This is a genomic window from Paraburkholderia sp. SARCC-3016, assembly GCF_031119615.1.
In the GTDB taxonomy this organism is placed as follows: Bacteria; Pseudomonadota; Gammaproteobacteria; order Burkholderiales; family Burkholderiaceae; genus Paraburkholderia.
This window is the reverse complement of record NZ_JAVHZD010000028.1, coordinates 1-57,671: the sequence shown is the minus strand read 5'-3', so window position 1 is coordinate 57,671 and position 57,671 is coordinate 1. Positions and strand designations below refer to the sequence as shown.

The 57,671-nt window shown below is 62.9% G+C and carries 49 protein-coding genes and 1 pseudogene (1 of these 50 running past the window's edge); 24 read left to right on the top strand and 26 right to left on the bottom strand.

The features are described from left to right. From QYH69_RS25725 to QYH69_RS25705, 5 genes are all read right to left on the bottom strand, one after another. On the bottom strand, positions 1–43 hold the beginning of the coding sequence (locus tag QYH69_RS25725) for an MFS transporter (RefSeq protein ID WP_374992501.1). The gene continues 1,574 nt to the left of window position 1, outside the view; only the first 43 of its 1,617 coding nucleotides appear in the window; the start codon lies at positions 41–43; its stop codon lies off the left edge, out of view. A gap of 131 nt (positions 44–174) precedes the next feature. Continuing rightward, the gene (locus tag QYH69_RS25720) at positions 175–1,299 is read right to left on the bottom strand and encodes a zinc-binding dehydrogenase (protein ID WP_308834547.1); all 1,125 of its coding nucleotides are present in this window, start codon (positions 1,297–1,299) and stop codon (positions 175–177) included. 25 nt (positions 1,300–1,324) lie between these two features. Continuing rightward, entirely contained in the window at positions 1,325–2,215 is an 891-nt protein-coding gene (locus QYH69_RS25715; protein ID WP_308834546.1) for an NAD(P)-dependent oxidoreductase, read from the bottom strand. Then, positions 2,215–2,604 carry a carboxymuconolactone decarboxylase family protein gene (locus QYH69_RS25710; protein WP_308834545.1) on the bottom strand — a complete coding sequence of 130 codons (390 nt, stop codon included), beginning with the start codon at positions 2,602–2,604 and terminating at the stop codon, positions 2,215–2,217. The genes QYH69_RS25715 and QYH69_RS25710 overlap by 1 nt, the downstream gene beginning before the upstream one ends. After that, entirely contained in the window at positions 2,579–3,964 is a 1,386-nt protein-coding gene (locus QYH69_RS25705; protein WP_308834544.1) for an MFS transporter, read from the bottom strand. The genes QYH69_RS25710 and QYH69_RS25705 overlap by 26 nt, the downstream gene beginning before the upstream one ends. A 179-nt stretch (positions 3,965–4,143) precedes the next feature. On the opposite strand from QYH69_RS25705, the gene QYH69_RS25700 reads away from it, so the two are divergent. After that, positions 4,144–4,851 carry a GntR family transcriptional regulator gene (locus QYH69_RS25700; RefSeq protein ID WP_308834543.1) on the top strand — a complete coding sequence of 236 codons (708 nt, stop codon included), beginning with the start codon at positions 4,144–4,146 and terminating at the stop codon, positions 4,849–4,851. An 80-nt stretch (positions 4,852–4,931) separates the two neighbouring features. Here QYH69_RS25700 and QYH69_RS25695 read toward each other — a convergent pair. Then, a pseudogene (locus tag QYH69_RS25695) lies at positions 4,932–7,615 on the bottom strand (excinuclease ABC subunit A). 319 nt (positions 7,616–7,934) lie between these two features. Here QYH69_RS25695 and QYH69_RS25690 point away from each other — a divergent pair. From QYH69_RS25690 to QYH69_RS25670, 5 genes are all read left to right on the top strand, one after another. Then, on the top strand, positions 7,935–9,482 hold the full coding sequence (locus tag QYH69_RS25690; protein WP_308834542.1) for a methyl-accepting chemotaxis protein: 1,548 nt from the start codon (positions 7,935–7,937) through the stop codon (positions 9,480–9,482). A gap of 422 nt (positions 9,483–9,904) precedes the next feature. Continuing rightward, the gene (locus tag QYH69_RS25685; protein WP_308834541.1) at positions 9,905–11,401 is read left to right on the top strand and encodes an efflux transporter outer membrane subunit; all 1,497 of its coding nucleotides are present in this window, start codon (positions 9,905–9,907) and stop codon (positions 11,399–11,401) included. Continuing rightward, the gene (locus QYH69_RS25680) at positions 11,398–12,474 is read left to right on the top strand and encodes an efflux RND transporter periplasmic adaptor subunit (protein ID WP_308834540.1); all 1,077 of its coding nucleotides are present in this window, start codon (positions 11,398–11,400) and stop codon (positions 12,472–12,474) included. The genes QYH69_RS25685 and QYH69_RS25680 overlap by 4 nt, the downstream gene beginning before the upstream one ends. Then, a complete protein-coding gene (gene rbbA / locus QYH69_RS25675) occupies positions 12,471–15,257 on the top strand; it encodes a ribosome-associated ATPase/putative transporter RbbA (protein WP_374992500.1) in 2,787 nt (928 codons plus the stop codon). Before QYH69_RS25680 ends, rbbA begins: the two co-directional genes overlap by 4 nt. A 2-nt stretch (positions 15,258–15,259) precedes the next feature. Then, complete coding sequence (locus QYH69_RS25670; RefSeq protein ID WP_308834539.1) at positions 15,260–16,384, top strand: ABC transporter permease; 1,125 nt, start codon at positions 15,260–15,262, stop codon at positions 16,382–16,384. Here QYH69_RS25670 and QYH69_RS25665 read toward each other — a convergent pair. Together QYH69_RS25665 and QYH69_RS25660 are read right to left on the bottom strand one after the other, a co-directional pair. Continuing rightward, positions 16,381–17,535, bottom strand: a complete 1,155-nt coding sequence (locus QYH69_RS25665; protein ID WP_308834607.1) for an MFS transporter — start codon at positions 17,533–17,535, stop codon at positions 16,381–16,383. The two genes, QYH69_RS25670 and QYH69_RS25665, sit on opposite strands and share 4 nt — an antisense overlap. A 47-nt stretch (positions 17,536–17,582) precedes the next feature. Beyond that, positions 17,583–18,362 (bottom strand): DeoR/GlpR family DNA-binding transcription regulator, encoded by a 780-nt coding sequence (locus QYH69_RS25660; RefSeq protein WP_308834538.1) that lies wholly within the window; start codon positions 18,360–18,362, stop codon positions 17,583–17,585. 178 nt (positions 18,363–18,540) lie between these two features. Between QYH69_RS25660 and QYH69_RS25655 the strand changes: the two genes are divergently transcribed. The 3 genes from QYH69_RS25655 (at position 18,541) to QYH69_RS25645 (ending at position 22,867) form a co-directional block, all read left to right on the top strand. Continuing rightward, positions 18,541–18,879: a hypothetical protein gene (locus tag QYH69_RS25655; RefSeq protein WP_308834537.1), complete on the top strand. Its 339-nt coding sequence runs from the start codon at positions 18,541–18,543 to the stop codon at positions 18,877–18,879. 414 nt (positions 18,880–19,293) lie between these two features. Then, positions 19,294–22,089 carry a hypothetical protein gene (locus tag QYH69_RS25650; RefSeq protein ID WP_308834536.1) on the top strand — a complete coding sequence of 932 codons (2,796 nt, stop codon included), beginning with the start codon at positions 19,294–19,296 and terminating at the stop codon, positions 22,087–22,089. Continuing rightward, positions 22,043–22,867: a hypothetical protein gene (locus tag QYH69_RS25645; protein WP_308834612.1), complete on the top strand. Its 825-nt coding sequence runs from the start codon at positions 22,043–22,045 to the stop codon at positions 22,865–22,867. The genes QYH69_RS25650 and QYH69_RS25645 overlap by 47 nt, the downstream gene beginning before the upstream one ends. A gap of 103 nt (positions 22,868–22,970) precedes the next feature. Here QYH69_RS25645 and QYH69_RS25640 read toward each other — a convergent pair whose 3' ends face one another. The 5 genes from QYH69_RS25640 to QYH69_RS25620 form a co-directional block, all read right to left on the bottom strand. Next, positions 22,971–23,843, bottom strand: coding sequence for a phosphoribulokinase (locus QYH69_RS25640; RefSeq protein WP_308834535.1), 873 nt, complete (start codon positions 23,841–23,843; stop codon positions 22,971–22,973). Positions 23,844–23,911: 68 nt separating this feature from the next. Continuing rightward, the gene (locus QYH69_RS25635) at positions 23,912–25,030 is read right to left on the bottom strand and encodes a class 1 fructose-bisphosphatase (RefSeq protein ID WP_308834534.1); all 1,119 of its coding nucleotides are present in this window, start codon (positions 25,028–25,030) and stop codon (positions 23,912–23,914) included. A 10-nt stretch (positions 25,031–25,040) separates the two neighbouring features. Further along, positions 25,041–26,069 carry a CbbX protein gene (gene cbbX, locus QYH69_RS25630; protein ID WP_308834533.1) on the bottom strand — a complete coding sequence of 343 codons (1,029 nt, stop codon included), beginning with the start codon at positions 26,067–26,069 and terminating at the stop codon, positions 25,041–25,043. Between the two features lie 57 nt (positions 26,070–26,126). Further along, on the bottom strand, positions 26,127–26,573 hold the full coding sequence (locus QYH69_RS25625; protein ID WP_308834532.1) for a ribulose bisphosphate carboxylase small subunit: 447 nt from the start codon (positions 26,571–26,573) through the stop codon (positions 26,127–26,129). A gap of 91 nt (positions 26,574–26,664) precedes the next feature. Continuing rightward, entirely contained in the window at positions 26,665–28,158 is a 1,494-nt protein-coding gene (locus QYH69_RS25620) for a form I ribulose bisphosphate carboxylase large subunit (protein WP_308834531.1), read from the bottom strand. A gap of 353 nt (positions 28,159–28,511) precedes the next feature. Between QYH69_RS25620 and pqqA the strand changes: the two genes are divergently transcribed. The 3 genes from pqqA (at position 28,512) to QYH69_RS25605 (ending at position 30,184) form a co-directional block, all read left to right on the top strand. Then, positions 28,512–28,586 (top strand): pyrroloquinoline quinone precursor peptide PqqA, encoded by a 75-nt coding sequence (pqqA, locus tag QYH69_RS25615; RefSeq protein ID WP_075161304.1) that lies wholly within the window; start codon positions 28,512–28,514, stop codon positions 28,584–28,586. 155 nt (positions 28,587–28,741) lie between these two features. Beyond that, the gene (locus QYH69_RS25610; RefSeq protein WP_308834530.1) at positions 28,742–29,359 is read left to right on the top strand and encodes a DUF447 domain-containing protein; all 618 of its coding nucleotides are present in this window, start codon (positions 28,742–28,744) and stop codon (positions 29,357–29,359) included. Positions 29,360–29,485: 126 nt separating this feature from the next. After that, a complete protein-coding gene (locus tag QYH69_RS25605; RefSeq protein ID WP_308834529.1) occupies positions 29,486–30,184 on the top strand; it encodes a (5-formylfuran-3-yl)methyl phosphate synthase in 699 nt (232 codons plus the stop codon). Positions 30,185–30,291: 107 nt separating this feature from the next. Here the strand turns inward: QYH69_RS25605 and QYH69_RS25600 are convergent, their stop codons facing one another. The 3 genes from QYH69_RS25600 to QYH69_RS25590 all read right to left on the bottom strand — a co-directional run bounded on the left by QYH69_RS25600 (position 30,292) and on the right by QYH69_RS25590 (position 33,345). After that, on the bottom strand, positions 30,292–30,882 hold the full coding sequence (locus QYH69_RS25600; protein WP_308834528.1) for an aspartate kinase: 591 nt from the start codon (positions 30,880–30,882) through the stop codon (positions 30,292–30,294). A 100-nt stretch (positions 30,883–30,982) separates the two neighbouring features. Then, positions 30,983–32,221 (bottom strand): hydantoinase/oxoprolinase family protein, encoded by a 1,239-nt coding sequence (locus QYH69_RS25595; protein WP_308834527.1) that lies wholly within the window; start codon positions 32,219–32,221, stop codon positions 30,983–30,985. After that, complete coding sequence (locus tag QYH69_RS25590) at positions 32,218–33,345, bottom strand: ATP-grasp domain-containing protein (RefSeq protein ID WP_308834526.1); 1,128 nt, start codon at positions 33,343–33,345, stop codon at positions 32,218–32,220. The genes QYH69_RS25595 and QYH69_RS25590 overlap by 4 nt, the downstream gene beginning before the upstream one ends. A 13-nt stretch (positions 33,346–33,358) precedes the next feature. On the opposite strand from QYH69_RS25590, the gene QYH69_RS25585 reads away from it, so the two are divergent. The 11 genes from QYH69_RS25585 to QYH69_RS25535 all read left to right on the top strand — a co-directional run bounded on the left by QYH69_RS25585 (position 33,359) and on the right by QYH69_RS25535 (position 44,089). Then, the gene (locus tag QYH69_RS25585) at positions 33,359–34,126 is read left to right on the top strand and encodes a HisA/HisF-related TIM barrel protein (RefSeq protein WP_308834525.1); all 768 of its coding nucleotides are present in this window, start codon (positions 33,359–33,361) and stop codon (positions 34,124–34,126) included. Between the two features lie 215 nt (positions 34,127–34,341). Next, entirely contained in the window at positions 34,342–35,838 is a 1,497-nt protein-coding gene (locus QYH69_RS25580) for a formylmethanofuran dehydrogenase (protein ID WP_308834524.1), read from the top strand. Next, positions 35,835–37,586, top strand: coding sequence for a formylmethanofuran dehydrogenase subunit A (locus QYH69_RS25575; RefSeq protein ID WP_308834523.1), 1,752 nt, complete (start codon positions 35,835–35,837; stop codon positions 37,584–37,586). Before QYH69_RS25580 ends, QYH69_RS25575 begins: the two co-directional genes overlap by 4 nt. A gap of 20 nt (positions 37,587–37,606) precedes the next feature. Then, a complete protein-coding gene (gene fhcD, locus QYH69_RS25570; protein ID WP_308834522.1) occupies positions 37,607–38,566 on the top strand; it encodes a formylmethanofuran--tetrahydromethanopterin N-formyltransferase in 960 nt (319 codons plus the stop codon). Further along, positions 38,563–39,456, top strand: a complete 894-nt coding sequence (locus tag QYH69_RS25565; RefSeq protein ID WP_308834521.1) for a formylmethanofuran dehydrogenase subunit C — start codon at positions 38,563–38,565, stop codon at positions 39,454–39,456. The genes fhcD and QYH69_RS25565 overlap by 4 nt, the downstream gene beginning before the upstream one ends. Positions 39,457–39,522: 66 nt before the next feature. Then, entirely contained in the window at positions 39,523–40,089 is a 567-nt protein-coding gene (locus tag QYH69_RS25560) for a cytochrome b (protein ID WP_308834520.1), read from the top strand. A 51-nt stretch (positions 40,090–40,140) separates the two neighbouring features. Then, positions 40,141–41,061, top strand: a complete 921-nt coding sequence (pqqB, locus tag QYH69_RS25555) for a pyrroloquinoline quinone biosynthesis protein PqqB (protein ID WP_308834519.1) — start codon at positions 40,141–40,143, stop codon at positions 41,059–41,061. Between the two features lie 13 nt (positions 41,062–41,074). After that, a complete protein-coding gene (pqqC, locus tag QYH69_RS25550) occupies positions 41,075–41,812 on the top strand; it encodes a pyrroloquinoline-quinone synthase PqqC (protein WP_075159622.1) in 738 nt (245 codons plus the stop codon). After that, positions 41,809–42,126: a pyrroloquinoline quinone biosynthesis peptide chaperone PqqD gene (gene pqqD, locus QYH69_RS25545; protein ID WP_075159621.1), complete on the top strand. Its 318-nt coding sequence runs from the start codon at positions 41,809–41,811 to the stop codon at positions 42,124–42,126. The genes pqqC and pqqD overlap by 4 nt, the downstream gene beginning before the upstream one ends. Beyond that, entirely contained in the window at positions 42,123–43,361 is a 1,239-nt protein-coding gene (gene pqqE, locus QYH69_RS25540; protein ID WP_308834518.1) for a pyrroloquinoline quinone biosynthesis protein PqqE, read from the top strand. Before pqqD ends, pqqE begins: the two co-directional genes overlap by 4 nt. Next, a complete protein-coding gene (locus QYH69_RS25535; protein ID WP_308834517.1) occupies positions 43,358–44,089 on the top strand; it encodes a response regulator transcription factor in 732 nt (243 codons plus the stop codon). Before pqqE ends, QYH69_RS25535 begins: the two co-directional genes overlap by 4 nt. Here QYH69_RS25535 and QYH69_RS25530 read toward each other — a convergent pair. Beyond that, positions 43,990–45,084, bottom strand: coding sequence for an ATP-binding protein (locus QYH69_RS25530; protein WP_308834606.1), 1,095 nt, complete (start codon positions 45,082–45,084; stop codon positions 43,990–43,992). The two genes, QYH69_RS25535 and QYH69_RS25530, sit on opposite strands and share 100 nt — an antisense overlap. A 256-nt stretch (positions 45,085–45,340) precedes the next feature. On the opposite strand from QYH69_RS25530, the gene QYH69_RS25525 reads away from it, so the two are divergent. Next, a complete protein-coding gene (locus QYH69_RS25525) occupies positions 45,341–47,770 on the top strand; it encodes a TonB-dependent receptor (RefSeq protein WP_374992499.1) in 2,430 nt (809 codons plus the stop codon). 102 nt (positions 47,771–47,872) lie between these two features. Here QYH69_RS25525 and QYH69_RS25520 read toward each other — a convergent pair whose 3' ends face one another. From QYH69_RS25520 to QYH69_RS25480, 9 genes are all read right to left on the bottom strand, one after another. Further along, entirely contained in the window at positions 47,873–48,994 is a 1,122-nt protein-coding gene (locus QYH69_RS25520) for a beta-propeller fold lactonase family protein (RefSeq protein ID WP_308834516.1), read from the bottom strand. A 532-nt stretch (positions 48,995–49,526) separates the two neighbouring features. Further along, entirely contained in the window at positions 49,527–50,543 is a 1,017-nt protein-coding gene (locus QYH69_RS25515) for a D-2-hydroxyacid dehydrogenase (protein WP_308834515.1), read from the bottom strand. Positions 50,544–50,555: 12 nt separating this feature from the next. Further along, on the bottom strand, positions 50,556–51,065 hold the full coding sequence (locus QYH69_RS25510; RefSeq protein WP_308834514.1) for an aromatic-ring-hydroxylating dioxygenase subunit beta: 510 nt from the start codon (positions 51,063–51,065) through the stop codon (positions 50,556–50,558). Continuing rightward, complete coding sequence (locus QYH69_RS25505; RefSeq protein WP_308834513.1) at positions 51,058–52,314, bottom strand: aromatic ring-hydroxylating dioxygenase subunit alpha; 1,257 nt, start codon at positions 52,312–52,314, stop codon at positions 51,058–51,060. The genes QYH69_RS25510 and QYH69_RS25505 overlap by 8 nt, the downstream gene beginning before the upstream one ends. Beyond that, a complete protein-coding gene (locus QYH69_RS25500) occupies positions 52,311–53,306 on the bottom strand; it encodes an ABC transporter substrate-binding protein (protein ID WP_308834512.1) in 996 nt (331 codons plus the stop codon). Before QYH69_RS25500 ends, QYH69_RS25505 begins: the two co-directional genes overlap by 4 nt. Before the next feature lie 92 nt (positions 53,307–53,398). Beyond that, positions 53,399–54,127, bottom strand: coding sequence for a GntR family transcriptional regulator (locus QYH69_RS25495; RefSeq protein ID WP_308834511.1), 729 nt, complete (start codon positions 54,125–54,127; stop codon positions 53,399–53,401). Positions 54,128–54,261: 134 nt separating this feature from the next. After that, on the bottom strand, positions 54,262–54,858 hold the full coding sequence (locus tag QYH69_RS25490) for a UbiX family flavin prenyltransferase (RefSeq protein ID WP_075159607.1): 597 nt from the start codon (positions 54,856–54,858) through the stop codon (positions 54,262–54,264). A gap of 34 nt (positions 54,859–54,892) precedes the next feature. Beyond that, the gene (locus QYH69_RS25485) at positions 54,893–55,912 is read right to left on the bottom strand and encodes an ABC transporter substrate-binding protein (protein WP_308834510.1); all 1,020 of its coding nucleotides are present in this window, start codon (positions 55,910–55,912) and stop codon (positions 54,893–54,895) included. 85 nt (positions 55,913–55,997) lie between these two features. Further along, positions 55,998–57,593, bottom strand: a complete 1,596-nt coding sequence (locus QYH69_RS25480) for a UbiD family decarboxylase (RefSeq protein WP_308834509.1) — start codon at positions 57,591–57,593, stop codon at positions 55,998–56,000. Positions 57,594–57,671: the final 78 nt, after the last annotated feature.

The window sequence follows — 57,671 nt, the reverse complement described above, 5'->3', positions numbered from 1 at the left end:
CGAATACCGTGCCAATCGACGCGGCAGCGATCAGCCGTACCATCGAAGCCGAGGTGGGCGTCGTGCTCTGGCTGGCGCCGTCCTGGACGAGCTCTGAACTTGCCGTCATGCTGAGTCTCCGTATTTTTTGTTGGCGTCGGCTGCGCGTGGCGGCAGCGCGCCGGGCAGCCCGCGTTACATCGTCACGATCTGCCGCACTGCACGGCCTTCGCGCAGGCGGTCCATGCCCTCGTTGATGTCTTCCAGCGCGAGCCGGTGGGTCACCAGCCGGTCGACCGGCAATCGCCCGCGCCGGTACAGGTCGAGATAGCGCGGCACGTCGCGCGACGGCACGCTACTGCCCATGTAGCTGCCGCGAATCGACTTCTCGTCCGCGACCAGCGACACCGCGGGAATCGCGAAACGCGTGGCCGGCTGCGGCAAGCCAGCGGTGACCAGTTCGCCGCCGCGCCGCGCGATCCCATAGCCGAGTTCGAGCGCAGCCACCGCGCCCGCAGTCTCGACGACCGTGTCGACACCGCCGTACGTCGCGTCGCGCACCGCTTCGATCACGTTGTCGGCTCTGGCGTCGAATACGTCGGTTGCGCCGAGCGCACTGGCGAGCGCAAGCTTGTCTGGACTGACGTCGAGCGCGACAATGCGCGCCGCGCCGGCCGCTACTGCGCCGAGCAGCGCCGCGAGCCCCACGCCGCCGAGTCCTATCACCGCGACCTGCGAGCCCGGTGCAACGCGACCCGCATTGACCACCGAGCCGACGCCGGTCAGTACGGCGCAGCCAAATAACGCAGCCTCGTCGAGCGGCACGTCGCGATCGACTTTCACGAGCGAATGGCGCGACACGGTTGCAAATTCAGCGAAGGCCGAGATGCCGGAGTGATGACTGAGCGGCCGGCCATCGTGCGACAGACGTGTGCCGCCGCCCAGCAGTTCGCCGGCGCCGCCCGCGCGCGCGCCGGGCTCGCATAGCGCCGGGCGGCCGCTCGCACAGGGCGTGCAGTGACCGCACGCCGCCACGAACACCGTCACCACGTGGTCGCCCTTTTGCAGATCGGTCACGTGTTCGCCGACGGCTTCGACGACACCGGCCGCCTCATGCCCGATCACCATCGGCAGCGGCCTGGGCCGCACGCCTTCGACCACCGAGAGATCCGAATGGCAGATACCGGCCGCGGCGACACGGATCAGCACTTCAGCGGCACCGGGCGGTGCGAGCTCGACGGTCCGAACCGTCAAGGGCCGCGATTGCGCATAAGGCGCCGGCAAGCCGGACTGATCGAGCACCGCCGCGCGAATCTTCATCGTGTACGTCTCCTTTGGATCGGTATTACTCCAACGACAGGCCCGCGATGCTTTCGCTAAAGCGCGCCAGCTCAGTATGGTCGTGGCCTTTGCCGAGGCTGTTGGCCGCCGCCGACCAGAGTTCGAGACACATCGCCGAGAACGGCGCCGACACCGCGCCATCGTGCGCAACCTCGAGCGCGATACCGAGGTCCTTGGCCATCAGGTCGAGTCCGAAGTTCGAGTTGAACGCACGCGACAGCACGAACTGCTTGAACTTCTTCTGCGTGCTGTTGTTCATGCCGGTGGAAGCGTTCAGCACATCGACCATTTTTTCCGCGTCGAGGCCGAAGCGCTTGCCGATCAGCAATGCTTCGACACCGATCAGGAAGCCGCCTGCGGACACCAGGTTGTTCAGCGCCTTCATCGCCTGTCCGGCGCCGATGCCGCCGACTTCGGTAATCGTCGTGCCCATCGCGCGCAGCAGCGGCATCGCCCGCTCGACGACAGCGGGCTCGCCGCCGGTCATGATGGCAAGCTCGCCGGTTTTCGCACGCGCCACGCCGCCCGATACGGGCGCGTCGATCATCTGCACGCCGTCTTCGGCGAGCGTCGCGGCAAGCGTTTTGGTCACACCGGGAATGCCGGACGTCATGTCGATCACGAGCGCGCCTTTCGCCAGCTTCGCCCGAACCGGCGTCAAGACGTCGACGACGTGGCGGCTGGTCGGCAGGATCGTGATGATCGCGTCGGCTGCGCTTACCGCTGCGTCGACGCTTGCCGCTGCGCGGCCACCGATCTCGGCGGCAAATTGCGCCGCCCGGCCGGGCATGACGTCGAATACGTCGACCTCAAAGCCCGCTGCGCTCAAGCGGGCCGCCATCGGCCAGCCCATGTTTCCGATACCGATGAAAGCGACTTTACTGAAGGCGGCCATCACGACAATGCTCCTTCCTTGACCAGCACTTCATGCGCGGCCTTGAACGCACCGAGCCCGCTCGGGATGCCCGAATAGGCGGTGGCATGCAGCAGCGCCGCCTTGATCTCGTCGATGCTGACGCCGTTGTTCAATGCGCCCTTCACGTGCAGCTTCAGCTCTTCGGTGTGGCCCGACACGGTCAGCATCGCGAGATTCATCAGGCTGCGGGTCTTTCGATCGAGCGTCGGGTCGCCCCACGCCCAGCCCCATGCCCATGAGGTGGTCGCGCGCTGGAACGACATCATGAAGGCGTCGGCACCCTTCATCGATGCATCGACATACTCGGGTCCCAGTACTTCGCGGCGAATCGGCATGCCTTTTTCAAACAGTGCGTGATCTTCTTTCAAGATTGAGCTCCTTGTTGGGCGAGTGAGAAGGTTCATTGGAATTGACGAGTTCGAGCGGCCGGCCGGTGGTGCGCGGCCCGATTGCGGTCACGACGGCCGCGACCACCAGCCAGCACGCGGAGATGTAGCCGAACACGCTCAGGTAGCCCGCGCTCGCGTACAGCATGCTGACGATGAATGGCCCGACCACATTGGTCAGGCGCCCAAGGCCATAACAGAAGCCTGCGCCTGCCGAGCGCAGATGCGTCGGATACGATTCCGGCGTGTAGATGTACAGCGTCGCGTTCATGAGCTGGATCGTGATGATCACGAGCGCGCCGAAGATAACGATAAAAGCCGCCGATGGCGCAAGACCATAGGCGACGCCAGCCATGGCAATCAGCACCGCGTCGATCGCGACGATCCACTTGCGCTCGAAGCGCTCGATGATGAAAGTGCCAAGCCATGCGCCGAGCGGATTGCAGATCGCCATCAGGCTTGAGTATTCGAGGGACTTCGTAATCGTGAAGCCGTGCTGGACCAGCAGTGTCGGCACCCATGCGACAAAGCCGTAAAAGCCGAGCGTCTGGAAGATCCAGATCAGCGACAGGCCGATCGTTTGCTGCCGGTAACCTCGCGCGAACATGCCGCGCAATGAAGACGAGGCCTGCAGCGGCTCGCCCTCATAGCGCAGGTCCGCGCGCGGCGCCTCGATGCCCGCGGATGCTTCCAGCTTGCCGACGACACGATGCGCTTCGACCACCTTTCCTTTCGTCAGCAGCCAGCGCGGCGATTCGAGCAGCTTCAGCGCGAACGGAATGGCCAGCAGCCCGAGGCTGCCCCACACGAAAATCAGCCGCCACGCCCACGGCGCGAGCGGCACCACAAGACGTGCGACCCATGCGGTCGCTGGAATGCCGATCAGGCCGAGCGTGAAGATCATGCTCATGTATTTGCCGCGCAGGCGCGCCGGGAAGAACTCGCTGACGTAGACGTTGGCGATCACCGTCATGCCCGACAGGCCAATGCCCGTCAGGAAACGGAACACCGCCAGCGACAACACGTCCCACGACGCCGCATTCAGCAGCGAGAACAGCGTATAGACAAGGATGCTCAGGATGAATCCGCGCCGACGACCGATCCGGTGCGCGAGCATGCCGCCAAAAGTGCCGCCGATAAACATGCCGCCGAAGCTCGTCGACGTGATGAGCGCCACGGCGCTGACCGGGATGTGCCAGTTGCCGATGATCGCGGGCGCCGCATACGCGAAAGTATTCAGGTCGGCCAGTTCGAAAAAGTAGGCGAACGCGAGCGCACAGATCGCGATGCGGTGAAAGGCGGTGATCGGCAGCTGATCCATCCGCTGGCTGATATCGGACATGTCGAAGTGTCTCCGTTGTTATCGCTGTTATTTGCGTCGCAGGTACGGATCGACGCGGGCCTTCAATTACCAGATTGTCCGTCAATATGACACGTCATAAGATTGTCCGTCAATCTTCTTCCGAGACCAGAAGCAGGATGTAAAATGAACGCCTCGACGACAACGACAGCAAATCGGGCATGACCTCTCTGAAAGTGGTGCCGCAGCCGGTGCGGCGACAGGTGGAAGACGCTTTGCGCGCCGCGATCGTGTCCGGACGATTTCTGCCGGGCGAACACCTGCCCGACCGGCTGCTGTGCGAAACCTTCGGTACGAGCCGCAGCGTGGTTCGTGAAGCGGTCCGCCTGCTCGAGGCGGAAGGTCTGGTGATCGTCCATCCGAACCGCGGGCCCTTCGTCGCGCGGCTTTCGGTAGAAGAGGCGCGCGACGTGTATGAGGTGCGGGCCGCACTCGAGGCGCTGGCAGGCGAAGGATTCGCGCTGCGTGCCACTGTGGAGGAGCGCGCCGCGTTGCGTGCGGTCTACGAAGAATTGAAGGCTGCCGCGCAGAAAGAGGTGTCGCGCGATGTGCTGCTCGATATCAAGCGGCGCTTCTACCAGATCCTCACCGCAGGAAGCCGCAATGTGCTTGCGACGCGCATGCTCGAAAGATTGCTGATCCGCAATAGCCAGTTGCGAGCGACATCGCTGTCGAGTCCGAACCGGCTAAAAAAGACGATCAAGGAGTTGGGCGTTATCCTTACGGCGATCGACAGGCGCGACGCGGCCGCCACTGCCGCGGCATGCCGCGCCCATGTGCAAGCCGCCGCTGAAGTTGCGATCGGCATTCTGAAGCAGCGCGACGCCGAAGCCGCTCGTGAAGCGAACGGCGATAGCGTTAGCGCGTAGACATTGGCCTGACGAAAATCAGCAGACCTGGCGCGCCGTTGGCGAAATCGCGCCGGCAGAGCTTTGTGCTGGACATTCGTTCATGCTGCGAGGTGCCGCTTCAGATACGCCGCAGTGCGGCTTTCCTTCACGCGCACAACCTGGGCCGGCGTGCCGGTCGCCACGATCTTGCCGCCGGCGCCGCCGGCGCCCGGGCCGACGTCGACAACCCAGTCGCTTTGTGCGGCGACCCGCATGTCGTGCTCCACGACGACGACGGTATTGCCGGCATCGACCAGTGCCTGCAGTTGCACCATCAGCCGGTCGACGTCGGCGGGATGCAGGCCAGTGGTGGGTTCGTCGAGGATATATAGCGTGTCGCCGCGTTGCGCGCGTTGCAGTTCCGTGGCGAGCTTGATGCGCTGGGCCTCGCCACCAGACAATTCGGTCGCGGGTTGACCGAGCCGCAGATAGCCGAGGCCAATGTCACGCAGCACGTTCAGTGCGCGCATCACGCTGGCTTCGTCGGCGAAGAAATCGCAGGCCGCATCGACGGTCAAGCCGAGCACCTCCGCGATGTTCTTATCGCGCCATGTGACTTCCAGCGTCTGCGCGTTGTAGCGCGTGCCGCCACAGGTCGAGCACGGCGCATAGACGCTTGGCAGGAACAGTAGTTCGACGCTGACGAAGCCTTCGCCTTCACACGTCGGACAACGGCCTTGCGCCGCATTGAACGAGAAGCGGCCCGCGCCGTAGCGACGCTTGCGAGCCAGTGGCGTGTCGGCGAACAGCTTGCGCACGTGGTCGAAGAGGCCCGTGTAGGTGGCGAGATTGGAACGCGGCGTGCGGCCGATCGGTTTCTGATCGACGCGCACGAGGCGGCGCAGTGCGTCCATGCCCTCGGCAATGCGGCCGCCGGTCGGTCCACTCGCGCCCGCGAGCAACGGATCCTGCTCGTCGTCGGGTTTTTCGAAGGCGCGTCCAAGGTGGCTAGCGACCAGTTCCGGCAACGCCTGGCTCACGAGGCTCGATTTGCCCGAGCCCGACACGCCCGTGACGGCAGTCAGGCAGCCGAGCGGAAACGCGGCGTCCAGCCCATGCAGATTATTGCGCGTGATACCGACGAGCCGCAGCCAGCCGGCCGGTTCGCGCGTCGCGCGCGCGACGGGCACGGACGGCGCAAACAGATGTCGGCGGGTATGTGACGCTTCGACATTCGCGAGGCCAGCCGGCGGCCCGCTATAGACCACATGGCCGCCGGCTTCGCCGGCCGCGGGACCGACATCGACGAGCCAGTCGGCGCGCCGCATCATCTGCAGATCGTGTTCGACGACAAACAGCGAATTTCCCGCGGCCTTCAGGCTCTGCAGCGCGCTGAAGAGCGCTTCGCCGTCTGCGGGGTGCAGGCCGGCCGATGGCTCGTCGAGCACATACACGACACCGAACAACTGCGACGACAACTGCGTGGCGAGCCGCAAACGCTGCAGTTCGCCGGATGACAGTGTGGGCGTACTGCGCTCCAGCGCGAGGTAGCCGAGGCCCAGATCGACCAGAGTGGTCAGGCGTTCGAGCAACTCGGCTGCAATGCGTTGCGCGGCGACGCGTTTTTCCTCGGACAGGTTCGGTGTGCGCCGCACATCGGGCGAGGCTTTATGTGCGGACCCGCCTGCAGCGATCCGTTTATCGACGGCATCGCGCATGGCGCTCCTGCTGAGCACGCTGCCTTTGCCGGCGTCTTTGCCCGAATGAGCGGCATCCGGCTCGGGCCATTTGCCGCGCGCGATCGGTTCGAGCATCCCCGCAAGTCTGGCTAGCGGCAACTGAGCGAATGCGCCGATATCGAGCCCGGCGAATTTCACGGACAGCGCTTCCTTCTTGAGCCGCTTGCCATGACAGGCAGGACAGACGCTGCCGATCATGAATTGCGACACGCGTTTTTCATCAGCGCGCTTTGCGTGTTCGCGAACGTGTGCAGCACATAGCGGCGTGCACCGGTGAATGTGCCCTGGTAGCTTGGCTCGTCCTTGCGCTTGAGCGCGGCACGCGTTTCTTTCGGCGTGAGTCCGGCGTAGACGGGCACGGTCGGCTGTTCGTCGGTGAAGAGAATCCAGTCGCGGTCTTTCTTTGGCAGATCGCGCCACGGTTTATCGACGTCGTAGCCAAGGGTCACCAGAATGTCGCGCAGGTTCTGTCCATGCCACGCGGGCGGCCATGCGGCGATTGCGCGCTCGCGAATGCTCAGCGAGTCGTCGGGCACCATCGATTTTTCGGTGACCTCGTACACGCGGCCAAGTCCATGGCAAGTCGGACAGGCGCCTTGCACCGTGTTCGGCGAGAAATCCTCGGCGAACAGCATAGGCTGCTTCGGCGGGTAGTCGCCCGTGCGCGAATAGAGCATGCGCACGAGACTCGACAGCGTCGTCACGCTGCCAACCGACGAGCGCGCGCTCGGCGTGCCGCGCTGCTGCTGCAACGCGACCGCGGGCGGTAGGCCTTCGATGGCGTCCACTTCGGGCACGCCGACCTGCTCGATCAGACGCCGGGCATACGGCGCGACCGATTCGAAATAGCGCCGCTGCGCTTCGGCGTACAACGTGCCGAATGCCAGCGACGATTTGCCCGATCCGGACACCCCTGTGAAGACGACCAGCGCATCACGCGGAATCTGCACATCGATATTTTTCAGATTGTGTTCGCGAGCGCCGCGCACCCGCACAAAGCCGGTGAAGGCGGGTTCCCCGGACGGCGGCGCTGCCGGGCGAGCTTTGTGGTGGATGGCGTCCATATCGATGCGGAGCGAATAAGCATGGCCTTGCCAACGCTAGTGAAGTTGCACGGAACATGCCCGGGGGTTTGTGGCGATGTGGCTATGCGTCCAGACAACATCGATTCGTCTGCTAAACGAGTTTTCAAACACCTTTCTCGACTATCTCCTTGCTTCGATCGAGAGCAGATCCGGTCCGCGTCGGAAGCAATGAGACCCGAAACCGCCCTTCAGATTTTGGGAACGAAGCCGTTTACCTGTTACTTGGCACACATAGTTCCGGAAGCGCGTCCAGAAGAACAGACAGACCGTGACGCTTACACGAATGGGGTTCTGTAATATGAAGCTGTCGTTTGCTCAAAAGCTGTGGCTGCCGCTGATTCTGGGCGTGCTCTGTCTAGCCGGCATATCGGTCTACAACGCTTACGAAACGCGCGACATACGCCTCGCCGAGCGTAAAGACGAACTGATACACGCATCGGAAATCGCGCTCAGCGTGGTCAGGAATTTTGGCGACCAGGCCAACTCCGGCAGCATGCCTGTGGCGGAAGCCCAGCGACATGCGATGGATAGCATCCGTAACATGCGGTACGGCGATGAGGGCTACTTTGTCGTGCTCAACTCGAACCCGACGATCTTGATGCACCCGATCCAGCCGGCGTCGATCGGCAAGTTTGTCGGCGACGTCAAGGATCGGAACAATGTTTACTTCTACCGGGATATCGTCTCCGCCATCAAGCGCGATGGTAAGGGGTTTGTCGGCTTTGAATTTCCTAAACCGGGAGCAACCGAAGCGTCGCCAAAGATCATCTACGCCGCGGCGTACCAGCCTTGGGATTGGATCGTTACCACAGGTCTCTATGTCGACGACATCGACGCGGCGTTCCGTTCGTCGCTATACCGGAGCCTCGGCATCCTGGTGGTGCTCGCGGGCGCACTGTCGTCCATTGTCGTGCTGCTCAATCGCGGCATCCTGCGCTCGCTCGGTGGCGAGCCCGCATACGCGGCCGCGATCGCTAACCGGATCGCCGATAACGACCTGACTGCGGCGGTGACGACGGCGCCGGATGACAAGTCGAGCCTCCTGTTCTCGATCAAACGCATGCAGACGCAACTTGCGCAAACGATCGGCACGATCAAGGTGTCGGCCCACTCGATCGCTACCGCGACTCATCAGATCGCAGCGGGAAACCAGGACCTCTCGCAGCGCACCGAGCAACAAGCGGCTTCGCTGCAGCAGACAGCGGCCAGCATGGAACAGCTGACGTCGACGGTCACGCAGAACGCCGACAATGCGCGCCAGGCCAACCAGCTCGCCTCGCAGGCGGTTGCCGTCGCGGAGCAGGGCGGCATGGCGGTGTCACGGGTGGTCGAAACCATGAAGGGCATCAACGAGAGTTCGGACAAGATCGCTGACATCGTCGGCATCATCGAGAGCATCGCGTTCCAGACGAATATTCTGGCTCTGAACGCGGCCGTTGAAGCCGCGCGGGCGGGCGAGCAAGGACGAGGTTTTGCGGTCGTGGCGTCAGAAGTGCGTTCGCTCGCGCAGCGCTCGTCGACCGCATCGAAGGAAATAAAGGAATTGATCAATGACTCGGTCGAACGCGTTCAGGCGGGCGCGGGTTACGTGCGCGAAGCCGGTGCAAAGATGGGCGAAATCACTCACGAAATCCGGCGCGTGACCGACATCATGGCGGAGATCACGGCCGCATCCGAGGAACAGACCAAGGGGATTGGCCAGGTCAACCAGGCGGTGTCGCAAATGGATGAAACCACGCAGCAGAACGCCGCGTTGGTTGAACAAGCTGCTGCGGCCGCAAGTTCGCTGGAGTCGCAGGCGAGCGATCTGAATTCCGCGGTCTCGATGTTCCGGATGGCCGTCTAGCGCCATGCGGGTGCGCGGGGCACCCGTTGCACGTGTTTTTCTACGTTTGCTCGCGACAGCATCTTCCTAATGGTTAGGAGATCCGGTCGCGGGCTCGACCCGCGTTGAAGTCCTGCAATGAACCGCGACCTGCTTGCCGCCAGGTTCACGCCGCAAGCCGCCTGTGCCGACAGCATGAAGCAGTAACCGGTCACTTTCGGACTCGAGTCTTTCCCTCCCCCACAGACGTTTGCAGGTCGGCTTTTTCCCAGAACACCCTCCATCTCCGGCTGGCCGGTCGGCCCGTTGACCTGCATCAACGATACGTAGCCTGCGTGCGGCTATAAAGACCAGGGGCCCTGCTCGTCGCCACGCGCCTGCCAAACGCATCACCGCTCGTGCGTGGGGCGCGGCGATGCGAATAACCTACCCGCAGCCATGCCATGCATAACGATGCCGCTCCCAGCGAACGCCTGAAGCAGTATGCCTATCGGCTGCGCGCGGCCGTCCTGGCGCTCGCGCTGTCGCTATCGGCATGCCTGTCGCTCGCGCCGCACTATGAACGGCCCGCATTGCCGGTCGCAACCTCGTGGCCCGCCGACGCACCGGACGCAGGTCGGACCAGCGCCACCGACGTGGCCTGGCGCGACTATTTTCCGGACCCGCAGCTTCAGGCGCTGATCGCGCAGGCGCTCGTGCATAACCGCGACCTGCGCATTGCCGTCCAGCGTGTCGAAGAGGCGCGCGCCGCATACGGCGTACGCCGCGCCGATCAGTTCCCTACCGTCGACGCGGGCGCGTCCTATGTTCGCTTCCGGACGCCGGGCGGTATCCTGGGCACCCAGCCGATCGACGGCGCAGGCTATAGCGTGAGCCTGACAGAGAGCAACTGGGAACTCGATTTCTGGGGACGCGTGCGCAATCTGAAGGACGCCGCGCTCGAAAACTTTCTGGCCAGCGACGCATCGCAACGCGCCGCTACCCTGACGCTGATCACGCAGGTCGCCGATAGTTACCTTTTGCTGCGCGAACTCGACGAGCGCATTGCCATTGCGCGCCGGACAATTGCGACCCGCACGGAATCCCTACGCATCTTCCGGCGCCGCTTCGAGGTCGGCGCGACGTCGAGGCTCGACCTGATGCAGTCGCAGATTCTGCTCGAACAAGCGCGCACGCTCGCCGCGCAACTGCAGCAGCAGCGCGCCACCGACGCTCACGCGCTGGACGTGCTGGTCGGCGCACCGGCAACACTGTCGCTACCATCGGAACTCGACGACCTCAGCGTCCGCGCCGATCTCGGCGCCGGTCTGCCGTCGCAACTGCTCGAGAATCGCCCTGACATCGTCGCGGCCGAACATCAGTTGCGCGCGGCCAATGCGAACATCGGCGCGGCGCGCGCCGCGTTCTTCCCGCGCATCACGCTGACCGGCGCACTCGGCAGCAGCAGTACCGCCCTTCAGGACCTGTTCGCAGCAAACACCGGCACATGGATCTTTTTGCCGAGCGTCTCGATGCCGATCTTCGACGCGGGACGCAACAGCAGCAATCTGCGTCTCGAAGAGGCACGCCAGAAAGAGGCGGTTGCGCAGTATGAGAAAAGCATCCAGTCCGCGTTTCGCGACGTGGCCGATGCGTTGTCGGCGCGCGAGTGGCTCGCCGACCAGGTTCAATCCGCGCGCGCGACACTGGACGCGCAGACCGAACGCGCGAGGCTCGCGCGGCTGCGGTACGACAGCGGCGCCACGCCGTTTCTCGAAGTACTCGACGCGCAGCGCGATCTGCTCGACGCGCAACAAGCGCTCGTGCAGACCCGCAGGGCCCTGCTGTCGAGCCGGGTCGCGCTGTATGCGGCGCTCGGCGGCAATCTGGAACACGCCCCATCAGCCGACCACTCGCCTTCGGTACCGGACCATTCAACATTACAGGGCGCGCCGCAATGAACGTTGCAGCCACAACAAAAAAACTGATCGCCGTCGCGGCGCTGCTGATCGTGGCGGCCTCCGGCTATTTTGTGTGGACGCGGCTGCACGCCGATGGCCCGGGCGACGCATTCGCGAGCGGCAACGGCCGTGTCGAGGCAACCGAAATCGACGTGGCGACGAAGCTGGCCGGCCGCGTCGATGCCATCTATGTGAACGAAGGCGACTTCGTAAAGGCGGGCCAGCCACTCGCCAAAATGCAGGTCACCGTGCTCGAGGCACAACTCGACGAAGCGCGCGCGCAGCATCAGCAAGCCATCAACAACGCCGCGAGCGTCGAGGCGCAGGTCGCGCAGCGCGTGAGCGACAAGGCCGCCGCGCAGGCACTCGTGACGCAGCGTGAAGCCGAACGCGACGCCGCGCAGCGCAAGCTCGCGCGCTCGGAAACGCTATCGCGCGAAGGCGCTTCGTCGATGCAGGAACTCGACGACGACCGCGCCCGGATGCGCAGCACCGAGGCCGCCGTCAATGCCGCCAACGCACAGGTCGCGACTGCGGCGGCCGCGATCGACGCGGCGCGCGCGCAGCTTGTCGCCGCGCGTTCGATGGTGGTGGCCGCTCAGGCCACCGTCGCGCGGGTCAATGCCGATATCGTCGACAGCGAACTCAGCGCGCCGCGCGACGGCCGCGTGCAGTACCGCGTCGCGGAACCGGGCGAAGTGCTCGCAGCCGGCGGAACGGTCCTCAACATGATCGACCTCTCCGACGTCTACATGACCTTCTTTTTGCCTGAGACGGTAGCCGGCAAGGTCGCGCTCGGAGCCGAAGTGCGTATAGTGCTCGACGCTGCGCCCAACTACGTGATTCCGGCCGCGGTCTCCTTCGTTGCGAGCACGGCGCAGTTCACGCCGAAGACTGTCGAAACCGCGAGCGAGCGCCAGAAGCTGATGTTTCGCGTCAAAGCGCGGATCAGCCGCGAGCTGCTGCTGCAGCATCTGAAACTCGTCAAGACGGGACTGCCGGGCGTCGCATGGGTCCGGCTCGACCCGAGTGTTGCGTGGCCGGCGAAACTGTCGATCCGGGTGCCGCAGTGAACGCGACGTTGCCGTGCGCCGCAAACGGTCCGCGCGGCGGCGACGCGAGCGGCGCGCCCGTCGTGCGTCTGCGCGACGTGACGCTGCGCTATCGCAAGACGCTCGCGCTCGATCGCGTCACGCTCGACATTCCGGCAGGTCGCATGGTGGGTCTGATCGGACCGGACGGCGTGGGCAAGTCGAGCCTGCTCGCGCTGGCCTCGGGCGCCCGCAAGGTGCAGCACGGGACGGTCGAGGCATTGGGCGGCGACATGGCGTCGGCGGCTCACCGCAACCGGGTCTGCCCGCGCATCGCGTACATGCCGCAGGGCCTCGGGAAGAATCTGTACCCCACGCTGTCGGTCGAAGAGAACCTGCAGTTCTTCGCGCGGCTCTTCGGCCACGACGCAACCGAACGCCGCCGCCGCATCGGGGACCTGACGCGCCGCACGGGGCTCGATCCGTTTCTGGCGCGCCCGGCAGGCAAGCTTTCCGGCGGCATGAAACAGAAGCTCGCGCTGTGCTGCGCGCTGATTCACGACCCCGACCTGCTGATTCTCGACGAACCGACCACGGGTGTCGATCCGCTCGCGCGCACGCAGTTCTGGAGCCTGATCGCGCGCATTCGAGAAGCGCGGCCCGCGATGAGCGTGATTGTCGCCACCGCGTATATGGACGAAGCACAGCGCTTCGACTGGCTCGTCGCGCTCGATGCCGGCCGCGTACTCGCGACTGACACGCCCAGCGCGCTTCTCGAGCAAACGGGCTGCAGGACGCTCGAAGCAGCGTTCATTGCGCTGCTTCCCGAGGCGAGACGACGCGGACACCGCGCCGTGCAAATCGCGCCGCTCGAGGCGGTCGATGAGGGGGACATCGCCATCGAGGCCCACGATCTGACGATGCGTTTTGGCGACTTCATCGCAGTCGACCACGTGAGCTTTCGCATCCGCAGAGGCGAAATTTTTGGCTTCCTCGGCTCCAATGGTTGCGGCAAGTCGACGACGATGAAAATGCTGACCGGCCTGCTGCCGGCAACGGAAGGCTCCGCCACGCTGTTCGGCCGCGCCGTGGATCCCCACGACATCGACACACGCAGGCGCGTTGGCTACATGTCGCAAGCGTTCTCGCTGTATAGCGAACTCACCGTGCGCCAGAACCTCGTGCTACACGCGCGCCTTTTCCATGTGAACGAACATGAGATTCCCGCGCGCGTCGACGAAATGGTCAACCGCTTCGGTCTAGCGGATGTCCTCGACGCGCTGCCCATGAATGTATCGCTCGGCGTCAGGCAGCGTTTGTCGCTCGCCGTGGCGATGGTGCACAAGCCGGAACTGCTGATTCTCGACGAACCGACCTCGGGCGTCGACCCGATCGCGCGCGACAGCTTCTGGCAACTGATGCTCGACCTGGCCCGCCAGGACCGCGTGACGATCTTCATCTCGACGCACTTCATGAACGAAGCCGAGCGCTGCGATCGCATCTCGTTGATGCACGCCGGCAAGGTGCTCGCCAGCGACGCACCCGCCGCGCTGGTACGCGCACGCGGCGCCGCGACGCTCGAAGCGGCGTTCATTGGCTATCTGGCCGAAGCCGGCGGCGAGGCCGCGCCCGACACCGCGTCATCGACGACAGCGATCGCCCCGCCGCGCGAAGCAGCAGTCCGCACGCCCCGCCCCCGCCGCTTCAGCGCGGCGCGGATGTTCACTTATGTGTGGCGCGAAGCGTTGGAACTGCGGCGCGATCCGGTGCGCGCAACACTCGCGCTGCTGGGCTCGCTCGTGCTGATGTTCGTGATGGGCTTCGGTATCAATATGGACGTCGAGAACCTCAGCTTCGCCATGCTCGACCGCGACCAGACCGAGCTGAGCCGCAACTACGCGCTGAATATCTCGGGCTCGCGCTACTTCACCGAGCAAGCGCCGCTCGCGGGCTATGAAGACCTCGACCGGCGCATGCGCAACGGCCGGCTTTCTCTCGCACTCGAGATACCACCCGACTTCGCACGCGACGTGCAGCGCGGCAGACACGTAGAGATCGGCGTCTGGATCGACGGTGCAATGCCGCAGCGAGCGGAGACGATTCGCGGTTACGTGCAAGGGATGCACGCCGCGTGGCTCGCGGATCAGGCGCAGCACCGGCTCGGCGCGGCCCCTGCCGCCCAGCTCGACATCGAAACGCGGTTTCGCTACAACCCCGACGTGAGAAGTCTTCCCGCGATGGTGCCCGCCATCATTCCAATGTTGCTGCTGATGTTGCCCGCGATGCTGACTGCGCTCGCGGTCGTGCGCGAACGGGAGCTGGGCTCGATCGTGAACCTGTACGTCACGCCGGTCACTCGCGCCGAATTTCTGCTCGGCAAGCAGGTGCCGTATGTGTTGCTTGCGCTCGTCAATTTTCTGCTGATGACCGTGATGGCGAGATTCGCATTCGGCGTTCCGGTGAAGGGCAGCTTCATCGCGCTGCTCGCCGCCGTGCTTGTCTACAGCATCGTGGCGACGGGTCTGGGGCTCCTTGCATCGACGTTCACGCGCAGCCAGATTGCGGCCATTTTCCTGACCATCATCGGCACGATGGTGCCGACGATCCAGTTCGCGGGCCTCATCAATCCGCTCTCTTCGATGGAAGGCAGCGGCCGGTTGATCGGGCGGATTTATCCCGCCACTTATATGTTCACGATCAGCCGCGGCGTGTTCAACAAGGCGCTCGGTTTCGCGGAGCTGCAGTCGCAGTTCTGGCCGCTGCTGATCACGATACCGGTGGTGATGGGCATGGCCATGGCGATGCTACGCAAGCAGGAGACGTGATCATGCACCGACTCTCGAACATCTACCGGCTCGGCATCAAGGAACTGTGGAGCCTGCGGCGCGACTCGATCATGCTCGTGTTGATCGTCTACACATTTACCGTGTCGATCTACTCCGCCGCCACGGCACAGCCGGATACGCTGCACAAGGCGCCGATCGCCGTGGTGGACGAAGACGCATCGCCCCTTTCGGCGCGTATCGTCGAGGCGTTCTTCCCGCCGCAGTTTGGAACGCCCGCGCTGATTTCGGCATCGGAAGTCGACCGCGGCCTCGATACCGGCGCCTATACGTTTGCGCTCGACATTCCGCCGAACTTCCAGCGCGATATCCTCGCGGGCCGCCGCGCCGTCATCCAGCTGAATGTCGACGCGACGCGGATGAGTCAAGCGTTCACCGGAAGCGGGTACGTGCAGCAGATCGTGAGCGGCGAGGTCGATGCATTCGCACGGCGCTATCGTGCCACTGCGACGCTGCCTGTCGATATCGCCATGCACATGCGTTTCAACCCGAATCTCGAACATGTGCGGTTCGGCGCGCTGATGGAAGTGATCAACAGCGTCACGATGCTGTCGATCATTCTCACGGGCGCGGCGCTGATCCGGGAGCGCGAACACGGCACCGTCGAGCATTTGCTCGTCATGCCCGTCACGCCAGTGGAAATCATGCTCTCGAAGGTCTGGTCGATGGGGCTCGTGGTAATGATCGCGGCGGCATTTTCGCTGACGTTCGTCGTACGCGGCGTGCTGCACGTGCCGGTCGAGGGATCGGTCGCGCTGTTCATGCTGGGCGCCGCGCTGCATCTGTTCGCGACCACGTCGATGGGCATTTTCCTCGCGACGCTCGCACGCAGCATGCCGCAGTTCGGCATGCTGATCGTGCTCGTGCTGTTGCCCATGCAGATGCTCTCGGGCAGCATAACGCCGCGGGAGAGCATGCCGCAAATCGTGCGTGACCTCATGCTCGCGGCGCCCACCACACATTTCGTCGAACTGGGGCAGGCCATCCTTTATCGGGGCGCTGGGATCGACATGGTGTGGAGACCGTTCTGCGCATTGATTGCGATCGGCGCAACGCTGTTTGCGCTGTCCCTGCACAGGTTTCGCAGAACGATTAGCCAGATGGCCTAGCTGGCCCCGGAAGAAATTGCCCGCCTGCTTGTCACCAACCGTGCGCAACACGGAACGAGAAAGAGCAGCGCGGCCAATATCCAGAATGCACCGGCCAACCCAACATGATTAGCGACGAAGCCAACGCCTGCCGGGCCCAGAAGATTTCCGGCATAGCCGGTGGTCGTGATCGCCGCGACGGCAAGCGCAGATGGCATCACGCGCTGCGCGCCCGCTTTGCGAAACAAAACGGGCACCACATTGGAAGCGCCGAGGCCGATCAGCAGGAAACCGGACATTGCAGCGACAGGTATCGTTGCGATCAGCAAGACAACGAAACCTACCGTGGCGACAACACCGCCCCAGAACATCACCATGCGATCGCCAACGCGTGCCGTTATTGCATCGCCGCTCAAACGGCCCACTGTCATCGCTATGGAGAACAGCATATAGCCCATTCCGCCGCGCGCTGCATCGACGATCCCTTTGCCGGTAATGAGCAACGCACTCCAGTCGAGTAACGCACCCTCAACGAGAAACGTGATGGCCGTAAGTGCCGCCAGCAACAGAACGACACCACGCGGGATGGCAAACAGCGGGGCGTCATTCTGCTGGGCCGTATCGAGCAGCCGCGGTTGCGCGATCACGATTGCGGCGAACATCAGAACAGCACAGAGCACGGTGCTGGCGAGTGTTCCCATCTGCATCGAAAGCAGAAATGTCATCAACGTCGAGCCGAAGAATCCGCCGACGCTGAATAGCGCGTGAAAACCCGACATCAACGGGCGCGCTTCCATGCGTTCGACTTCAATTGCGTGGACATTCATGGCGACATCGAGCGAGCCAAGACACGCGCCGAACGCAAGCAAGGCGATGGCCAGCGTAAGCGGCGTACTCACCAGGGTCAACAACGGAAGAACTACAGCTAGCCCGATCCCTCCCGCTGCGATGACGGGCTTGCTGCCATATCGCGCGCTCAGTGCACCGGTGAATACCATCGCAATCACCGATCCTAAGCCAAGGCAAAGCAACAGCATGCCAAGCAGCCCGTCACTCGCGCCAACCCGATCCTTCGCGAATGGCACGAGCGGCGCCCAGCACGCAACACCGAAACCGGCTACAAGAAACGCAAGGCGGGTGGCGAATCGGGCGGCCGGCCGATTCGAATTCATCTCACTCGATATGGACATTTTCGGTTCCATTGGGCTTTGCCGCATGCCTAAAGATCGGCCGGCAATGCAGGCAGGACCTTTGGCCCTGCCTTGGAGAGAGACGCACGCTCCGCACGAGGCAAATCGTGTTCGACGACGATGCATTCGATCGCCGCCATGGCTGCGACCCGATGAGACGCACGAGCGGTGAATTTATCGGTGGTCGCCAGCACCGCGCTGTGCGCGCTTGCCGCGAGGACAGCGCGCTTGAACGTGGCGTCGGCGAGATTGAAAGCACTGATACCGCCTTTTGCCGATATCGCGCACGAGCCGAGGAAGCATCGGTCTATATTCATCTGCTCGATGCTGCGCACCGCACCGGCATCGACGCATCCTCCGACTGCCGCATCGACTGCGCCTCCTATCATGATGAGTTGCAGATCGCCGCGGTGAAGGACGGCAGCGGCGATATCGATGGAATTGGTGGCGACGCTCAGCTCGCTTTCCTCCGGCAGCACCTCGACGAGCGCGAGATTCGTGCTGCCGCTGTCGAGAAACAGAAGTTCGCCTGGCTCGATAAGCCGCACTGCTGCGCGAGCCAACGCCATTTTTCGTTCACGTGCTTCGACCATCCTGGCTGTCATCGGGGCGGACGCGGGCGTGATGGGCAACGCGCCTCCATAGACCCGGCGGCACAGCCCCTCGGCCGCAAGCGCACGGAGATCCCGGCGAATCGCGTCTTCCGAAATATTGAATTCGACAGCGAGCGTGGCCGCCACGACCGGCTGGCCCTGAGCGAGCCGATGAGCAATTTCGTCGCGCCGTGCAACGGGAATGTTGTCGTTCATGGGCACATCTTACCGTGCACAATCCGGAATGTAAACGTGCATAAACGTGCATATCATGTCGAAGAAATTGGGAAGGTATCCAGATCGAAATACGCGGCACGGCGGTTGCTCGTCTTCGTCGTTAAGCAAACAGCGTTTGTTTGCGTCGACATTTCAATCCAATTAAGGAGGACGGATCATGAAGAACGCATCCCGCATATTGATCGCTGCCACTGCCGCACTCGCGCTGTCGGGCGCTGCTTATGCACAATCGGCCGGCGGCGCGGGCGGTGCAGGCGGCGCAGGCGGCGCCGGTTCGTCGAACGGCAGCACGGCTAGCCCGTCGAATCAGATGAACGGCGCGACCAATAGCTACGGCACGCCGGGTTCCAGCAACTCGGACAGCGGTGCAATGACGAGAAAGCCGAACTCGGGCCTGCCCGCGGCGAACAGTGGCGCACCGGCGGATACGCCGGCTCCCGCGACTAACAACACGCTGGCGACCCCGAGTGTGAAATCACCGGCTGCCGGGCAATAACAGGAAGCGTTAAGAAGACAAACAGGTGGCATAGATAGCACCTGTTTGCAAAAGGCCGCTGCCCTAACGGGCAGTGGCCTTTCGTTTAGCTAATCAAACACGCACGTCTCAAGTGCTTGCGCATCAATCACTGAACTCCAGGCTCATCGAGATCCGGGCGCGAATTGCCCGCGTACCGTCTCGGCTCCATTGAAAAGATTTGTCAATTTCAGGCAGACAGGATGGACGCCGCGCTGTTTGGCGATTAGTTTCTTCCGTGCCGATTGTGCGGACGATGTGACTCACGCCACTTCTGAATATGTCCCATAAAAAGCGGGACATTTCTGCCCTCGGTACACGCAACCTCAGAGATGACCTCAATCGAAACCGACGTTGAGAGCGATCGGCTTCGGATTTTCTGAATAAGCCTGACTCATGACAACAAAGCACACGCCGAAGAAGCCAGCGCAAGCTTCTCAACCTGCACAACCTCGACTGCGGCAATTGCAGTTTGCCTTTCCGTTCCTGCGCAAAGCCGAAGGCAAGGCGCAGAAGGCGTCGCCGTTTACGGACGAGCACGAGCTTCACCGTCTGCTGGCCGAACGCGAGCCGTCCGGCTCGTATCCCGTCAGCAGGAGCGGCATGTGGCATGGCGGCATCCACGTCACCGAGGCCGGTGCGGGCCGGGCAATGGACCTCGATGCGGGTCTGCGTGCGCTTGCCGACGGTCATCTGATCGCCTATCGCGCCAACCGCGCCTACCCGGTCAGCGAGTTTGCCGCGCCGGGCGGCGCCACGCTTCGCGCGCCGTACAGCACCGGCTTTGCGCTGTTGCGCCACTCGATGGAGTTCCCGCGCGGCTCGGCGCTGACGTTCTACAGCCTGTACATGCACCTGATGTCCGATGAGGACTATGCGAATTTCCCGGCGCGGGGAAAACCGTCCTACTGGACGAGGCAGTGGCTGGTCACCTCTTTCGCGCGTGACAGACCGGTCATCGGCAGAAACGGACAGGCAGCGGACGCGAGGCAGCTGGGCCTGCGTGTACGCACTGCGCCGACGCCGCACAGCAACGCGATCGGCATCCTGCCGCAGGGCGCCAGCGTCAGTATCGGAAAGAAGGAGAAGGGCTGGGGGCAGCTGAAGGACCTGCACGGCGCGCAGCTGCATCCACCGATTGCCGGAACGTTCGTTTCAGCGTCGGCGGCGGTCGGCGGATGGATCTGCATGGGTCAGGAAAACGGCGGCCCACTGGTTGATGAAGTCTTCCCGGACGCAGCATTCGACCAGGTGGTGATCACCGCGGCTGCGGATTGCCGGCCGGACGATGCGCAAGGCGCGGGCTTCTGCATCAGGGCAGGCGAGCCGATCGGCCACATGGGCCGTTATGACGCGCTGACCGAAGGCGGCGCGAGCGGGACACGCATGGCCCACATCGAAGTGTTCTGCGACGACAGCATCAGGCCGTTTATCGAGCAGAGCCGCGCGTGGATCTCGCAGCATGGCCCGCACAGGGAGGACTGGAGCGAGCTGGGCCTGCCCGCCGATCCGACCATCCTGCGGATCGGGCCGAACACGGTGCTGAACCAGCGTAACGGCGATACGTTCGCCGAAGGGGTGGAGCCGCAGTCGAGGAAGACCGATGTGGTCCAGGTCTACCCGCTGGCCGGGCTCGCCCGGGACAGAAGCCGGCACTACGCGGAACCGAAGCCGGACCCGCTCCAGCAGCGCACGGTGAACTGGTGGCTTGTCCAGAGCGCGAATATGCTGGGGCATCCGATCGAGGGCTGGGTACGGGAGTCGAACCACAGGGGCGGCATGGTCACGCGCGAATTCTCGCGCAAGTGGATCGATTTCCGGTGCATCGAGGACGCTCACGATGCGACCCATACGATCTTTGCGAACTCTGCGCAATGGATCGACTACGCGAGTCATGCCGAGGTGGCCGACACGGCCTCGCGCGCGAAGCTCAGTCCACTGATGCTGAAGGTGTACGACGCGCTGTTCACGCGCGGCGACGGCCGGCAGGCGGCCGTCGAGCTGTGCTCGCTGTCGAACACCGAACGGGGCGGTTATCCGTGGCTCGTGCAGGCTGCGTCGCGGCTGATCGTGAAGCACGGGAGCGAGTGGGCGAACCCGGCCAAATGGACGAAGCTGATTGCGGAACTCGACCAGCGCACGGGCACGAAGCCGCAGCGCGAGGAAGAGCTAAAGCGGATCGGCAAGCTTGCGTGGTGGGATGAGGTGAAGGCTCGGGTGCCGGGCTTTCCGGAACCGGATGTGTTTCATATTCATCCGATTGCGCTAAGCGCCAATTTCAGCTTGAACGTCGAAGCCTGCCGCTGTGGATGCTGCCTCGAGAGCGGTTTCCAGGTGACGCGACTGGGCACCAATTACGGTCCTGTCTATTCCGGATTGCGTCCGATGGACAAGACAACCGCCTTGAGCGAAATGGTAAGCGCTGGAGAGATATCGCAAAGTGAACGCCGAATACTGGTCGCTATCTCGATGAACGAGGGAAGACTTGACACGGTACATTCATACGACAGCGAAATCGTAACTGCTGGGGCAATGCAGAAGACTATTAATTCATCTGGAGGCGGCGAATTTCCAGAGCAGGTCGCACGATTCAAACAATCAGATGAAGCCGGCTATCGCGACCTGTTCGAGCAATGCGGTTGGACCGTAGAGGGTGTCGGCAGGTCCGCTATTATGCATTATGCCCATCCGGCGCTCACAAACGATCTAAAAATTACAGGCGAACCGTTGCGGACGCTTATACGGATCGATTGTTCCAAAGAGAATTTCGGAAAGAAAATCAGCAGCATCCCGTTGGCAGCGATCGTTCAAGCGATTTCCGCCAAGTCGTATGAACGACATCAGCTGATGGATTTCATCGATCGATTGAGAAACGTAGTTTTGCCGACGATCCCGTCCCAGTACCAGCACTCCGTAGGCGAGTTCTTTCTTTCTGATCTCGGACGCGCGACCGCGCTTGATCAAAGCATCAATCGGCCAGCGTTTGTAGCGCGAGACATCGGCTGGGCATTGAACAGTTTTTTTGCCATTCGCTCATCGGTTTCCAAGAATCCGAAAGAATGGGGACAAAAGCATAAATTATATGAGTCGGAAATATTGCAAATATATGGTCCAAATCGGAGTATGGCCAGAATCAACGGCATCAATGTCGCCCCCGCAAGGTATTTTGCGCTTGCAGGTAGTCTTTCGTAAAATGAAAAATCCAATGCACATCTTTGAAAGCATTCAAGGTCTGTCAATAGCCTTGCTTCTTTACACGTCCTCATGCGTGGCAAGCGCGGACGTCATCACGTTTCCGAATGGTGCAACGCTTGCTTTTTCATCGCCAGTAACACCTGAAGAACAAGAGAAATTAGGGAGGGGTTGGAAAACGGCAGTGTACTCCAACTCGGACGGTCAACGATCCAGGCTTTTCCCGCTTGAGGCATTAAAATCCTTAAATGGAGTACTGTTTGACGATTCATACCCGCTTCGAATATCGCCCACCGGCAGGTACGTGGTAATTGACATTTTAAGAGTCGGTCTTTTAGAAACAGGCGCAGAAGAAACAGCGCGAATACAAAGCAGGCAATACTGCCCGGTATTGAAAACAACAAGCGGCTGCCTCGTCAGTAACGAAACTGGCGATCTATGCGGAGGGGAATGGGATAAGCGAGACGACCGTTGGATAGTGCATGGGTTGAAATACGACACAAATACGCCGATGGTTCAATATCAATTCAAAAAAGCAAATACTCTGTGGAAAGAATACTCAGATGACAAGTATCGATCAGTCCGTGTTTCGATTCGCGATCTAATCTCCTCGAATCTGGGAATCGCAAATCTGATGGCGTGCGATCCTCCAAAGGCCGATAACAGGGATTCGTATAAAAATATTCAAATTGAACTTCAAAGATTGGGTGATTTTGAAGACTCTGCGTATATCTCCAGGGAACTTGGAGACACCGTCCCTTCAAGCATGGCACACTAGCCATTTTTTTAACAAATGGTCGCATTTGCCTCGCTGTCTGTTTACTGTACGAGCGTTTGCGATGCCCGTTATCGCAACGCTCGCCCATCTAACCAGCACATCCTCAAGCCCGCGCACACCGATCCCTCAATTGCAGGATCATCGGTGTAAAAATCAGCTGCATCGCAAGCCCCATCTTGCCGCCAGGCACCACAATCACATTCGGCCTCGACATAAACGAATCGTGCAGCATGGTGAGCAAATACGGGAAGTCGATGCCTTTAGGCCGTGCAAAACGGATCACCACGAAACTCTCATCCGGCTGCGGAATCTCCCTTGCCGTAAATGGATTTGACGTATCCACCGTCGGTACGCGTTGAAAGTTCACATGGGTACGTGAAAACTGCGGACAGATGTAGTTCACATAATCCGGCATGCGCCGCAGAATCGTATCGACGATCGCCTCATGCGAATAGCCACGCATGTTCTGATCGCGATGCAGCTTCTGTATCCACTCGAGGTTAATGATCGGCACCACCCCCACGAGCAAATCCGCATGCTGCGCGATATCCACGCTATCCGTCACCACCGCGCCGTGCAGTCCTTCGTAGAACAGCATATCGGTGCCCGAGTCGATGTCTTCCCACGGTGTGAACGTGCCGGATGGCAGCTTGTACTTCGCCGCATCCGTTTCGTCGTGCACGTAGCGCCGAAATTTGCCTGAACCCGACTTCGCATAGCTTGCAAATAGCTGCTCGAGCTCTTCGAGCATGTTCGCATCGGGCCCGAAGTGGCTGAAGTTATGCACACCGTCGCGCTCGGCCTGCTTCAGCGCGTCGCGCATGCCAAGCCTGTCGTAGCGGTGGAACGCATCGCCTTCGACAATCTGCGCATTGATCTTTTCACGCCTGAAAATGTGCTGAAAACTCTTCATGACGGTGGTCGTACCGGCTCCGCTCGATCCGGTTACCGCGATAATCGGGTGCTTGACTGACATACGGCTCTCCCATTCGCTAATCGGCATCGGCAAACATCGTCGACACGCGGGTCCCGTCAATGCACGCTTTATGCCGGCGCTTCAGGCAGAAACAACGACCGCTCCCTGAAGAGCGGCGACGAAAACGGCCGATCGATGCCGAGGTCATGCTCGCGGTGATAGCGGCCAATGCGCATCACCTCGTTCTTCGAGCCGAGTATCACCGGCACGCACTCGTGCAGGTCGTCAGGCACAACGTCGAGAATGCGCTCGCGCCCGGTGATCGCCGCGCCGCCCGCCTGTTCGATCAGAAAGCTCATCGGGTTCGCCTCGTACAGCAGACGGAGACGGCCCCGCGTCGTGTGCGCCGAGCGGAAATCGCGCGGATACATAAACACGCCCCCGCGCATCAGAATGCGATGCGCCTCGGCCACCATCGCCGCAATCCACCGCATATTGAAGTCGCGTTCGCGGCAACCGCTCTTGCCGTCCTTGCATTCCTGCACATAGCGACGTATTGGCGGCTCCCAGAAGCGCTCGTTCGATGCATTGATCGCGAACTCGCTCGTGTCTTCCGGAATGCGAATGTCCGAATGCGTCAGCACGAAGTTGCCGACGTCCCGCTCAAGCGTGAAGCCATGCGTGCCGTTGCCGATCGACAGCACGAGCATCGTCGCCGGTCCATAGATCGCATAACCGGCCGCGACCTGCTCATGGCCCGGCCTCAAAAACGCGCTACGGTCAGCCGCTTTTGCGTTCCCGTTTGCATGGGCCGCGTCCTGCGGCGGTGCGCGTAACACCGAAAATATCGAACCGACCGCGCCGTTGATATCGATATTCGACGAACCGTCGAGCGGATCGAAGGCGAGCAGATACTCGCCGCGCGGATAGCCGGGCGGTATCTGATAAACGTGCTCGATCTCTTCGGACACCATGCCCGCAAGTAAACCGTCCCATTCGCAATGTTGCAGAAAGATATCATTGGTCAGCACGTCGAGCTTCTTCTGCTCTTCGCCGTGCACGTTCGCCGAGCGCGCCGATCCGTAATTGCCGTCGAGTGCGCCGCGCGTAAGCGTCGCGGCAATCGTCTTGATCGATGCCGCGACGTCGATCAACAACGCCGACAAACCGCTCGCGCGCCGCGGCGGACATTGCCTGTCGAGCGCGTCGATCAGGAACTTCGAGAGTGTCGTTCGTCCGTCTCGCATCTCACGCTCCTCAGGACGCCGTGGCTTTATCGACCGTGGCGCTGTCGGTTGCACTTCCATGTTGCGGGCCGGGCGCGAGCCTGTCGAAGACGCGGCTTGCGCGAATGTCGCCCGCTGTAATCAGCGTCAGCGCCGCAGGGTCGGCGGGTTGTGCGCCATCGAGCGCCGCGGCAAACAGGCGATTCGCCTGACGCAGCCGCGCGCGGTCGATCGCATTGCGCACCGAACGTGCATTCGCAAAATTCGGCTGTCTGATGCGGCGGTCCAGATAATCTTCGAATGAACGACGCGAATCGCAATCGAAGCGGTAGTGCATCGTGTCGAGCATGCGCTCGGCAATCGCCAGCAGTTCTTCGGGTCCGTAGTCGGGGAAAGTGATGTGATGCGCGATCCGCGAGCGAAAGCCGGGATTGCTCTGAAAAAACGTGTCCATTCGCGATGCGTAGCCGGCGAGAATCACGACGAGATCGTCGCGTTGGTTCTCCATCGCTTGCAGCAGAATCTCGATCGACTCCTGCCCATAGTCGCGCTCGTTCTCGGGGCGGTACAGGTAGTACGCTTCGTCGATAAACAGCACGCCGCCCATCGCGCGCTTCAGTACGTCACGCGTTTTCGGCGCGGTATGGCCAATGTACTGGCCCACCAGGTCGTCGCGCGTGACGGACACCAGATGGTTGCGCCGGATATAGCCAAGCCGGTGCAGCACATCGGCCATCCGCATCGCGACCGTCGTCTTGCCCGTGCCGGGGTTGCCGGAAAAGCACATATGCAGTGTCGGCGCGCCAGTCGCGATACCGAGCGTCGCGCGCGCGCGTTCGACGAGCAATTGCGCGGCAATCTCGCGAATGCGCGTCTTTACCGGCGCGAGACCGACGAGATCGCGATCGAGTTCCGTCAGCACACCCGCGATGCCCGATTCGCGATATAACGCGAGCAGGTTCACATGCGGTCCGTCGAGCGCCGTTTCGGCGGGGGCACGCGACGAATGTTGCGACAGCGCCTCGCGGCGCGCCGGCAATTCAAGCGTATCGGCAGTCATGGTCGTCTCCGTTTCGATGGAATCCCTACTGGGCGCCGCGTGCTGAGCCGGGGCAAATCACCAGCCTCGCGCGGCGTCGGCCGGCGTGTTTTTGCGCGCTTCGCTTTGCGCATCGCCGGCGCGACGCCTCAACGCATAACGCTGCACACGTCCCTCGTTTTCCTGGCGCTCGAGCGAGTACGTCGCTTCGTCGTCGGGCCGGTTCACGATAAAGGACAGTCGCATCGTTTCGAAGCCACGTACCGAATCGAACGCGTTGACCTTGATGTAGTGCTGCGGATGCGCATCGCGGCACGCGGTCACTTCCTGCATGACACCCGCCGCATCGCGCAGATCGAACATCGGCAGCCCCCACATCTCCCAGTATGTGTTGCGCGGGTGCGGGTTGTCGGTGTATTCGACCGAACACGCCCAGCCTTGAGCCAGCGCATAGTCGATTTGCAGGCGGATTTCATCGTCGGTCAGATCGGGTAAAAAAGAAAACGTCCCTTGCGTGATACGCATGGCGGTACCCCTTTGTGCAGAACGCAATGATCGGAACCTTGCGCGCTCGTTGCGCGCGCAACGGTCGGTCAGCTCTGGCTCAGGCTCGGGCTCAGGCGACGCTTGGCGTCACCGCAAAGTCCGGCGTGTCAGTCGATGCATAGTTAAACGTCACATCGCGCCACGTATCGAGCGCCTGCTTGAGCGGCAGGCAGTGGCGCGCGGCCGCGTCGAGCAGCTCCGGCCCTTCGTTCGCGATATCGCGCCCTTCGTTGCGCGCCTTGACCATCGCTTCCAGCGCGACGCGATTTGCCGTGGCGCCGGCCTGGATGCCGGCCGGATGCCCGATCGTGCCGCCGCCGAATTGCAGAATCGCATCGTCGCCAAAGAGGTCGAGCAACTGATGCATCTGGCCCGCGTGTATGCCGCCCGACGCGACCGGCATCACTTTGCGCAAGCCTGCCCACGGCTGATCGAAGAAAATCCCGCGCGACAGGTCGACGGGGTTGTGTGCTTCGCGCAGCACGTTGTAGTAGCCCTGGACCGACAACGGATCGCCTTCGAGCTTGCCCACCGCGGTGCCCGCATGCGCGTGATCGACGCCCGCCATCCGCAGCCACTTGGCGATCACGCGAAACGAAATGCCGTGATTGCGCTGCCGCGTGTAGGTGCCGTGCCCGGCGCGATGCAAATGCAGAATCATGTCGTTTCTGCGCGCCCACCGCGCCATCGACTGAATCGCGGTCCAGCCGATCACGAGATCGATCATCACGATGCACGATCCGAGTTCCTTTGCGAATTCCGCGCGCTCGTACATGTCTTCCATCGTCGCGGCCGTTACGTTCAGGTAATGACCTTTCACTTCGCCAGTTTCCGCTTGCGCGCGGTTGACCGCTTCCATCGAGAACAGATACCGGTCGCGCCAATGCATAAATGCTTGCGAGTTGATGTTTTCGTCATCCTTGAGGAAATCGAGTCCGCCTTTAAGCCCTTCGTAAACGACACGTCCGTAGTTTTTTCCGGACAGGCCAAGCTTGGGCTTCACGGTCGCCCCAAGCAGGGGGCGCCCGTATTTGTCGAGCCGCTCGCGCTCGACGACGATGCCGGTGGCGGGACCATGAAAAGTTTTCAGATACGCGACCGGAATGCGCATATCTTCAAGCCGCAACGCTTTCAAAGGCTTGAAGCCGAATACATTGCCGATGATCGATGCAGTCAGATTAGCGACCGAACCCTCTTCGAACAGGTCCAGCTCGTAAGCGATATAGGCAAAATATTGCGGCTCGCTATTGCCGAGGCCCGAAGCCGGCACCGGTTCGACGCGATACGCCTTGGCGCGGTACATGTCGCACGCGGTAAGACGATCGGTCCACACCACGGTCCACGTCGCCGTCGACGACTCGCCGGCCACTGCCGCAGCCGCTTCCTCGGGCTCGACGCCCGGTTGAGGCGTAATGCGGAACAGGGCGATCACGTCCGTCTCTTTCGGCTCGTAATCGGGCTGCCAGTAGCCCATCTCGCGATACTTGAGCACACCTGCGTCGTAACGCGAGCGCCGGGCCGGCGTATCGGCAGGCGCAATCGCTGCCTCGCTGAAATCGTTCATCGGAGTCCTCCAGTTATTGGCTTGCTGCGAGCTTGCTGCCATGGAGGTCAATGTAGGCGTGACGCACCACGAAGTGAATTCACGATTTTCTTGCGCGACCTTAAGCGATGCATTAAGACAGGTGACGATGCAACCGAATGCGCTCACAATCAGTGACGCGGCCGGTGCAACACTTTGCTGCAATATTGCGACAGTAAGGCGTGTAAGCACAAACCCTGGATTGTTTGTAGTTGACTCGCACACAATCTATGCTTGGTGGCACGCACTTTGCGTCGTGACACAGGTCGACGCGGCTCGCGCACGCAGCAAGCGCTGGTCGCCAAGGCAATCGTCTTTTTCAAGGAGGGAAGACTATGCAGTGGACAACCCCAAGCTACACGGACATGCGTTTTGGCTTCGAAGTCACGATGTATATCGCGACCCGCTAAAAGCGCCGAACGTGCGGGGCTTCCTTCGGGCGGTCCCGCACTCCCTGCTCCGATTCATCCGTATTACCGCACTCGCGTTTATTCCGCTTTTTCCAGCGTTTCTTCACTAGCAGACCGCCGGTGTATCGCGCGTCGCACCACCAGCCTTGTTCGCCATGATTCACGAAACGATCATCACGACCGCGGCACGCGACGGCACCGTACACGTTGCGCCGATGGGCGTGCGCTTTGAACACGGCCTCGCGATCCTCGCACCGTTTCGGCCTTCGGCGACGCTCGACAATATCGTCGCCAGCCAATCTGCAGTGGTCAATTTCACGACCGATGTCAGGGTCTTTGCGGGCTGCGTTACCGGCACGCAACGCGAATGGCCGACCGTGAGCGCGAGTCGGGTGCCGTCCGTGCGACTGGCGCAATCGCTCGCCCATACCGAACTGACACTTGCCGAGACACTCGACGACGCGCAGCGACCGACGCTGAAAATGCGCTGCGTGCACGCGGAAACGCATGCGCCATTCTCCGGTTTCAATCGCGCGCAGGCGGCGGTGGTGGAAGGCGCGATTCTTGTAAGCCGTCTGTTCATGCTGCCGGCCGAGAAGGTCGATCGCGAGATCGCCTATCTGCAGATTGCGATCGACAAGACGGCAGGGCCGGACGAGCAGACCGCATGGTCCTGGATTCTCGCGGCTATCGAGCGCTATCGAGCGAGCGCCGTATCGAAAACCGGCGGTTCGCCCGATCATGCACCGCACGCCATGCACGAGGCGCGCTGAGACGAATGTTCGATACTGCAGCGCGGCACGGCGAATGCGGCACTGCGTCATGTAGCGAAGATCCGCTGCTACCCTTGTTCAGGAAACATTCGCCCATCATTTGCACGCAACGTTTCGGAGACGTCGATGACTGCATTGCTAGCGAGCGTCCGCTCGGCTGAAGAGGCTTTCGATGCCGCGGAAGCGGGAGCCGAGCTGATTGATCTGAAGGAACCCCACGGCGGCGCGCTTGGCCGTGTCGCGACCCACAAAATCGCGCGCATCACGCGTGAATTGCGCGCACGCTATCCGGTCAAGCCGATCAGCGCGACGATCGGCGACATGCCGGCCGACGCGTTCGACGAAATCGCAGCACGCGTAATCGAGATCGGCGATGCCGGTGTCGATTACGTGAAGGTCGGCGTCAACGCGGGGCCGCATGCGCAGGCCTGCCTTACGCATCTCGCGGGGCTGCCGGCGCCGGTGTTGCCAGTACTGCTATGCGATGACGGCATCGACCCCAAGCTCGTCGAACATGCGATGAACCTTGGCTTTGCCGGCGTAATATTCGACACGGCTGCGAAGAATGGCCGTACGCTGTTTGATTGCGTCGATGAGTCGGCGCTCGCCGCCTGCATCGATACGATTCACGCGAAAGGTGCGATGGTCGGACTTGCAGGCTCGCTAGGCTGGGCCCAGCTAGACAAGATTCGCGCGCACTCGCCCGACGTCGCGGGATTTCGTACTGCGCTATGTGAGGGTGGGCGGACGGCGCGGCTCGATCCGCAGCGGGTCGCGCAATGGGCCGATGCGCTACATGGGCATCCGCAGGTTCAGTACGCCTGACGGCGCTACTGGGCGGTCCGGTTAATGTTACGCAGGCCGACGTTAACCGGAAATTCCTGCTTTACCTGATCTGAGCGGGCGCTTCCGGGACTGTGCTTCTGGACTGTCTAAGCCGCCGGCAAATTTAACAGCCGCTCGCGCATCAGCCGCACATCCCGCTTGTTGAACAGCTCCACCACATAATTCGCGTCATTCACATAGTCGACAAACCGCGCATCGAGTACCCCCTCGGAGGCCAGCACTTCGAGCGGCCGCCCGGAGTCGACGTCGCACGACTTCACCACCATCAACCGCTCCGCGTTCAACGACGTCGACAGCCACGCCGCCAGACTATCGGACGTCGTTTCCCAGTTCGACATCGCATTCGGCGTCGCCGTGAGCAGCCCGATCGGCATCCACACCGCGACTTTGCCGTTACGCAACGCGCGGCGGATCATGTCCTCGTTGGTCGCGAGCACGAGTTCCGGCAAAACGCCCTGCATCAACAGCGCGTATTGCGTCATCGCAAGCAGGCACATGTTATGTGCCGCCAGATCGCCGAACTGCCATTCCTTCTGATAGTCGCGGACGCGATCCGCGAAATCGCCACCCCCGGGCACGATCACGATGCGCCCGCCGCCGACTTCCCAGAGCTGCGTCAGCCAATCGCGCAGCGACGGGTCGTGACTGAGGCTGCCCCCGATTTTCACCACCCACATGTCTTTTCCTCGCTCTGTTCCGACTTTCACCGGCATCCGCGCTTGCCGTCCGCGGCGGGATGGTTACGGCATGTGTCGCTTGTCTCGTTCGACTCTCTCCCTAGGCCGCACGCACGGGTTCGGCGCAAGCAGCATGTTTCGCATCGCTGTCATGCCGCGTATCGCCCATCGCCATCAGCAACGCAACAGCGACGCTTGGGGCACAGGTCGCAATCCATTCGTTCGGTTCATGCGAGGGCGTGTGCGTCTGCGCGCGCACATCCGCATCCGGATCCGCCCGTGCGTGCGTCTCGTCGTCCCGATCCGCTTCCGTATGCGCGCCCGAAAGCGTCGCGTCACGGATAAGCTCGCTGAAATCCACATAAGCACGCGCCGTCTCGCACGCAAGCGCAACGACCAGAAACCGCCCGCATCCGGCGCCAACGAGCGGCGCGTCCGCCAGCGCCGGATGCGCCGCGCACACTTGCGCGAGCCCTTCGCCGATCACACGCAGCTGCTCGAGGCGCCACGTCTGCGCGAAGGCACGCCATTCGTCGACGCTCGCATCGGCCGCGTCGCGGCCGATCATCCGCGCGAGCCGCTCGCAACTCGCGTCGATACTTTTTGGACCGTTGTCCGCGCTCGCGTGCTGGTCGTGCGGCGGCCATAGCTCGCCGGTCAAGCGGTAAATGTCTGCACTCGTCGCGAACCATTCGTTCATCACGCCCGTCGTCGCACCGCGAAATGCAATGCGATGCGCAATACCGCACAGCGGCGTGCGCACGACACCTTGATAAACGAGTTCGCCGGTTACGAGCCGCGCCGCGTCGTTCGACCCGCGCGCCGCCACGTGCCCATCGACAATCGGCACGATATCGGTAGTCGTACTGCCGATGTCGATCAGCAACGCGTTCGGCACCTGCGTGGCGACCCACCGCGAAGTAGCGAGCCAGTTTGCCGACGCCACTGCGCGCCACTGCGCGACTGCATCTTCGTCACGCAGCCAGCCGCGCTTCCCCGCAAAAAACCGGGTGTTTGCGCCCAGACGCGCCGCAAGTGTCCGTGCGAGCACGAGCACGCCTTGCTCACGATCCGCAAACAGATCGACCATTTCACCGGTCATCGTGACGGCGTGATGCGAACGGGGCACGGCCGCAGCGGGCCAGCGCGCAAACACCTCGTCGATCACGCGTTCAAGATGCACGAGTCCCTGCCATAACGGGCACGCCCACTGCGCGACATCGACGAGCGCCCCCGCTGCATCGACAACCGACACCTTGACGTGCGCGCCGCCGACGTCCCAGCCGAACACGGCGCGCAGCGTATCGGTCGCGCCATTGCCATCGCGTGAGCCGCTCATAGCTGCGTCCTGCCGGCGAAACGCGGCGCAGTGCCGGCCGCGCCGTACTGCGGCTGTGGCTTTGGCTCTGGCGCGAAAACGCCACGCACACCATGCGCGGCGAACACATCAGCCGCGAGATTGCGTCCGAGACGCGCGGACAAGCCGACGTACGCCATCGTCACGCGCGGATTCACCTCGATGACAACCGGTCCGCGGTCCGCGTGCCAAACGACGTCGATGCCGACGAACCCGCGCAGCCCCGGCACCAACGCCGCGGTCTTCTGCGCGAGCGTCTCGAGCACGCGCCCTTCGGGACCATCGCGATCGATCTGATCGATATCGACGCCGTCGAACTCGACGACACGCCCCGCATGTCCCGCCGACGCCGCATCGGCCACACCGATCCGCTGCCGATTGATGCTGATCAGCCGCGCACCATGCGCGCCGCAGATCAGCGACAGACTCAACGCTTCGCCGTCCACCCATTGCTGCAGCACCGGCCGGTGCCCGTTGGCGACGCGTGCGCAATAGGCGTCGCACGCCTCGGCGAGATTGTCGTAACGATAGGTATCGAGGCCGCCCGCGCCATCGTCGGGTTTGACGACCCATCCTTCCGCTGCGCCGTTCGCACCGCCGCTCGCACCGTCGCTACGCGCCGCCCAGGCATTGACGTCGAGCGCGCCCGGATCGAGCGCCGGCGTCGCGGCAATCCCGTTCGCCGCGAGCAACGCCGCCGTCGCGCGCTTGCTCGACGCGATACCGATCGCCTCCTTCGTGCACCCAAGCCAGCGGCTCTCGCCTACCGCATCCGAGAGTTTCAACATCAACCCATCGCATTCCGGCGCCACGATCCACGCATAGTCGTGCGCACGCGCGACCCTCGCGACAAAATCCATCATCGGCTCGCCGGGCGCCGCGCAGTAATGCGATAGCGGACTGCGCGACGCCGCGGCGGCCTCCAATCGCGAGCTCGCGAAACTCACTTCGACGTTGTCGAGCGCGCGCGCATCGTGCACGATCGCATCGCGCATCGCGCGGCCTTCGACGATCAGCGCGCTAAGGTCGGCAAGTGCGCTTTCGCCCGCAAGTTCGGGGTCGATACCACCGCCGGTGAGATACTCATAGACAAACAGCCTGATCAAGGGACACTCTCCGATGCGCGTAATACCGGTTCTCGATCTGCTCGACGGACATGCGGTACGCGCGGTGCGCGGCGACCGCGCGAACTACCGCCCTGTCCAGTCGTCCCTGTGCGCGACGAGCGAACCACTCGCCGTCGCGCGTGCCCTGCTTGCCGCGAGCGGCGCCGACACGCTCTACGTCGCCGACCTCGGCGCAATCGTCGCGCAGCGCGCCGATACGGCGACACTCGCCGCGCTGTGCGAAGGCCTCAATCCGCCGGGCGCATCGGCTTCGACGACCCGCCGCGTTCACATCTGGCTCGACGCAGGCTTCACCGATTACCCCTCGATGCACGCCCACCTGATGCGCATCGGTGCACCGCGCGGCAACGCACCCGGCGCGCTCGTCCCCGTATTCGGCTCGGAGACGCTTCGTACACCTGACGCGCTGCGCGAGGCCGAACGGTCCGGCTACGAGCCGATCCTGTCGCTCGACCGCCGCGCGGGCCGTTTGCTCCGACCATCCGGCACCACCACGTCGCTGCACGACACGGCCGCCGTGTGGCCCGCCCGCGTCATCGTCATGACGCTCGATCGCGTCGGTGCCTACGAAGGCCCCGACCTCGATACGTTCCACACGCTGCGCGAGCGCGCCGGCCGTGAACGCGGGCTGATCGGCGCGGGCGGCATCCGCGATCGCAACGATCTCGATGCCGCCGCGCAAAGCGGCGCACACGCGTGGCTTGTCGGCTCGGCACTGCACGACGGCAAGCTCGCAGTGCCGCCGCACGCTGTCAGGTGAATCGCAAACACAATATCCATGCCAAGCGGCTGCGCGCGCTTACGCCGCAATCCAATCGCAAGGAAGGCGCGGCGCGGCTCGCGCGGGTGACACAGTGTTGCAGCGCGACGCACATACTGTGTTGCGTGTGCTGACTTGTAGTTGACCTTTGCATCGCGCCTTTGCTGCCCATCTCGCGGCGCGCGATCGGCATGGAGCTTGCTGTATCGCGCGTCATGCACGAACCAACCTCCCCCGCGCCGACTGCCGGTCAGCCGGCCGCGCCTGCCGCGCGGCCGGCGTCCGGGACATCTGCTGCCAGATCTGTCACGCGCGACTGGACCTGCCCGTTCTGCCCGCTGCTGTGCGACGACATCGAGGCCCACGTGGCGCACGACGGGACGCTTGCCGCGCCCGCCGAAGATTGCCCGCGCCTTGCCGATGCGCTCAAACACTACGGCGTAGCCGACAACCACAGCGCGCCATCGATCGACGGCCAGCCCGTCGCGCTTGAAGATGCGCTTGCGCGCGCGGCCGATATCCTCACGCGCGCTCAGCGCCCGCTGTTTGGCGCATGCGCGACCGACGTCGCGGGCGCACGCGCGCTCTACACGCTCGCCGCCGCGTGCGGCGCTATGCTCGATACGCTGCACGGCGATGCGCTAAGCGCGACGACGCTGGCTTTGCAGGACCGCGGCGCATTCTTCACGACGCTGTCCGAAGTGCGCTCGCGCGCGGATCTGCTGATCGTATTCGGCTGCGTGCCTTCGCAACGCCATCCGCGGTTTTACGAGCGCGCACTGGCCGAAGCCGGCACGCACGCGAGGCCTCGCGCGATCTGCTTTGTCGGCTGCGATGTCGATCCGGCGGCGACCCGTGCGCAAGCGACCTGCGAATCGATCCTGGCCGACGCGGCGCCGCACGATCTGCTTGCACTATGGTCCGCCATCGCGGAAGGCCGCCGCGCAAGCGCCTTTGAAGAACGCGCTGCGCAAACGCGCACGCAATCGCAAACATCGCACGCTTCACGATCCGCTGAAACCGCACCGATCTCGCAAATCGCGGCGCAACTCGCCACGCTAACCGAACGCATCGCGTCCGCAAGCTATACCGCATTCGTCTATGAACCGGCTGCGCTACCGCACCCGCACACGGCCTTGCTGATCGAAGCGCTGCACCGCATCGTCAAGGCGATCAATCGAACGACTCGCGCGGGCGCGCTCGCGCTCGGCGGCGCGGACGGCGCGCTGACCATGAACCAGGCCGTCACCTGGCTTTCGGGCTTTCCGCTTCGCACGCGCGTGTCGCGCCCCGATCGGCCCGAAGGCACGCCGCCGCTCGAACACGATCCGTATCGCTATCGAACCGAACGCCTGCTCGAAGCGCGCGAAGTCGACGCCTTGCTTTGGGTCACGAGCTTCGCGCCGCACCCGTTGCCCACCGCGCTCGATCCGCAGGTGCCGGCAATCGTGCTCGGGCCACCGGCTTTGGCGGATGTGCTTGCGCATGCGGCGGCGTCCACACCGCGCCGCGCATCGACCGTGTTTATACCGGTCGCCACACCGGGCATCGATAGCGACGGCCATCTGTTCCGGCTCGACACGTCCGTCGTCACGCCACTGCACGCAGCGCGGCAAGGCACGAATCTGCGCACCGTCGCCGCCATCGCCGCCGACCTCGCCGAGCGCATTGCCAATGCAAACGCGCATGCAAGCGCGGGGAGGCCATCATGAGCCTCAGGCGTTTGACGGGCGGCATCGTCTACGATCCGGCCAACGGTGTGAACGGCGAGCGCCGCGACCTGTACTTCCGCGACGGGCGCATCGTCGACGCTCCCTCAGGCGCGACGGTCGACCACGACTACGATGCGCACGGCATGGTCGTGATGGCCGGCGGTATCGATCTGCATTCGCACATTGGCGGCGGCAAAACGAATCTCTCGCGACTGCTGTTGCCCGAAGACCATCGCGAAGACCGCCCGCGCGATGCGGCCTACGAATCGGTCCGCGACGCAAACGGCCGCTATCTGCGCATGCCATCATGCGGCGTCTGCACGCCGGGTACGCTCGCCACCGGTTACCGTTACGCGGAAATGGGCTATACGGCCGCGTTCGAACCGGCGATGATCGCGTCGAACGCGCGCCACGCGCATCTCGAGATGGGCGACACGCCGATCATCGATCACGGCGCGTACGTGATGCTCGGCAACGACGAACTGTTTCTGCAGATGCTCGCCGCCCATCAGGACTTCGAGCGCTTGCGCGACTACGTCGGCTGGACCATGCATGCAAGCCGCGCGCTCGGCGTGAAAGTCGTGAACCCGGGCGGCATCTCTGCGTTCAAGTTCAACCAGCGCGCGCTCGACGTCGACGAAGCGCACGCGCACTACGGCATTACGCCGCGCGACATCCTGCGTACGCTGACCCGCGCGCTAAGCGAATTGCGCGTGCCGCATCCATTGCACGTGCACTCGAGCAATCTCGGCGTGCCGGGCAATATCGCCTCGACGATCGCGACAATGGACGCCGCCGACGGCCTGCCGATTCATCTGACCCATATCCAGTTTCACAGCTATGGCACCGAAGGGCCGCGCAAATTTTCGTCGGGCGCACGCGCAATCGCAGAAGCCGTGAATGCGCGGCACAACGTATCGATCGACGTCGGGCAAATCATCTTCGGGCAAACCGTCACCGCGTCCGGCGACACGATGATGCAGTTCAAGAACGCGCCGCTCGCGAACCCGCGCAAATGGATTCTGGGCGACATCGAATGCGATGCCGGTTGCGGCATCGTGCCGTTCCGCTATCGCGAGCAAAGCTATGTGAATGCGCTGCAATGGATCATCGGGCTCGAAATCTTCCTGCTCGTCGACGACCCGTGGCGCGTCTCGATGACCACCGATCACCCGAACGGCGCGCCGTTCACGAGCTATCCGCACCTGATCCGCCTGTTGATGGACAAACCGTTTCGCGATGCGCAGCTCGACAAACTGCATCCGGAGGCGAAAGTCGCGAGCGTACTCGCGGAATTGAAGCGCGAATTTTCGCTGTACGAGATTGCGATCATCACGCGCGCGGGTCCGGCGCGGCTGCTCGGCCTTGCCGATCGCGGCCAGCTTGGCGCCGGCGCCGCCGCCGATATCGCCGTCTATCGCGACGATCCCGATCGCGAGCGCATGTTCACATCGCCGGCCTATGTGTTCAAGGACGGCGCGCTCGTCGCGCGAGACGGCAATCTCGTGTCGACGCCGACTGGCGGCATTCATTACGTGTCGCCCGAATTCGATCGCGGCATCGCGCAAACGGTGCGCGAATTCAGCGAGGCAAACCTTGTCGGCGGCTTCAGGCACGCGCAGATCAGCGACGACGAAATCTGCGCATGCTGCCGCGGCGGCCGGCTGCTGCCCGTCGAATGCTTCGGGCATGGCGTAACGCGCACAGCGCCGGAGCCGACGCCGCCCTCGTCAGCCAGCCGGCCTTAGCGCGAACAAGCGAGCGAACGATGCAGATCAACGGCACCCTGATCGACGACACGTTTGCGGAAGCCTTCCCGATGAAGGCGACGCGGCTCGTCATCACGGCGCATACGCCCGCGTGGGCACGCGCCGCGGCGCAGTCGCTATCGGGATTCGCGACATCGGTGATCGACTGCGGCTGCGAAGCCGGCATCGAGCACGAGATCGACGCCGCCGACACGCCCGATGGCCGCCCCGGCATTGGCGTGCTGATGTTTGCGGTGTCCTCGAAGGAACTCGCGAAGCAGATCATGCGGCGCGTCGGCCAATGCGTGCTGACATGCCCGACCACGGCTGTCTATAGCGGCATCGATCCGCAAACGAGCCGTGCGCCGCTGTCGGACCTCGCGCCGCTCGGCGGCGCGTTGCGCTTTTTCGGCGACGGCTGGCAGATCGCCAAGATGCTCGGCGATACGCGCTACTGGCGCGTGCCCGTGATGGACGGCGAATTCGTCGCCGAGGAATCGGCGGTGACGGTGAAAGCAGTCGGCGGCGGCAACCTGCTGCTGCTCGCGCGCGATACCGACCATGCGCTCGCCGCGGCCGAAGCGGCGGTTGCCGCAATGCATCGATTGCCGAATGTGATTACGCCGTTTCCGGGCGGCGTGGTCCGCTCGGGCTCGAAGATCGGGTCCAAATATGCGGGTGCGGTCGCATCGACGAACGATCCGTTCTGCCCCACGCTGGTCGGCGTCGCGAAGCGCACCGAACTCACAGCCGAAGTGGGCTGCGTGCTCGAGATCGTGATCGACGGGCTTACCGATGCCGACGTCGGCGCGGCGATGACAGCGGGCATGGCGGCCGCATCGAAGGCGGGCGGCGTATTGCGCATTTCGGCCGGCAATTACGGCGGCAAGCTCGGACCGTATCACTTCCATTTGCGCGAACTCGCCGCGACGATCGGCACACCGCCTGCTAGTGCCGCGGGCAGCGGGAGCGCGCCATGAGCACGACGACGCTGCGCGTGAAAGACGTGCCCGGTTTTCGCGTCGACGGTTCGCCACTGCTGCCGGCCGCGCTCGCCGCTCAGTCGTCCGACGAGGTGGCGCGCATCGAGCTGCCTGCAGGCAATGTGACGTGCAAGGCCGGCGACCTGTTCGACGTGTCGCGCAGCGATGCCGGCAAAAGCGGGGAGGCAACGTTGATCATCGAAGGCGACGCGCCGTGGCTGGACCGCATCGGCGCGCATCTCGCCGAAGGGCATCTGCGCGTGACAGGCGCAACAGGCGACTACGCCGGTTTCCGCATGACGGGCGGCGCATTGCAGATAGGCGGCAACGCCGGATCGTTTGCCGCGAGCGAGATGCACGGCGGCCTGCTAACGGTAGCCGGCAATACCGGCGACTTCGCAGCAGCAGCGTTGCCCGGCGACATCGAAGGGATGACCGGCGGCACCGTCGCAATCGCAGGCCATGCGGGCGCACGCCTTGGCGACAGAATGCGGCGCGGCTCCGTTCTGGTCGGCGGCGACGCGGGCGATTTTGCCGCATCGCGTTTAGTCGCCGGAACAATTTGCGTAGCGGGTCGCATCGGTGCACATTATGCGTATGGAATGCGCCGCGGCACGTTGTTGCTTTTGCGCGAGCCCGAGCGCGTGCCGCCGACCTTCGTCGAAGGCGGCCGCGGCTTCGACGTGTTCTGGCAACTGTTCGTGCGCGCCCTGGCCGCGCTGCGCGAACCGCTTGCAGCGACGGGCGCCGCAGCGCTGAACGGAGCGCTCGCACCGTTTTTTACGCTCGATGCACGCATGATGCCGCGCCGCCTCTCGGGCGATCTCGCGGTCGACGGACGCGGGGAATTGCTGATCGCACATGCAGCCAGCCAGGGTGCACACTGACGAATGAACTCGGATCCCCGCAGTATGCCCACGCAATCAAGAACAAGCGGTACCGCCGGGAGCGAAATGAACGCAACGCATACGAGCGACGCCACACACGCGGGCCGCGCCGCGAGCGACCGGTACTCGCGGCCGCTCATCGCGCTGCACTGGCTGATCGGCATCGCAATCATCGCCATGATCGCGATCGGGCTTTATATGGTCGGCTTGCCGCGCGGTTTGCCTTTCAAGGCCTCGCTGATCAACTTTCACAAATCGCTTGGTTTGACGATTTTCCTGCTTGTGCTGTTACGCATCGTGGTCCGTACGGTCTACGGCAGGCCGCCGCTGCCGCCGATGCGAGCGTGGCAACGCGCCGCCGCGCGCGCAACGCAGGGTCTTTTATACGTTGCAATGGTGGTGATGCCGGTAACGGGCTATCTCGGCTCGTCGTTCAACACATACGGCACGCGTTTCTGGGGCATCTTGCTGCCGAGGTGGGGTTGGGACGACAAGGGCTTGCGCCACTTCTGGTTCACGATCCACGAGATCAGCGCGTGGATTCTGATCGCGCTGATCGCGGTGCATATCGCCGGCGCGCTCAAGCATCAGCTCATCGACAAAGACGGACTGATGCGGAGAATGCTACTTTAATAGGTATGACGTTTGGACTGGTTGAAAACACAACGGACGGCAGAAAGCGTAATGAAAATCAGGGTTCTCGGTTCATCGGCGGGCGGCGGTTTTCCGCAATGGAACTGCAATTGCGGCAATTGCAGGGGCGTGCGTAACGGTTCGATCGCGGCCAGGCCGCGCACGCAGTCGTCGCTGGCGGTAAGCGTCGATGGCCTGTCGTGGCTCCTTGTCAACGCGTCGCCCGATATCCTCGCGCAGCTTGCGGCAAACCCCGAACTGCAGCCCGCGCGTCAAGCGCGCGACACGGGCATCGCGGCGGTACTGCTGATGGATGCGCAGATCGACCACGTCACCGGCCTGCTGATGCTGCGCGAAAACAGCGCGCGGCTGCCGATCTACGCAACGGATGCCGTGTGGCAGGATCTGTCGACAGGCTTTCCGGTCGTTTCGATCCTGTCGCATTACTGCGGCGTCGAACGCCGCACGATCGCACTCGACGACGCGCCGCTCGAAATTCCGGCGTTGCCCGGCGTGCGCATCGAGGCGTTGCCGCTGTCGAGCAAGGCGCCGCCCTATTCGCCGCATCGCAACGCACCGGAGCGTGGCGACAACATTGGCCTGCTGCTCACGGCCAACGATTCCGGCAAGCGCGCGTTCTATGCGCCGGGTCTCGGCGCGCTCGAGCCGCATGTGCGCGATGCGATGCGTCGCGCTGACCTGCTGCTCGTGGACGGCACGATGTGGACCGACGACGAAATGATTCGCCTCGGCCTGTCGAAGAAAACCGCGGCCGATATGGGCCATCTCGCGCAATCGGGTCCGGGCGGCATGATCGACGTGCTCGATGCGCTCGATCGCCCCGGCGCACGCAAGGTGCTGATCCATATCAACAACACGAACCCGATTCTGGTCGACGACGGGCCCGAGCGCCGCACGCTCGCGCAGCACGGCATCGAAGTCGCCCACGACGGCATGACTTTCGAACTCTGACTCTGGACTTCCAATGAACAGTACGAGCGCAACACGCGCATCCGAACGATCCGCATCCGATTCCGGCGCCGCATGGGGCCGCGAGGAATTCGAAGCGCAATTGCGTGCGAAAGGCCGTGCCTATCACATCCATCATCCGTTCAACGTGAAGATGAATAGCGGCGGCTGCTCGCGCGAACAGATTCGCGGCTGGGTGGCAAATCGCTTCTATTACCAGATCAATATCCCGCTCAAAGACGCCGCGGTTCTGTCGAATTGCCCGGACCGCGAGACACGGCGCCGCTGGGTCCTGCGCATTCTCGATCACGACGGCTATGGCGACGACGAAGGCGGCATCGAAACGTGGGCGCGTTTAGGCGACGCGGTGGGCCTGTCGCGCGACGAATTGTGGTCGCTCGAGCATGTCGTGCCGGGCGTGCGTTTTGCCGTCGACGCCTATGTGAACTTCGCGCGTCGCGCACCATGGCAGGAAGCCGTGTGTTCGTCGCTGACCGAGATTTTCGCGCCGCAGATCCATAAAGACCGTTTGTCGACATGGCCGACGCATTACCCGTGGATCGAATCGTCGGGTCTCAATTACTTCCGCTCGCGCATTTCGCTCGCGCAGCGCGACGTCGAACACGGACTCGCGGTGACGCTCGACCATTTCCGCACGCGCGAGCAGCAGGAGCGCGCGCTCGATATTCTGCAATTCAAGCTCGACATTCTGTGGACCATGCTGGACGCAATCGAAAAGGCCTTCCCGACATGAGCGAAACGAACGAAACTCCCTCGGCGTCGAATCCAGGTGCTGCGCTCGACACGGCCGCGCGTCCGAAACTGAACAAGCTGTTTCGCATGCAATGGGAACCGGCCCAGGACGCGCACGTATTGCTCTATCCGGAAGGTATGGTGAAACTGAACCAGAGCGCCGCGGAAATCCTGAAGCGTTGCGACGGCACGCGCGACGTCGCGGCGATTGTCGGCGATCTTGAACGCAGCTTTAACGCGGCCGGCATCGCGCCCGAAGTGGAGGCGTTTATCGCGCATGCCTTCGCCCGCGGCTGGCTGGAGCACTCAGCATGACCGATCTTTCAGTTGCAGCGCAGCATTCTCACAAGCACACCGCGCGGCCCGGTATCGCGCCGCCGCTATGGCTGCTCGCGGAATTGACGTACCGCTGCCCGCTGCACTGCGCGTTCTGTTACAACCCGGTGAACTACACCGCACATCAGAACGAACTCGGCACGGACGAATGGCTGCGCGTGCTGCGCGAAGCGCGCGCGCTCGGTGCCGCGCAACTCGGTTTTTCAGGCGGCGAGCCGCTGATGCGCGACGACCTCGAAGACCTCGTCGCCGAAGCGCGCAAGCTCGGTTTCTATACGAACCTGATCACGTCCGGCGTCGGCCTGACCGACAAGCGCCTTGGCGTATTGAAGGAAAATGGCCTCGACCATATCCAGCTATCGTTTCAGGACTCGACGCAGGAACTCAACGACTTCCTCAGCAGTACGCGCACGTTCGACCTCAAAAACCGCGTCGCACGTTCGATCAAGGCACATGGCTTTCCGATGGTGCTCAACTGCGTGCTGCACCGCTACAACTTGCCGCACGTCGACAAGATCATCGACATGGCGCTCGCGATGGGCGCCGAATATCTCGAACTCGCGAACACGCAGTATTACGGCTGGGCGCATACGAACCGCGCCCAGCTGATGCCGACCGCCGAGCAATTGCAGGAAGCGGAAGCCGTCGTCGAACGGTACCGGAACGAGATCGGCAACCGCTGCAAGATATTCTTTGTCGTGCCTGACTACTATGAAACGCGGCCGAAGCGCTGCATGAACGGCTGGGGTTCGGTGTTCCTCGGCATTGCGCCGGACGGCGCCGCGCTGCCGTGCCACTCGGCGCGTTCGCTGCCGGGGCTCACGTTCCCGAATGTTCGCGATACGTCGATAGCCGAAGTCTGGTACGAGAGCGACGCGTTCAATCGCTTTCGCGGCTTCGACTGGATGAAAGAGCCGTGCCGCAGCTGCGAAGAAAAAACCCGCGACCTGGGCGGCTGCCGCTGCCAGGCGTATCTGCTCACGCATGACGCGGCAAACGCGGACCCCGTGTGCGACAAGTCTGCGCATCACGAGTCGGTCGTGCGTGTGGTGCGCGAGGCCGCACAGCGCGGCGCGACGCTTGCGCCTGACGAGCAGCCGGTCGTTTTCCGCAATGACGCGAATTCCCGGCGGCTGAGCGGCGAGCGTCCAACTTCGCCGCCGCATGAGGCAACCGCGACCGATAAAGGCAACGATCACGGGGCGCGCAGATGACCACCACCGATATCTCCGTGTTGCTCGTCGACGATCATGCTGTCGTGCGTGAGGGCTATCGACGTCTACTCGAACTGAGCCCCGACGTACGCGTCGCCGGTGAAGCGGGCGACGCGACGCAGGCGTACCAGCGTTTCTGTGCGCTGCAACCGGATGTGGTGGTGATGGACCTCGCGCTGCCAGGCGCGAGCGGTATCGAGGCGATGCGGCGCATGCTCGCGCGCACGCCCGACGCGCGCGTGCTGATTTTCAGCGTGCATGAAGAAAGCCTGTTCGTGCGCCGCGCACTCGATGCCGGCGCGAGCGGCTATGTGACGAAGGCGAGTGCACCGGACGTGCTCGTCGAAGCGGTGCGCGCAGTCGCACGCCACGTGCGCTATCTGAGCACCGACGTATCGCAAACGCTCGCCATGCGCACGATGTTCAGCGAAGGACCGCCGGGACGCCAGCTTTCGGCGCGCGAATTCGAGGTGCTACGGCTGCTCGTGCAGGGGTTCACGCTGCCGGTGATTGCGGAACGGCTCGGGCTCAGCCAGAAGACCGTCGCGAATCATCAATCGGCGATTCGCCAGAAGTTCGGTGCGAACAACGGCGTGCAGCTCGCGCAGATGGCGAGCCGGCTCGGACTTCAATTCTCCGATCTGACCGCGCCGGGTGGCGCGGTCGGCTCGACGCTGGGTTCCCCGCTGGGTCCTTCACTCGGCTCCGCGTTAGGTTCCGCGCTCTGATCGCCGCGAGGCGTACCGTTCGCTTCCGGACCCTTGCTTGTGTGAACCGGTAGGCGCACGCATAACATGAATCCATTTCCGGGTTCGCTCGCGAGATGAAACTCGCCGCCGAGCGATTCGACGCGCTCGCGCATGCCGACGAGCCCCAGCCCGGCACGCGGTTGCTGCAAATCGACGCCCGGCCCATCGTCGGCAATCGTCACGACGACCTCGCCGTGGCGCTCGCCGTCGGACAGCGTCCGCACGAGATAAATTTCGACGCGCGACTCGCGCGCGAACTTCGACACGTTTGTCAAAGCTTCCTGCACCAGCCGGTATAGCGTGATGTTCAGCGCGTCGGCAAGGCCCGTGAAATCGCCCTCGACGGCCAACGCGAACGACGCGTGCGGCAGCCGCTCGCGCCAACCGTCGACGCAATGCTCGAGCGCACTGAGCAAACCCAGCTCGTCGAGGCCGATCGGGCGCAACCGGCGAATCATTCCGCCGATCTGTCGATAGACGAAGCTCGCGCTCTGCATCACCGCAAGCGACGCATGATGAATTTCCGGCTCGCCCGTAGACGACAGATCGCGGATACGTGCCGCATCGAGCGTGATTGCATTCAGATACTGGCCGAGTTCGTCGTGCAGCTCGCGCGCGAGATGCCGACGCTCCGCTTCCTGCGCTTCGATCGCCTGGCTCCCCAGCCGCCGGTTCTCGGCGAGCAGCCGCTCGGCCTGTTCCTCGAGCATCTTCCGATGCTTCAATTCCCGCTGCGATTCGCGGTAGCGACGCCACGCGAACCACGCGAGCCCCGCCGCCAGCACACATAGCGTGACCGGCAATTCGTCGAGCTGAAATCGCTCCGCGCTGCGCGTCCAGCGGTACGCGAGCTCACTGACGTCGAATATCGAGCACAACACCGCAGTCACGAGCGTCAGCACGAGCACGCATGCGAAATCGCGCCATGTGGCGGAGCGGGACGAGGACGGCCGTGACACGCCTGAGCGAACCATTTTCACGGGATGCATCGCTGTGTCGGGTGGGATTAGAAACGCATTCTACGCATCGCACGCGGGAGTTGCGTATCGCAATGCTCAGGTTCAGGAAGGGTTCCGGAAAGTTTCGGGAAATCCTCCTGTGTGCTTCGGTTCGCGGCTATGCGACGCTTGATGCAAGCGAATCGCGCTGCCCACGCCGATGCAATATCGATGCGGATGCAACCGATCTTCACCACTTGCACACAAGAAAAAGCATAGGGAGACGCTGACAATGAGAACCATGCCACGCAAAAAGCGGTGCGTGCAGACGTTAAAACCCCGGGTTGCGCTGCGGCTCTCCGTTGCTGCCGTGCTGACCGCCCTGGCGACGTCGGCGTGGGCACAGACGGAAAACGCACCTCGCGCGACCGATCCGGCTACTAGCGGGCAAATTGCGGAGCAGGCCGAGGGGGCGCCCGGCGCGCAAACGGAGACAGCACCGAACAATGCAGCCGGGAATTCGCCACAGCAGACAGCGCAAAACACGCCGGCTTCCGATCATGAAACAGTGCTCCCGAACATCCTCGTGATCGGCACGACGCCGCTCGTCGGCCTCGGTACGCCGATCCAGCTAGTGCCGGCCAATGTGCAGACGGTCCGCGGCAGCCAGATCGTCCAGCAGAATTCTCATACGCTGACCGATTACTTCTCGAACAACCTGCAAAGCGTCGACATCAACGATGCGCAGGGCAACCCGTGGCAGGTCGATATCAACTATCGCGGCTTCACCGCGTCGCCGGTGCTCGGCACGCCGCAGGGGCTATCGGTGTTTCTCGACGGCGTGCGCGTGAACGAGCCGTTCGGCGACGTCGTGAACTGGGATCTGATTCCGCAAGCGGCCATCCAGACCATCCAGGTTATTCCGGGCTCGAATCCGACCTTCGGCCTCAACACGCTCGGCGGCGCGATCGCGGTCACGACGAAGAACGGCCGTTCGAACCCGGGCGGCGAAGCCGAGATCCAGGCCGGTTCGTGGGGCCGCAAGCTCGCGCAGATCCAGCAAGGCGGCGTGATCGGCGATTCACCGCTCGACTACTACTTCACCGCCAACATCACGAACGACGACGGCTGGGCCGATCACAATTCGAGCCGCTTGCGCCAGGCGTTCGGCAAGCTGCGCTACATGGATTCGTCGACGACGGTCTCGGTTTCGATGGGCGGCGCCGACAACACCCTGAACGGTTCGCAGACCATTCCGCGCTCGTTTCTCAGCAACTGGTCCCAGGCGTACACGTTTCCGGACACGAACGAAAACCAGCTCGGCTATCTGACCATCAACGGCTCGCACTATTTCACGCCCGACATCGAAATAACGGGCAACGCGTACTACCGGCACTACCGGAACGTGAACACGAGCAGCAACGTGAACGACGACTTCGATCCGGAAGACGACGACGAACCGCCGGCAACGAATGCGCAGTCGACGATCGTGACCGACAGCTACGGCGCGAGCGTTCAGATGACATTCCTGCAGAGACTCTTCGGCAAGAACAATCAGTTCACCGTCGGCGCGGCGGCCGATCTCGCGAACACGCACTTTACCCAATCGCAGCAGAACGCATTCTTCACCGACACGCGCGCGACCATCGGCGATGGTCCATTCGTTCAGCAAACCGATGCGAAAACGCGCAATGAGAACTACGGCATTTACTTTACCAATACGTTTTCGTTCACCGACGAATGGTCGCTGACGCTGGCGGGCCGCTATAACTGGGCTCGCACCAGGATTGGCGACGAGAGCGGCATACAACCGCTGCTCGACGGCAACCACACGTTCTCGCGCTTCAATCCGGCGGTCGGCATCAACTGGAACCCGACGTCGTCGTTCACCGCATACTTCACCTATAACGAAGGAATGCGCACGCCGACGTCGATCGAACTCGCGTGCGCGGACCCGACGGCGCCTTGCTCGCTGCCTAACGATTTCATCGCGGATCCGTCGCTGAAACCCGTGATCTCGAAGACGTTCGAAGTCGGCGCGCGCGGTCGCATCGGCAGCAATACGCAGTGGAGCGCTGCCGCCTTCAGCACGACCCTCGACGACGACATCCAGTTCATCAGCAGCGAGGGCGCGTCGAGCACGCTCGGATACTTCCAGAACGTCGGCAAGACGCGCCGGCAAGGCTTGGAACTGGCGGCACGCACGCAATGGGGGCCGCTCGGCGTGAGCGCAAGTTATAGCTACATCAATGCGACTTACCGCTCGACGTGGACCGAGAGCAGTTCGAGGAATTCGAGCGCCGATGCCGATGGCAACATCACGGTGCACTCGGGCGACCGCATCCCCGGCATTCCGGCAAACACGGTAAAAGTGCGATTCGACTACGCGGCGCTGCCGCAATGGAACATCGGGACGAACCTGATTTACCGCAGTAACATCTTCGCGCGCGGCGACGAGAACAACTCGGACGTGAACGGCACGCTTGCTGGTTACTTCCTCATCAACCTCGACACGACGTACAACGTAACGAAGCACTTTCAGGTATTCGGCTCGATCCAGAACCTGCTGAACAAGCGCTATGCGACATTCGCGGTGCTCGGCCAGAATTTCTTCAACGGGCCGAACCACACTTTCTCGCCGGACGACGTCACGAACGAACAGTTTCTTGGACTCGGCGCGCCGCGCGGGTTCTGGGTGGGGATGCGGTATCAGTGGGATTGACGCACGGACCCGCGGGACTGCGGATGGAATCGAGGCGGGCGGCGCGAGGAACGCCGCCCGCAGCGAATCGAACCTGCTATTTCGCCTGCTTATTTCGCGTGCTTATCTCGCCGATTCGATCGACCCCGCGCTCGGCGGCGACGTGACGATGCCCCATGCGAGCGGCAGATTGCCGATCTGCCCGACCGTCTGATAATTCGACGCATCGAGCACATAAACCGCATTCGAGCGGCCGCACGCAAGCATCAGTTTCGAGCCATCGGGCGTAAAGCTGAAATGCCAGCAGCGCTGCCCGACCGGTACATCGGCGACATGCTCGTAGGTCTTCGCGTCGAACACCTGCAGCGTCTTGTCGCGCGCCGCCGCAACGAGCAGATGCTTGCCGGTCGGATCGAACGCGACACCATAGGGCCCGAGCTTCGTGTCGACGGTTTTCACAGGTTTGAAGCCCGCCGCATCGAGCACGACGAACTTGCTTGTGTTTTCGAGGGTGACGACATATTGCTTGCCGTCCGGCGACCTCTTGATGCCGCGCGGCCGCGAGCCGGCGTCGAGTTTCAGCGTACGCAGCAGTTTGCCCGAGCCGGTCTGGTAGACCGACACCGTATCGTCGCCTTCGTTGGTGACGAGCATCTCATGGCCGTCCGGAGAGAATTCGACGCCCTCGGTTTCGTGGCCGCTTTTCACGGAACGCAGCACTTTCATCGTTTTCAGATCGACGATGGCGATTTCGGCCGGCGGGCTGTTCGCGTCGTCGTCATCGGCGTGGCCTTTAACCCCCTGTTTTTCACCTTGTTGCTCCGGCTTCGCGGCCTGCTGATCGGGTTTCGCGCCGCCTTGGCGCGCTTCGGGCGGCGGACCGCTTTCGCCCGGTTCGTAGGTCACATAGGCATAGCCGCGATGCACGCGGACGAACTCAGGGTTTTTGCCGATCTTCACGCGATCGACCACTTTGCCGGTCGACGTATCGATGGCAATCAGTTCGCCGGTCCTGGTCGCCACGAGAAGACGCTTGCCGTCCGCCGTGAGACTCAAGCCGCGCGGGCCGTCCTTGCCGAGCGAGATGGTTTTTTCAAGCGACATGTTGCCGAGATCGATAATGCCGACACCGTTCGTCTCGCTCGTCACGTAGGCGATCGGCGCCGCGGAGGCGTAAGCGGCGGCCGCGGCGAACGCGGTCACTGCGAATAGCGCGGCATGCGCGCTTTTTGTTGTGCGATGCATTTGAATGTCTCCAGTAGTTGTTCTTGGAGCGAGGGCGTAGCAGCGCGATGCCGCCGCCCGATCGACGCGCAGCAACATGCGGGCGATAGCGCGCGCCCTCGACCAGTTTGGGCATTGCAACCTGTGTTGACAACGAAATAGGGCAGGAGTTTTTCCCGAATTGGGCGGGCGGCGGCGAGGCGCTGTTGAAAATAAAAGACGGACGCCAAGGGGCGACAACGGCAGGACGTAATGCGAAAGCGCGGCAGCTAGAATGAATCACTCGCCTGAAGCCAGGCAGTATGCGAAGCACATCATGACAAGTGACAACGTGTCGGAACCGAACGCCTTGCGCGCTTACCTTTTGCTTGTGCAGCGACGTTCTATACGAGCGCTTACAGCGCTTTTGACCGCGGGCGCGCTGTTGCAGCTCGGTGCGTGCAGCACCACGCCCGCGTCCCCGCCGCGCGCGAACTGGGAACCGGGCTGCACCGGCCCCGCGAGCTTTTGCGTGCCGTTCTTCGGTCCGTAAGCTGTCGCGGCATGACTGGGTTCAATACCCCCGCGCGCGGCTGACGATATTGGCAAGCGGTTCGCCGCGCAGCCATCTTGCGAAATTGTCGAACCATAAATCGAGCACACGCTGGTTGTAGTCTGGTGCGTCGCATGAGATGTGAGGCGTGACGATCAAACCCGGCACGTCCCATATGGGGCTGTCGTGCGCAAGCGGCTCCGGCTCGAACACATCGAGCACCGCGCCGCCGCAAGCGCCCGCACGCAGCCGCTCGAACAATGCCGGATAGTCCACGAGTGCCGCGCGCGACAGGTTCACGACGCACGCGCCCTGTCGCATCGCAGCAAGACGCGTGGCGGAAAGCAGCCCGCGCGTTGCCGGCGTCAACGGCGCGGTAACGACAACGAAGTCCGCTTCGGGAAGCCACCTATCGAGCTCCGACACAGACGCCAGCACATCGGGCATATCGGTTTCCGATGCCGCCGGCTCCGGCGCGCGACCGCTGCGATTGAGCGCGAGCACGCGCAATCCAAGCACTTTCGCGGCACGGCTCGCCGTGAGTCCGAGATCGCCAAGGCCGATCAGAAGCACGGTCTTGCCGCGAATCGGCGCGGTCAGCCGCGCATCCCAGCGATGTTCATGCTGCGCGCGCAATACCGCCGGCAGTTGCGCATTCAACATCAGCAGCGCCATTTGCACGAACTCGCCTACCTTGTCGACATGAATGCCGCTGCTGTTCGTCAATATCAGGTCGTCGCGCAGACCGTCGAGCGGCAACAACTGGTCGACGCCGGCGCCGGTCGTATGAATCCATCTCAAGCGCTGTGCATCGTTGACGGCCGCATGCGGAAAACGCGAGGCGAGCAGAAAATCGACGTCGTCGAGCGGCGTCGCGAACCGCTCGCCGTCCCATCCGAACGATACGTCGATGTGCCGTGCCAGCTCCGCATGGCGCAGCGACGCCTGCTGCCAGGCCGCCAGGTCCAGATGGAAAGCCGGCGCCTGCCGGCTCTGGCTTTCGAGGTGCAGCCGGAAACGCTTTGTTGCTTCGAGCATCGACATGGCCAGTTACAAAGGCAACGCGACGAGCGTGTCGTAGCGGCACGAATCGGTGACGACCGTCCGCTCCCGCAGCAGCGCGGCGTCGCCTTCCATGCGCACCGCGTCGACATACCGGCCTGCGCTGAACACCACCATCGTGCCCTCATAGCCCGTGCGCACGACCATATAGCTGGTCTCGCAACGAATTGTGCCGTCCGCGTCGACGCCGACGATTTCCGTCGGGCCGATCACATGGCGATACACATGCGGCTCGAATACGTTGACCGACTGTATCGAGCTGACGCGATCGAGCAGCATGCCGCGCGTATTGCAGAACCAGATGCCGAAATCGCGCCCCGCGTCGAAATCGGCGCGGGTCAGAATGCGATACGTGCAATCGTCGGCGAAGAATGTGGGCCAGCGTTCGAGATCGCCATTGTCGATCGCGCTGCAATAGTGCGCATTCAGGCGGCTGATACGTGCCATCGTCTGCGCGCCGACTTCGATGTCGGGAAACCGCGTGGTCGTGCTAGACATGCATCAATTCCCGATAAAATTTCCAGAAGCCGCGCACGGATGTCTCCGTCGCGCGGGTCGCCATCGGCCCGGTGCCCTTGCCGCCCATCTCGATCACTGCGGCATCGTCGAGGTCGCCGCGAATCCCCTTCTCGACGAACGCGCCGATCGTGCCGTCCTCCATCGATACGAACCCGGCCGGACCGACGAGGTTGCTCTGTTTGCGGCGGATCAGCGTCTGCTCCGGCGTGTCTTCCTCGAAACCGAGCACGGTCCAGATCAATTCGCAACGGTCGACCCCGAGCGGCACAACCTGGCGCACGCCGATCGAGTTCATGATCTGATGCAGCACGAAGCCCGGAAAGATGCTCTGGATCGCGTTGGTGATCTGATCCGGGTACTCCATCCACTGGTCGATCAACGACGGGTCTTTCAACCCGAAGTCGTCGCGCATCGCACGGATGATGCCGGAGTCGTATGCCGCGTCGCCGGCGTCGGTGAAGCGCTTGGTAAACGTAATGTGATGACGGCTGTCCTCGTCCTGCAGCGTGCCGCCTTCCGCCGACAGCCGGTTGATCTTGAACGTCGAAAAGAATGCGTGCAGCAGACTCGGGTGATAGTTGTCGCGGCTATTCTCGACATACAGCTTCCAGTTGTTGTGCATGACCTGGCTGTAGCGGCCGAGAATTTTCGGTTTGCCGTATAGCGTGCGCTCGATATGCGCGACCATCGTCGGACCGAGATAATCTTCGAGCGGCGGCGCTTCATCCGAAAACGAACCGAATACCAGGCCGCGGATGCTCGCCACGCGCAACGTGGTCAAGCGGAACTGCGTCTTGTCGAAGTCGTCGGGCATGCCGCCCTTGCCTTGCACGCCCTTTTCGAAGGCGACGCTTGTCAGTTCGCCTTCGAAGTTATAGACCCAGTTGTGGTACGGGCAGACGAAATTCGGACGCTTGCGGTTGCCCTGCGCTTCGTAACACAGCACCGAGCCCTTGTGCACGCATTTGTTCACGAGCGCGCGGATGCCGCCGTCCTGATGCCGCACGACGATCACCGATGTATGCCCGACTTTCGTCGTCACGTAATCGCCGGGGTTCGGTATCTCGATGTCGAGGCACAGGAAGCTCCATGTCGGACCGCGAAATACCGCGTCCTGCTCGCGTTCATAGGTGGCCGTATCGGAAAACACACGCAACGGCACGCGCGTGATGCCTTCCGCAGGCCATACGATCCTGCTCGCCGGCATTGCGACGGTGCTCGTCGTCATTTCATCTTCTCCGCGTCAAGATAGGGTTTCGGGTCGAACAGGTCCGCCGGCAACTCGCCCTTCAAGGTACCCGACGCCTTGAACACGTCGAACGTTCGCTTGAGCGTGGCGATGTCGTCGGCCTCAAGCGAGACCGTGTTCATCGTGCTCCAGTGGTCGCCGTAAAAACGTGCGCCGCTGTCGTTCAGGTTGGCCGCCTTCTTCAGGATCGATACGACCGCATCCGGATTCGCGGCGCCGAACTGCACCGCTTCGCGCATGGCGGCGAGCACCTTCGGCGCGTCGGCCGGATTGCTCTTCAGCCACTCGTCGCGCATGACGGCTACGCCGATGTATGGCGGCGACGAAGACCGGGTCATCTGCTTCCACTGATCGGACAACGTGCCGAGCACGCGAATCCGGGTCGCGCTGTCGGACACCTGAGCGACCGTCGTCGGGCGCATCACCGCGGCGTCCACGTTCTTTTGCAGCAGAAACTGCGCAAGACGAGGCTCGTCGCCGGCTATCAGCCGGTAATCGGCAAGCTTCAGACCGTAGTTGCCGTCGAGCACCGCGGTGCCGACACCGGTCGTCCCGCTGCCGAGCGGCGACATGCCGATCTTCTTGCCGCGCAGCTCGCCGAAATTGCGTATCGGCGAATCGGCAAGCACCACGACTTCCGCGTCGACCAGCTGCGTGGCCGCGACGATGCGCACCGGCACCCCTTGCTGGGCGAGGCTGAATGCACCGGCAAGACTCGCGCCGAACGCGAGATCGATCGCATTGGAGGCAAGCGCCGTCGTGGGGCCGTTCACATCGGGAAAATGCACGAACTTCACCTGCAAGCCCTGCTTCTCGAAGAACTTCTGTGCTTCGAGCACCGCGCCGAAACCGAGGCTGATGCCGCTCGTCCAGTAGCCGACGCGCAATTCGGCGGCAACGGCACCGCGCATGGCGCCGAGCGCGAAAATGCAGACCATCAGAAGCTGCGAAATCACACGGGATATCTTCATTGTGTCGAACGCGGATGCGGCCGTGCGGCCTATGTAAAACGACCTCGAATCGAGGACCTAAATCGTGCTGCGAGACATTGCGCCCCGCTCGCCTACCTCCCTGTTGCCATCAGCGGCGCGTGCTCGAAATCCTCCTTCATGCTGCGCAGTACGCGCTCCATCGTCATGTCGCGAAACCGCTCGACATGCCGCCGTGCGATGCGCGACGCGGTCTTGCCGTCGCCGGCGCCGAGCGCTTCGGCTAGCAGCCGGTGATCGCCGGAAATTTCCGGGCTGTCGTCCTCGTCGCTAAACCCCAGTGCGACAAGACGCGCCATTTCGTCGAACAGCACGGAGATACTGCGTACCAGACGCTCGTTCCCGGACGCCGATGCGATCTGCAAATGAAATGCGCGATTGCCGTCGAGAAAGAAGCCGATCTGATTACCGTGATTCTTCGACGCGGTATTGCCGCGCGCCGCCTTGTCGATACGCATCAACGCTTTCGCATCGACGCGGCCCGCCGCGAGCCGCGCGGCTTCCGGTTCGAGAATCAGGCGCAGTGCAAACACTTCCTCGACGTCCTTCAACGTAATCGGCACGACCACATAGCCATGACGCGGCACCGAACGCACGAGGCCCTCGTGCGTAAGGCGTGCAAGCGCAAGGCGGCAAGTGGACTTGCCGACACCGTACCGATCCATCAACTCCGCTTCGGTCAACATGCTGCCCGGCTGCAACGTGCAGGACAGAATGGCCTGCCTGATGGCGATATACGTGGATTCGCCAAGCAGCATGCTTTCGCCGGCCGCCTTACCCGCTGATACGATCTTTGCTCGCATAGAACCTCGCTTCACTCACCCGTTGTGTTTCGCTTGTTAGGCTTACGTGCATTTGTGAGCACCTCACAGCCTTTCTGAAACCCATTCTAGGAGAGGCAAATTTCGGAGTAAATAGCGGTCAAAATATCTTTGATTCAACCGACGGCGCCTTGCCACCGGCGCACTGTCCGCGCATCGATGCCGAATAGATCGAGTACCCGGCCGAGCGTGTGGTCGATCATCTCTTCGATCGACGCCGGCCGCGCATAAAACGCGGGCACCGGCGGATAAACGATCGCCCCCGCCTCCGTCACTGCCGCAAGACTGCGGATATGTCCGGCATGTAACGGCGTTTCACGCACCATCAGCACGAGCCGTCTGCGCTCCTTCAACATCACGTCGGCCGCACGCGAGAGCAGCGAGCTCGTGCAGCCGGTCGCGATCTCCGACAGCGTTTTAATCGAGCAGGGCGCAACGATCATCCCGTCGACGCGAAACGAACCGCTCGAGATCGCCGCGCCGATATCGGCGTTCGGGTAATGAACGTCGGCGAGCGCTTTCACGTCCGCGAGCTGGATGTCCATCTCCTGCGCCATCGTCACCTGTGCCGAACGGCTGACGACGAGGTGCGTCTCGACGTCGAGCTCGCGCAACAGCTGCAGCAGCCTCACGCCATAGACCGCACCGGATGCGCCGCTGATGCCGACGACGATGCGCCGGCGGGTACCCAACGGTAGCGAGTTCATATCCATGACGGGCCTCGCGTCTTCGATCGATACGGGGCGCTCATGGCTTTTGCGCGGCGATGATCTTCTTCGCCATCTGATACGGCTCCGCCACGAACACGTCCGCCGGCAGTGTTCCCTTGATTGTGCCGCTTGCCGCGAAGATCTCGTGTTCACGCTTGAGCGTTTCGATATCGGTCGGCTCGAACGAAATCGTGTTGAGTTCTGCCCAATGTGCGGCATAGATGCGTGCATCGTCGGCCGGCAGATTCGCCACCTTCTGCAGAATCGCGGCGACCTGATCCGGGTGCGCATTGCCCCACGCGATCGCGTTATGAACCGCGACGATGAATTTCGCCACCGTTTGCGGATCGCGTTGAATCAGTTCGCTGCGCGCGGCGCCGACGCCGAGGTACGGCATCGCGTCCGAATGCGTGAGCTTGCGCCACTCGTCGGCAAGCGTGCCGAGCCTTTTCGTTTTGACTTCGGTCAGTTGCGCGACGGTGACCGAGCGCAGCGCAGCCGCATCCACTTGCTGCTGCATCAGAAATTGCGCCAGCCGTGCTTCGTTGCCGGGCACGAGGGAGTAATCCGCCGGCGTGAAGCCGTAGTTCGCGCGGAGCACCGCCGCGGTCATCAGCGCGACCGAACTGCCCGCCGGAGACATGCCGACCTTCTTGCCGCGCAAACCGGCCAGCGACGTAACGGAAGACGTTGCGGGCGCAACGAAGGTCACGTCGGCCGGCGCCGTCGCGCCGAAGATTCTGACCGGCACGCCCGTCGCCGCGATACTGAATGCGCTCGTGGCCGGCACGCTGAAACTGATGTCGATCACGTTCGCCGCGAGCCCGCTTGCCGGCGCGTTGATTTCGGCAAAGTGCACGAAGCGCGCGTCGTCAATGCCGGCTTTCTTCAGGAAATCGCCGGTCTCGAGCACCGCGCCGAGGCCGAGGCTCACGCCGCTCGTCCAGTAGCCGATCCGCAATGGCGCGGCGTGTGCGGCCTGGGTTGCAATTGAAGCGAGGCAGAACGCGGCGGCGGCGAATAGCAGTCGCGTCGCGCGCTGGAGAAATTGCGTCATGTCAGCTCTTCCTGGAAGGGCTGCGCCGCCGCTTCGTCGCGGCGACGCAGCCCAGGTTTGAAGGTGGAGGGCCGGTCGCCGTGCCTCACCGCGAAACAGGCGGCACCGCATCGAACCGCGAACCGCGGATGCACAGCTTGCCTTCCGCGGTTTTCCAGATCTGCCCGCGCTCGTGCAACAGGCCCAGCGCACGCGCCAGCGTCTGGAAGTCGTAGCCGGAAAGACGTTCGGCAAGCGCGGTGTAGTAAAGCGGTGTTTCGCCGATCGCAGCGAGCGCATCGCGCGCCGCGTCTTCCACTTTGCCCGGTCCCGACACGACGCCCTCGTCGGCTTTGCCCGCGACGTAATCGGCGATTTTCGCGGTATCCGCGTAGGCATACGAAATGCGCTCGTAGCGTTCGTGCGGAATGCCTTCGGAAATCGTCGCGTCGATGCCGACTTTCGCGCCGGTCGGCACCTGTCCGGGCGGCATCACCGGCAAGCTCGGGTCGAGCGGCTTCGCACGCGCGTCCGGAATCACGATCAGATCTCGGTCGCCCTGCACGCGTGTGGCGATGGCCCATTCGACCTCTTCGCCGTTGAATACGTCGATGTCGTCGTCGACTACCACCACATGCTTGAGGTCCATCACCGACAGTGCCGCGAGCAGCGCATTCTTGCCCTCGCCTGCCTGCTTGCGGATCGAGATCACCGCGTGCCAGAACGCGCGGCCGCCGAGCGTGACGTTGATGTCCTTGACCTGCACGCCCGCCGTGCGCAATGCGCTGCGAATCGCCTGATAACGTGTCGGCGCGGCAAGCCACGTGTTCTCCCACGGCATATGCAGCGAGTAATACATCGCGTCGCGCCGATGCAGAATCGCCTTGATGCGCACATTCGGGTTCCAGTGCAAGCCGCCCATCAACGCGGTGAATTCGCCGAAGCGGCCTTCGGGCTGCGTCCATCCAGTCGGCAGGATTTCCGCTTCGATCACCACTTCGGAGTCCGCGATATAGGGCAGATCCACGGTCTCGCACGGTGCGAGTTCGACCGGCGTGCCGCGAATGCCGCCCGCGATCGCCATTTCGTCGACGCCGATCGGCGCGCGGTAGCCCGCTCCCATGATCTCCATCGGGTGGTTGCCGATCGAGATCGAAATCGGACAAGGCTTGCCCTGCTCGTATGCGCGCTGCGCGAACATGCGCATATTGTTCGGCGTCACGATGTCGATGCCGGTCAGCGCCTTCTCCTTCACCATGAAGCGATAGATGCCGCTGTTCAGGCCGTATTCGGGGTCGCGCGAAATCACGATGCCCGCGGTGATCATCGGGCCGCCGTCGTAGATAGACGACATCGGAACGGGCAGGCGAAACAGGTCGATGTCGTCGCCTTTGAGAATGACCTCCTTCGTGGCGGACGTATCGACATAGACGGGCGCGATCGGATTCTGAATGCCACGCTGCAGCATCTTCTCGATTTCGAAGTAGTTATCGCAGCCCATCGCCATCATCGCGCGCTTCTGCGTGCGGATGATGCCCGACAGCAGCGGCATGTCGTAACCGATCACGTTATGGAACAGCAGCGCCTTGTCGCTCTGGTCGACGAGCGTGCCAACGTGCCGGATATCGACGGGCTGGCGGATGTCGATGAGTTCCTGGCCGGCCCTGAGCCGCTCCAGAAACGCGCGAAAATTCTCTTTCATGCCGGAAGTCGGAGGCCAAGCGGTCTTAGGAAGACAAAACATTCTACCAACTCCTTGGCTCACAGAACGACATGGCTA

Coding starts and splice junctions, on each gene's coding strand:
- QYH69_RS25690 (WP_308834542.1), top strand. CDS start 7,935: ATGAAGCTGTCGTTTGCTCAAAAGCTGTGGCTGCCGCTGATTCTGGGC.
- QYH69_RS25700 (WP_308834543.1), top strand. CDS start 4,144: ATGACCTCTCTGAAAGTGGTGCCGCAGCCGGTGCGGCGACAGGTGGAA.
- QYH69_RS25595 (WP_308834527.1), bottom strand. CDS start 32,221: ATGAGCGGCTCACGCGATGGCAATGGCGCGACCGATACGCTGCGCGCC.
- QYH69_RS25705 (WP_308834544.1), bottom strand. CDS start 3,964: ATGTCCGATATCAGCCAGCGGATGGATCAGCTGCCGATCACCGCCTTT.
- pqqC (WP_075159622.1), top strand. CDS start 41,075: ATGAACAGTACGAGCGCAACACGCGCATCCGAACGATCCGCATCCGAT.
- pqqB (WP_308834519.1), top strand. CDS start 40,141: ATGAAAATCAGGGTTCTCGGTTCATCGGCGGGCGGCGGTTTTCCGCAA.
- QYH69_RS25580 (WP_308834524.1), top strand. CDS start 34,342: ATGCACGAACCAACCTCCCCCGCGCCGACTGCCGGTCAGCCGGCCGCG.
- QYH69_RS25510 (WP_308834514.1), bottom strand. CDS start 51,065: ATGTCTAGCACGACCACGCGGTTTCCCGACATCGAAGTCGGCGCGCAG.
- QYH69_RS25490 (WP_075159607.1), bottom strand. CDS start 54,858: ATGGATATGAACTCGCTACCGTTGGGTACCCGCCGGCGCATCGTCGTC.
- QYH69_RS25500 (WP_308834512.1), bottom strand. CDS start 53,306: ATGAAGATATCCCGTGTGATTTCGCAGCTTCTGATGGTCTGCATTTTC.
- QYH69_RS25620 (WP_308834531.1), bottom strand. CDS start 28,158: ATGAACGATTTCAGCGAGGCAGCGATTGCGCCTGCCGATACGCCGGCC.
- cbbX (WP_308834533.1), bottom strand. CDS start 26,069: ATGACTGCCGATACGCTTGAATTGCCGGCGCGCCGCGAGGCGCTGTCG.
- pqqD (WP_075159621.1), top strand. CDS start 41,809: ATGAGCGAAACGAACGAAACTCCCTCGGCGTCGAATCCAGGTGCTGCG.
- QYH69_RS25720 (WP_308834547.1), bottom strand. CDS start 1,299: ATGAAGATTCGCGCGGCGGTGCTCGATCAGTCCGGCTTGCCGGCGCCT.
- QYH69_RS25605 (WP_308834529.1), top strand. CDS start 29,486: ATGACTGCATTGCTAGCGAGCGTCCGCTCGGCTGAAGAGGCTTTCGAT.
- QYH69_RS25685 (WP_308834541.1), top strand. CDS start 9,905: ATGCATAACGATGCCGCTCCCAGCGAACGCCTGAAGCAGTATGCCTAT.
- QYH69_RS25660 (WP_308834538.1), bottom strand. CDS start 18,362: ATGAACGACAACATTCCCGTTGCACGGCGCGACGAAATTGCTCATCGG.
- QYH69_RS25535 (WP_308834517.1), top strand. CDS start 43,358: ATGACCACCACCGATATCTCCGTGTTGCTCGTCGACGATCATGCTGTC.
- QYH69_RS25655 (WP_308834537.1), top strand. CDS start 18,541: ATGAAGAACGCATCCCGCATATTGATCGCTGCCACTGCCGCACTCGCG.
- QYH69_RS25560 (WP_308834520.1), top strand. CDS start 39,523: ATGAACGCAACGCATACGAGCGACGCCACACACGCGGGCCGCGCCGCG.
- QYH69_RS25495 (WP_308834511.1), bottom strand. CDS start 54,127: ATGCGAGCAAAGATCGTATCAGCGGGTAAGGCGGCCGGCGAAAGCATG.
- QYH69_RS25665 (WP_308834607.1), bottom strand. CDS start 17,535: ATGAATTCGAATCGGCCGGCCGCCCGATTCGCCACCCGCCTTGCGTTT.
- QYH69_RS25635 (WP_308834534.1), bottom strand. CDS start 25,030: ATGCGAGACGGACGAACGACACTCTCGAAGTTCCTGATCGACGCGCTC.
- QYH69_RS25525 (WP_374992499.1), top strand. CDS start 45,341: ATGAGAACCATGCCACGCAAAAAGCGGTGCGTGCAGACGTTAAAACCC.
- QYH69_RS25645 (WP_308834612.1), top strand. CDS start 22,043: ATGTCGCCCCCGCAAGGTATTTTGCGCTTGCAGGTAGTCTTTCGTAAA.
- fhcD (WP_308834522.1), top strand. CDS start 37,607: ATGCAGATCAACGGCACCCTGATCGACGACACGTTTGCGGAAGCCTTC.
- QYH69_RS25530 (WP_308834606.1), bottom strand. CDS start 45,084: ATGGTTCGCTCAGGCGTGTCACGGCCGTCCTCGTCCCGCTCCGCCACA.
- QYH69_RS25600 (WP_308834528.1), bottom strand. CDS start 30,882: ATGTGGGTGGTGAAAATCGGGGGCAGCCTCAGTCACGACCCGTCGCTG.
- QYH69_RS25715 (WP_308834546.1), bottom strand. CDS start 2,215: ATGGCCGCCTTCAGTAAAGTCGCTTTCATCGGTATCGGAAACATGGGC.
- QYH69_RS25565 (WP_308834521.1), top strand. CDS start 38,563: ATGAGCACGACGACGCTGCGCGTGAAAGACGTGCCCGGTTTTCGCGTC.
- QYH69_RS25610 (WP_308834530.1), top strand. CDS start 28,742: ATGATTCACGAAACGATCATCACGACCGCGGCACGCGACGGCACCGTA.
- QYH69_RS25625 (WP_308834532.1), bottom strand. CDS start 26,573: ATGCGTATCACGCAAGGGACGTTTTCTTTTTTACCCGATCTGACCGAC.
- QYH69_RS25485 (WP_308834510.1), bottom strand. CDS start 55,912: ATGACGCAATTTCTCCAGCGCGCGACGCGACTGCTATTCGCCGCCGCC.
- QYH69_RS25575 (WP_308834523.1), top strand. CDS start 35,835: ATGAGCCTCAGGCGTTTGACGGGCGGCATCGTCTACGATCCGGCCAAC.
- QYH69_RS25640 (WP_308834535.1), bottom strand. CDS start 23,843: ATGTCAGTCAAGCACCCGATTATCGCGGTAACCGGATCGAGCGGAGCC.
- QYH69_RS25505 (WP_308834513.1), bottom strand. CDS start 52,314: ATGACGACGAGCACCGTCGCAATGCCGGCGAGCAGGATCGTATGGCCT.
- QYH69_RS25670 (WP_308834539.1), top strand. CDS start 15,260: ATGCACCGACTCTCGAACATCTACCGGCTCGGCATCAAGGAACTGTGG.
- pqqE (WP_308834518.1), top strand. CDS start 42,123: ATGACCGATCTTTCAGTTGCAGCGCAGCATTCTCACAAGCACACCGCG.
- QYH69_RS25520 (WP_308834516.1), bottom strand. CDS start 48,994: ATGCATCGCACAACAAAAAGCGCGCATGCCGCGCTATTCGCAGTGACC.
- QYH69_RS25585 (WP_308834525.1), top strand. CDS start 33,359: ATGCGCGTAATACCGGTTCTCGATCTGCTCGACGGACATGCGGTACGC.
- QYH69_RS25515 (WP_308834515.1), bottom strand. CDS start 50,543: ATGCTCGAAGCAACAAAGCGTTTCCGGCTGCACCTCGAAAGCCAGAGC.
- QYH69_RS25680 (WP_308834540.1), top strand. CDS start 11,398: ATGAACGTTGCAGCCACAACAAAAAAACTGATCGCCGTCGCGGCGCTG.
- QYH69_RS25480 (WP_308834509.1), bottom strand. CDS start 57,593: ATGAAAGAGAATTTTCGCGCGTTTCTGGAGCGGCTCAGGGCCGGCCAG.
- QYH69_RS25650 (WP_308834536.1), top strand. CDS start 19,294: ATGACAACAAAGCACACGCCGAAGAAGCCAGCGCAAGCTTCTCAACCT.